Here is a 56,298-nt window from a genome sequence, read left to right as displayed (position 1 = left end):
GGAAGTGCGGGGTCAGTCCTTCTCGCTGCTGGAGCTGGAAGGCGTGGAGCTCACACCCGTGCGCTGGCTGCTGTGGTTTCTGCTGGGCGGCTTCACCCTGGCCGGCTTCCTGCTGGCTTTTTTGCAGCACTGGCTGCGTACGAGCCCGGCCATGCTGGGCATCACGGCCGGGGCGCTGCTGCTGGCCTACGGAACCCGGGGCACCAACCGGCTGCGGATATTCCGGCTGGGCCGCGAGGCCGTTTATTTCTCGCTGCCCGGAGCCACCGATGCCTGGCAGCGGCTGGCGGCGGCCACCAACCGCCGCATTCAGCTGCGCCACGACGAGGCGGCGGCCGCGGCGGCGGCGGCCCTGACCTGGCAGGCCGAGCAGGAGGCGTTGCAGGATCCGGAATCGCCGTTGCCGCCCGAAGGCCCACCTTTTTTTCTGCCGTAACCCGCCTTTTTTAAGCAGGTACGCGTGAGGGCCGGAGCCTTTTCGTTCGGCGCATTTGCCCTACCTTTGGCCGCTTTTCAACCCGCGTATATTCCCTTTTACTTTCCTCATGGACGCCAAACACCAGCACACCGCTATTTCAACTGCGGGTCTGCTCATTGCCTTGGGCATCATATACGGTGATATCGGCACCTCTCCCCTGTACGTGATGAAGGCCATCGTGCCCGAGCTCATCGACCCTCGGCTGGTACTCGGCGGCATTTCCTGCGTCCTGTGGACCCTCACGCTGCAAACGACCATCAAGTACGTGTTGCTCACCCTCAATGCCGACAACAACGGCGAAGGGGGTATTTTTTCGCTCTACGCCCTGGTACGCCGTCGCGCTACCTGGCTGACCATCCCGGCCATTATCGGCGGGGCGGCCCTGCTGGCCGATGGCGTGATTACGCCCCCCATTTCGGTGGCTTCCGCCATTGAAGGCCTCAAGCAGGTATACCCGCAGCTCAGTCAGGACGTCATTGTCTACATCGTCATTGCCATCATTGCGGGCCTTTTTCTGCTCCAAAGCTTCGGCACCCAGATTGTCGGCAAGGCCTTTGGACCGATTATGCTGCTGTGGTTCAGCATGCTGGCCCTGCTGGGCGGCAGCTGGATTATCCAGAATCCCGAGATTCTGAAGGCCGTGAACCCCTACTATGCCTACATGCTGCTGGTAGAATACCCCGGGGGCTTCTGGTTGCTGGGCGCAGTATTCCTGTGCACCACCGGGGCCGAGGCGCTGTATTCCGACCTGGGCCACTGCGGCAAGGGCAACATCCGCATCAGCTGGATCTTCGTTAAGACAGCCCTGGTGCTCAACTACTTCGGCCAGGGCGCCTGGCTGCTCGCCCACCAGGGGCAGCAGCTCAACGGCCGCAACCCGTTTTATGAGCTGATGCCGTCGTGGTTTCTGCTCATCGGCATCGGCATTGCCACTATTGCCGCCATCATTGCCTCCCAGGCGCTCATCACGGGCTCCTTCACGCTGGTGGCCGAGGCCATTCGCCTCAACATGTGGCCCAAGGTGAAGCTCAACTACCCTACCGACGTGAAGGGCCAGCTCTTCGTGCCCAGCATGAACCGCCTGCTGCTGCTGGGCTGCATCGGGGTGGTGCTCTACTTCCGCGAGTCCAGCAACATGGAAGCCGCCTACGGCCTGGCCATCACGCTCACCATGCTTATGACTACGCTGCTGCTCACCGTGTGGCTCCGCTCCCGCCGGGTGCCGATGGTGGTGGTGGTGCTGTTTGCGCTGCTCTACGGCGGCATCGAAGGCTCCTTTCTGATTGCCAACCTGATTAAGTTTCCCCACGGCGGCTGGGTGTCCCTGGCCATTGGCGCAGCCCTGATAGCGGTGATGTACACCTGGCTGCGGGCCTACTACATCAAGCGCCGCCTGACGGAGTTCGTCAAGATCGAGCCGTATATGGAAGCGCTGAAGCAGCTTTCCGACGACGACACGGTACCCAAGTACTCTACCCACCTGGTATTTATGACCTCGGCCGAGCGGGCTTCCGAAATCGAGTCCAAGATCATCTATTCCATCTTCCAGAAGCGGCCCAAGCGCGCCGACATCTATTGGTTTGTGCACGTCGACACCACCGACGAACCCTACACGATGGAATACAAAGTACACGAGCTGGCCCCGGACGATGCCTTCCGCATCACCTTCCGCCTGGGCTTCCGGGTAGAGCAGCGCATCAACCTGTACTTCCGCAAGGTGGTGGAGGACCTGGTGCGCAACAAGGAAGTGGACATCACCTCCCGCTACGAGTCGCTGAGCAAGCAGCACGTGACCGGCGACTTCCGCTTCGTGGTGCTGGAGAAGTTCCTCTCGGTCGAAAACGACTTCCCCCTGGTGGAAAAGCTCGTGATGCAGGCCTACTTCTACATCAAGCAGTTCATTGCTTCCGAAGACAAATACTTCGGCCTCGACACCAGCTCGGTGAAGGTGGAAAAGGTACCGCTCGTCATCACCCCGGTGCGCGACGTGGCCCTGAAGCGGGTGATGTAACCTCCCGGCGCTCAGCTTACTGCTGGCAAAGCACCCTTGCAAAAAGGCCCCGACGCACTGCGCCGGGGCCTTTTTCTGTTGCTACCCCCTTGTCCCTGTGGCTGAGTGATTTACGCGGCTTGCATACCAAAAATATTATCCTTTCCTTATGTTCCTGTTCTCTCCAATCCACCACCAAAACCCACTGTCTTATGCGTACTTCTACCCTGGCGCCCGCGGCCCTGCTGGCGCTTACCCTGGCCGGCTGTCAGCAGCAGGCCGAAATGGCGGCCCCGGCGGCGCCCGAAAGCCCCACCGAAGCCCTCACCACCCAGCAGCTCGACGACCAGATCTGGCGCGGGCTCCGCCAGCAGGGCCGCTTTGACTGGTCGGCCGCTACCGACCACGCCGTGTGGAGCGCCCTGACCCGCTCCGACTTCGTGCTGGCGGTGGGCTACCGGGCGGCGGGCACCGCCCCCGGCACCGCCCTGCCGGCCAATGCCAGCCAGGACGCCGACTGGCTCGCGGCCCGGCAGCAGGTGCTGCAGATCATCCTGGAAGAAGAGCGCAAAGCCAACCCCACGCTGACGCTGGAGCAGCTGGTGGTGTTTGACGAGAACGTGCTGCCGGTGCTCGACGTGGAGGTGCATCAGCTGAGCACGGTGCGGCGCCTGCGCCAGTCGGGGCTGGTGCGCTACGCCGAGCCCATGGGCTACGAGCCTTACCACCCGGTAGCTCACAAAACGGCCGCTTCCCTCTCCAACAGCGGCTGCGGCAACAATACCGCCACGGCCGGGCTGGTGGCCGGCGACGACTACACGGTGCTCAGCAACGGCAGCAAGTCGTCGTGGAGTCAGGCCGACCAGTACCACGGCATCCGCACCAGCTGGAGTCAGAGCACGGGCCGGGGCATGAAGGTGGTCATCATCGATACGGGCTGCTCCGACGCGCAGGAAAATCTGGGGGCGGCTTTCAACCAGGGCCTGAGCTCGGGCCGCACCGTTGAGCGCCTGGCCACGCTGCCGCGCAACTCCCTGTTCGGCATTCCCTACGGCGACACGCCCACGGCCAACGACGACTGCGGGCACGGCACCAGCATGGCCGGGGCCTGCGCCGGGCCCCGCGGCACCGACGGCGCTTCGGTAGGCGTGGCCTACAACGCCAACCTGATTACGATTCACGCCACCGAAGACGTCTTCATCGACGGCAGCCGCGAGCTGAAGGGCGTGTCGGACGCCTACGTGCTGGCCGCCAACCGCGCCGATGTGCGCATCATCAGCATGAGCCTGGGCCGGCTCACCAGCTCCTCGCAGCTGGCCGACGCCATCCGCTACGCCTACGACCGGGGCAAACTGATCTTCTGCGCCGCCGGTACGTCCTTCGACTGGACGGCCGGCTGGGCGGGCGTCATCTACCCGGCCTCCCTGCCCGAGTGCGTGGCCGTAACGGGCCAGAAAACCGACCTGAGCACCCGCTGCGACGAGTGCCACGTGGGCGCCGACGTCGAGTTTACGGTGGTGATGCAGCGCGCCAGCAACGACCGGCGCCCGCTCACGCTGGCCATGAGCGGCGACGCGGCCAGCACCGTGGGCGGCTCCTCGGTGGCCACCAGCAGCATGGCCGGCATGACGGCGGTGCTGTGGGCCAGATACCCCACCGAAACCCGCGCCCAGATTATGAGCCGCCTCGTGGCGGCCAGCTCCAACCGCATGGCCCGCAGCGGCAGCTTTGGCTGGGGCCGCGTAAACCTGGCTTCCGCTGTGGGCGCCCTGCCGCTGTAGCGTAGGCTGAATGCTCTTGCTGAAAAGCCCGTTGCGGACTTCGGAACGGGCTTTTCTTTGCTGGCCGGGTGGAATACGGAAGTGGCAGCCAACGGGGGCAGGGCCGCCGTCGGCGTTTTGTAGTGCAGAAGCGTCGGTTTCAGCTCAGCTTCGGGTATCCAGAGTGCTTTACCTGCCTGTTCGAGAGCAGACCCGGCCTCACGCCCGCCGCCTTTTGCTTGTCGGGGCCGCAAAACCCGCCGCAATCGGCGGCCGGGGCCCGGAACCCCATTGTTCGGGTTCGGAACCTGTCGGACGGGGCTCCGAACCCCGACTCACCCCTTCGGAAGTCCTACCGTGGGGTTTGAAACCCCGACGTTCTGCTTCCGAACCCCACCCGCCAGGTTCCGAACCTACCCCGGCACCTTCCGAACCTACCCCTATATCCTACAAAGGCAAGGCAGGGGTTTGAAAACCCAAAGAGCCCCGCCCGGCAGTACCGGACGGGGCTCTTTTTTGCCTGTGGCTGGGCGGCGGGGCTACTTCGCTACCGGCAGCCACTTGTTGAGCACGCGCTGCTGCTGCTCGGTAGGGTTGGGCAGCCGCTCGATGCGGTAACGCTGGGCCTGGCCGGCCAGCAGCGGCAGGCTTACCTCCTTCGTCTGGCCGTCGCGGTTTACCAGCAGGGTTACTGTGGCGCCCACCGGCGCCCCCACCAGGGCCTTGTTGGGGTCGTCGGTGACGCGGGTGCCGTTCAGGGCCAGTATTTCGTCGCCCACGCTCAGACCGCCCTGCCAGGCGCTGCCGTCGCGCAGCACGCTGGCCACGGTGTATTTGCCGCCGGCGGGGCTGAAGTTGGCCCCCAGCGTGGCGTCGGTGGTGACGGGGGTGCTGGTCAGCTTGAGGCCGGCGTAGCCCAGGGCCGTGCCATAGTCCAGCGTCTGGATGCCGTACACGTTGTTGCGGAAGAACTCGTCGAAGCGGCGGCCGGCCACTTTGGCTACCGCGTCCTGGTACTCGGCATCGGTGAAGCCCCGGCCCAGTTTCTGGTAGTACTGGGCGTAGAGGTAGCGCATCACGTCGTCGAGGTGCTTCTCGCCGTTGGTGGCCTGAATGATCATCAGGTCCAGCACGGCCCCGATGACTTCGCCCTTGTCGTAGTAGCTGATGCCGGTGTTGGCGGAGTTTTCATTGGGCCGGTAGTACTTGATCCAGGCGTCGAAGCTCGACTCGGCGGCCGACTGCTGCTTGTTGCCCGGGGTGTTTTCTACCCGCCCGATGCTGTTGCTCAGGTCGGCCAAGTACGCGTCCGGGGTCAGGAAGCCCGCGCGCTGCACAATCAGGTTGGAGAAGTACTCGGTGCCGCCCTCGCTCACCCACAGCATGCGGGTGTAGTTTTCCTGGTCGTAGTTGAAGGGCCCCAGCGCTACCGGGCGAATGCGCTTCACGTTCCAGAGGTGAAAATACTCGTGGGCCACCAGCCCCAGAAAGCCTTTCCAGCCCGCTTCCGAGCTGTAGGCGTTGCGCGATACCGACAGCGTGGTGGAAAACAGGTGCTCCAAGCCCCCCGTGCCCCGGTCGATGTTGTGGATGATGAACACGTAGCGGTCCAGCGGATTCTGCCCCACCACCCGGTGGGCTTCCTCGCAGGTTTTCTTCATGTCGCGTAGCAGGCGGGTTTCGTCGTACTGCACGGTGCCGAACATGGCCACAGTGTGGGGCGTGCCGTTTACGTCAAACGTCATCACCTTCTGGTTGCCGATTTCGATGGGCGAGTCGGCCAGCTCGTCGTAGGAAGCAGAGCTAAAGGTGAAGGGGGCCCCGCCCGCGGCGGGCTTCAGGCTGGTACTCACCTGCGCCCAGCCCGGCGCGGGCTGCACGGTCAGCGTGCTGGGCAGCTTTACCTCCCCATCGGGGTACATAAAGACGCTGGTGCCGTTCACGTAGCCGTGGGCCCCGTCGATAAAGCTGGTCCGCACGCTCAGCTCGAAGGCGTACACCTTGTAGCGCACGGTGAAGTCCTTGGCGCCGGGGTGATATACGCGCCAGGTGTTCTTGGCCACTTTTTCGGTGCGCAGGGCCGTGGAGCCGGCCTGGGCCGCGAAGCCTTCCACGTTTTTGGCAAACTCCCGCACCAGGTAGGAACCGGGCGCCCACACGGGCATTTTCACGTCCGTGAACTGCTTGCCAAAGCCCCCGAGGGCCATTTCAACTTCGAAATAGTGGCTTTGCGGGGCCGGCATGGCCAGCGTGTAGCGCAGCGTGGCGGCCAGCACCGGGGTAAACTGGCTCAGCAGCAGTACCACGGCCAGAGCCAGCAGCCGCCGAAAAAAAGAGTGCATCATGTGGGAAAAGGGAAGGAATAAAAAAATCAGAACGGCGGCAGGCGCCACCATCCCGACGGCAAAAGCCGGCCGGGGTTGCAAGATAAGGGCGAAACCCAACCTACCCACCGCTGATGTTACCAGCGCCCGCGCGGCCGGCCGCAGGAACCCGGGTAGCAGCTCCTCCGTTAGGGCAGGACAGCCCCGGCCTTTGGGGCGTTTATCTGCTGATCTATGCGCTACGTCTGGCTTACGTTTATGATCCTGCTTATTGGAATGCTCGCTTTCGTGGGCTGGCAGCGGGTTCACCTCCCGCCCCACCCGAGTGCCGAAGTCACCACGGCCTTTGCCCCCACCCGCCCCGTTTCCGACCCGGCCCCCGACAATCCGCTGGCTGCGCCGGCGCTGGCCGCCGCCGGGCCGCTGCCCCGGGCCGATAGCCTGATTCGCTTTGCCCGGCAGCAGCTGGGCTCGCCCTACACCTACGCCGGCACCACTCCGGGCGGCGGCTTCGACTGCTCCGGCTTTCTGCTGTTCGTCTACGGGCACTTCGGCGTCAGCGTGCCCCACTCCACGGCGCTGCTCATTGCTACCGGCCGCCCCATTGCCCGGGCTGAAGCCCAACCCGGCGACATGGTCGTCTTCACCGGCACGGCTACCACCGCCACTACGCCCGGGCACGCCGGCATTGTCATCTCCGAACCGGGACAGCCGCTGCAGTTCATTCACTCGTCGTCGGCCCGCCGTGAGTCGGGGGTGAAGATCAGCCAGGTGGAAGGCACCGACTACGAGCGGCGCTTTATGGGCATCCGGCGGGTGCTGGGCGAAAACCTGGCGCCGGCCCTGCCGACGGCAGTTCCGGCCGCGGCCACCAAGATTGAGGTAAAGACCAAGGCGGCAGCTACCGGCACCAAGTACAAAGTCTCGGCCCCGGTACGGCGCTAGCCCACCCAAAGGCCGGAAAACAACGATGCCCGGACCGCCTATGCAGAACCTCACAGAGAGGCTGCTGGGCGAACCGGGCATCTAATCCTTCAAATCTTACCAAGCGGCGAGGCTGGGGTGCAGCCCCGTCATCCTTCGTGTAAGACCTTGCCAGAATGCGGGAAACCACCAGATTGAGCTGGTTTCCGCGCGAAAGCTGTTGTTAAGCGCGTCCGGCGGTGAAGCGGACTACATTCGACAGGCTTGGCAGGATTTGTTTGGGACTACTAGACATTTTGTACCTCCTTTCTTTAGATCCGACATACCCCCGCCGGCGCGGCCCAGCATTTTAGGGTTGCTTGGGCGGGGTCGTAGCACTCACTACTGGCTGGTAAAGTTAAAAGGGCCAGGGATGGTTCAAAATTAAAAACGCTTTCCCCCCCCCGTCCAGCGGGCTTTCCCGGCATCCGACTGACAATCAGGTCCTTCATTTTTCACAAAATTCCGGTTTTTAGCTCCTTCCCTATTTCGGCCTCAAACTTGCAACTGGTCCGGCAGCAACCTTGCGGAGGGCCGCGTGGCACTTCCAGAGTTTTCGCTTATCTTTTTCCCGAAAACAACCCTTATTCTCCCCATGAAAAAAACCCTGTTCCTTTGCCTGACCATGCTCCTGGGCTTCTCCGGCCTGGCATCCGCTCAGAAACTCTCTCCCCTCGGCATCTGGACAAACGAGGAGAAGAAAGCAACCTTCGAGATTTATCAGAACGGCAACAAGCTCTACGGCAAGATTGTGTCGCTGACCGTGCCGAACGACCCGGCCACCGGTAAGCCCAAGCTGGACCCGCAAAACCCGGACCCCAAGCTGCGCAGCCGGCCCCGGTTGGGCCTGGTGTTTATGAAAAACTTCGAGAAAGACGAAGAGAACAAGTGGGACGATGGCACCATCTACAACCCCGAAGATGGCAAAACCTACTCCTGCTACATGAAAGTACTCAACGCCAACACCATGGAAGTGAAAGGCTATATCGGCTTCTCGCTCATCGGCAAGTCGCAGACCTGGACCCGGATTAAGTAAGCCCGGCTCCTTGTTCCCCGTTTTCTTAGCGGCGCCCCAAACCGGGGCGCCGCTTTTTTTGTTACCTTCCCACTTCGCCCTGCGGCCTGCCCCAACCCCTTTCTCACTTTCTTTTCTGCTTGAAAACTCTACTGGTCTGTCTGCTGATCTGGCTGCTGGCGCCCTTGGGGCCGCGCTCCCAGTCTCCCGTTCCCACTGGGGTCTGGGCGGATGACAGCGGGGAAACGCACATTGAAATCTACCGCTGCGGGGAGCGGCTCTGCGGGCGGCTAGTATGGCTGCGCGAGCCCCAGGACCCCAACACCGGCTATGCCAAGCTGGACCGGCGCAACCCGGTGGCCGACAAGCGGGCCCGGCCCCTGCAGAACCTGGTAGTGCTGCAGGATCTGCGCTACAATCCGGATGCCGAGCGGTGGGAAGACGGCCAGATTTATGACCCCGGCAGCGGCCGCACCTACTCCTGCTACGTGAGCCTGACCGGCAAAGACCGGCTGGAAGTGAAGGGCTACATCGGATTTTCCCTCATTGGCCGTTCTCACTACTGGGCCCGGGTGCGGTAGCCGCAGTCAGCGCCGCATCAATACGCTACCGGCCTGACGGCTGCCTCTGCCGTTGCAGGAGGCTCTCTGCACAGTCTCGTCAGGCCGCCCCGCCCGACGGGTCCGCCATCCGGGCAGCGGGCAGCGGCGACCTGGCGGAAAATGGGCTAAAAAAGAAAAAATTGGGGACCAGCGGCCGCCCGGGGCTGAAAACTATTTCAGAAAGCTGGTGGTTTCCTTTTAAAGCGGCCTATTCATCTTGTTCGGATTCTTAAAACATATTTTGCCGAAGAACGGCCCCCAGGACGACGCCCAGTGGCGCCATTTGGTCCGTACCCCCGCCCAGACTCTCAGACAGGAGCAGTGGGTCGGGCAGCAGGTGTATCTGAACTGGATGGGGCCCTATTTCAAGGCCTATCATTTTCGCAAAACTGGCGTCGGCGGGCAGGGCCTGCGGGTGCAGCTGCTCGACGAGTGCGGCCGGCAGGGTGCCCTGTTTTTTTTCGACCCCAGCATCGGGCCCGGCAACTTCCGCCACCTGTTCGACTTTGTCCGCGACCGGGTCCTGGCGCTGGGCTATAACCTCTCGACCTCCGACCAGCGCACCCTGCGCCACGACCGGTACACGGAAGTCATCGACAAGCACTTTCTCAAGCCTCAGCCCCAGGACTGCACCCACTCGGGCCGCTGCAACCAGAAGTTCGGCACCATCACGGTGGATATGGTAAGCATAAACGGGCAACCGGGATTCATCCGGTTTTCGGCTAACCCTTACCACGACGCTATTTTCACCCCGGCCCACTCCTTTGATGAGCTTATGGACCGGGTGTTTAACCTGCCCCCGGCCCCGGCCGAAGTGCAGGCCCACATTCTGGAGTATGCTAAATAAGACGTAGCGCCAGTTCCATCAAAAGCAACAAAAAGCCCCGCCAGAATCTGGCGGGGCTTTTTGTTGGGGAAGGCAGTCGGCGCGCTACTCGCGCACGAAGCGCGCCATGCGGGCCGAGCCATCGGCACTGGTCAGGCGCAGGTAGTAGAGGCCGGGCGACAGGGCGTGGGTATCGAGGCGGGGCTGCGCGGCACTGACGGTCTGGCGCGACAGGACGCGGCCGGTGGCATCGGTCACCACGGCCTGAGCGGCCTGGGGGCTCAGGTTCAGCAGCTGCAGCACGTCGCGGCAGGGGTTGGGGTACACGCTCAGGGCCGTGAGGCGGGCAGCCGACTTGGTAGCCAGAATCAGGGAGTTGTCGCGCACCACGCTACCGGCGCCGTTGAGTATCCATTGATCGGGGTCAACCTGAATGCTGGTGACAGTGCCCGTCACCGGCACGGTAAACGAGGATACCAGCTGGCTTTGGCGCAGGCGCACCGTCAGGGCCGGACCGGAGCTGAAGGTGATGCGGTAGTCCAGCTCCGTATCGAAGAAGGGCGTCACGCCCGGGGCCGACACCGACTCGGTATTGCGCAGATACAGGCTGTTGCCGACCTGGTTCCAGCGCACGGCAAACGTGGGGAAGCCTTCACCCGCGTACCACTGCTGGAAGAAATAGGTGAGGGAAGTGCCGGCTTCGGCCTCGAAGATGCGCTGCATGTCGATGGTGCGGGCCGTGCGGCCGGCGAAGGTGGTCTGGTAGGTACGCAAAGCCCGGAAGAACTTCACGTCGTCCTGCAGCAGGTAGCGCAGCATGTGCACGACGGTAGCGCCCTTCTTGTAGGAGTAGCGGTTGCTGAAAATCCGGCCGACGTTGGTCGTATCGACCGCGGGTACCCGGACACTGCCGTTGGGCACCTGCATCGAGGTAGTGTGGGCATTGTCCATCCAGGTGCGGGCCGGGTAGGGCGCAGTGGCCGGAAAAGCATTCAGCGAGATAAACTCACCGTAGGAGGCAAAGCTTTCGTTGAGCCAGATATCCTGCCAGGAGGCGCAGGTCACGTTGTTGCCAAACCACTGGTGGAACAGCTCGTGGGCCGTGAGCGTGAAGCTGAAGCCGTCCTGGGTGGTCATGGTCTGGTGCTCCATGCCGCCGCCGATGGGCGCCATGCTGTGGCCGTACTTTTCGTTGGCAAACGGGTACAGCCCCACCAGATTCGAGAAGTTCTCCAGGAAGCCCGGCGTACGATCAATTTCCTGCTTGTAGAATGTCTTGGCCGCGGCGTTGTACAGATAGTTGACAATGGGAATGGTGGGGCCACCCACGGGATTGGCATAGTTGGTATACTCAATATAAGGCGCCACGGCCACCGAAATCAGGTAGTAGTCGATGGGGTGGCGCGACTTCCACTCGTAGCGGCTGTTGCCGCCGGGCAGGGGCGTCACGCGCTCCAGAATCCCATTGGAACCCACTTTGTTGAAGCTGGAAGTCGTTACCCACACGTCGGATGAGTCGGCCTTGTCGGTCAGAATCTGCTTGCAGGGCCACCACTCGTAGGCGTTGAAGGGCTCACTCAGGCTCCAGGTCACGTTTACGCCGTACGTATTCTGATACCGCGTGTCGAGGGCGTTGCCGATGGCGGCGGAGCTGCCGTTGGGGGCCGTGCCGCGGTAGTAGATCAGGGCATTGAACAGCGCGTTGGCCGGCACGGGCTGGGCCAGACGGGCCGTCACGTTGCCGGCGGAGCGGCGCAGGCCGGGGCTCTTTTGCCCGTTCACCACTACCGAATCAATGATGAAAGTGGAATACAGTTCAAAAGCCAGCGAATCCAGGGCCTGACCCTGTGCCTGGGCCTGCATGCGCACACTGCCGCCGACGGCCCGGGAGTTGTTTTCCAGGGTGATGTTGAGCTTGTAGTACTTCACGTCGTAGCGCTCCATCTTCTGGGCATGGCGCACGGTGGTGGCGGGCTGGCGCTGGGCGGTCGTCTCGTGCATAAGGGCGCAGCTCAGGCCGGCATCCATGAGTACATCCGCCGGTTTGGGTTGGTATTCCGGGCTTTGCGCCCAGGCCGGCGCCGCCAGCAGCACGCTCAGCAACGTGGAAAAGTAAAAACGCTTCATAGGAAAGAGTAAGGGAATAAGGGCGGAAAATGGAGGGGAAGACAATGGTGCCAGCAAGATACGCAGCGCGCCACATAAACTCCCGGCTGCCAAACCCGGTTCCGCAGCAGCTGTTGTATCTTTCGCAAGTACTACAAGGTTTCAACCAGCCTGCTGATGATGGGACATCTACCGATATTTTTTAGGACGGGCCTGATTCTGCTGCTGGTGCTGCTGGCGGCGGCCGGCGCCCGGGCCACCCACATTGTGGGCGGCGAAATGGACTTGCAGCGCGTCGCGGGCAACCAGTACCGCCTTTCGCTGAACCTGTACTTTGATGCCCTCAACGGCAACGCCGGCGCCCTGGATCAGGACCTGACGGCCAGCATCTTCGACAAAACCACCAACCGCCGGATGCAGGACGTGGTGCTGCCGCTGATCGGCAACACGCTGGTAGCCTACTCCAACATTGCCTGCACCGTGCCCAGCCTGAGTACCCGCCGCCTGATCTACAGCCGGCTCATTGAGCTGCCCTCAAACGTGTACACCAACGGCGCCGGCTACTACGCGGCCATTGAGCGGTGCTGCCGCAACAACGGCATCAGCAACATCCAGAACCCCGGCGACGCGGGCCAGACCTTCTACCTGGAGTTTCCGGCCGTAGTGCGCGGCGGCCAGCCTTTCCTCAACTCGACCCCGAAAATATTCCCGCCCCTGAGCGACTACGCCTGCCGGGGGGAGCTGTTTTACTACAGCTTCGCCGGACAGGACGCCGACCAGGACTCCCTGGTGTATGAGCTGGCCACGCCCCTCAACGGCCACGCCACGCCCGGCCTGCCCAAGCCGCCCACGGCCGAGCCGGCGCCCTACGCGCCCATTCAGTGGCAGCCGGGGCTGAATGTGCTGAACCAGATTCCGGGCAACCCGGCGCTGACCATCGACCGGATTAGCGGGCGGCTGCAGGTGCTGCCCCAGCAGCTGGGGCTGTTCGTGTTCGGCATTAAGTGCTCGGAGTACCGCAAGGGCATGAAAATCGGGGAAGTGCGCCGCGACTTTCAGCTGCAGGTGCTCAGCTGCCCGCGCAACACCACGCCCAGCATGAGTATGCTGCTGACCGGCAAAACCCAACCCTACCGCCCCGGCCTCGACACGCTACGCCTCACCACCGGCACCAGCCGCTGCCTCACGCTGCGCTTCACCGACCCCGACCCGACCACCACGCTGAGTCTGTCGCTGAACCCGGTGAACTTTACGGGCGTGCTGCCGACGTTCAGCATCACCAAAGGGCTCGTTCAGACGGCCGGAGCCCCCGATACGCTCATCTCCCGGCTGTGCTTCCCGGCCTGCCTCAACACCCGGGGCAAAGTATTCCTGCTCGACGTCATCGTGTCGGACGACGGCTGCAGCCTGCCCAAGCGCGACACGCTGCGGGTGGCTTTCACCTCCGTCCCCGACCCCAACGGCAACCCCGTCATCAGCAGCACGGCCGGCCCAGCCCGCCCCCTGCGCGCCCGGCCCGGCGACCTGGTCACGTTCACCCTCACCGGCACCGACCCCGACAACGACCCGGTGACGCTGGAAATGACCGGCCGCGGCTTTAGCCCTGCCGCCTTCGGGGCCCAGCTCAGCCAGGCGCCCGTGGGCAGCCAGACCCGCGGCACCTTCACCTGGCGCGTCGACTGCTCGGCGATAAGCAAGCCCGTATTTGAGTTTGAGTTTACGGCCGCCGCCAGTCCCTGCAACGAGCGGCAGGCTACCAGCCTGGTCGTGCCCATCCAGATTGACTACAGCAACCAGCCTCCCGTGCTGACCACCAGCCTGCCCCCCGATTCGGCAGGTTTGCCGCCCCTGATCCGGCGGCGCCTGGGCGAGGTGTACGAGGTTGCGCTGGAGGGCCTCGACGCTGACCCCAACCCGCTGGTGCTGACGGCCACGGGCAAGAGCTTCGACCTGGCGGCGGCCGGCATCACCTTTACGCCCCAGAACGGCACCGGCCGCGCCACGGGCACCTTCCGCTGGACTCCGGACTGCGAGGCCGTGCGCCAGAACGGGCTGGAGGTAACCTTTCGGCTGCAGGAAACCACCTGCCTCGCTCAGCCCCAGATGCGCACCGTGCGCCTGGAGGTTATTCCGCCCGTGGTGCCGCCCTTCATGCCCCCGAACATCTTCACGCCCAACGGTGACGACCTGAACGCCTTCTTCCGCCTGCCCAACCTGCCCCCCGATTTCTGCGACTCGCGCCTGGGCAGCATCAAGGTGTTCAGCCGCTGGGGCAACGAGGTGTACCGCACCACCAACCGGGACTTCAAGTGGGACGGCGGCAACCTGCCGGGCGGCGTGTACTTCTACCTGGTAGAATACACCGACCGGCGCTTTAAGGGAACCGTAACCATTGCCCGCTAGCTGCTGCTAGTAGGGTATGAAAAAGCCCCGGCTACGCGCGTAGCCGGGGCTTTTGCTGCTAAACGGGCTGGCCTTAGTACAGAAACAGAAACAGGCTGAACAGCACCACCCACAGGCCGTCGATGAAGTGCCAGTACAGGGTGAGCATGCGCAGCTGCGTCCGGCGGTAAGGGTTGCGGATGAAGACCAGGCTGCGCACGGCATCGCGCGAGGCGTGCAGGGTGCGCAGCAGCAGGGCCAGCAAAAACACCATGCCGCCCAGCAGGTGCGCCACGTGCAGGGCCGAAATCAGGTACACGTAGGTGCCGCTGGCTTCGCCGGTGAAGAATACGCCCTGGGTCATCAGCTCCCGCCAGCCCAGCACCTGCAGGCCGGCAAAGATGCAGCCCAGCAGCAGCGTAGCCCCGAGGCAGCGCGCCAGGCTCTTTACCTCATCCTGCCGGTACAGGCGCTGGGCCTGGCTGAGCGTGTAGCTGCTGACCAGCAGCACAATGGTGCTCAGGGAAAAGTAGCGCGGAAACGGGTGCAGCCCCGGGCCCTGGCTGCTCAGATGCCGGGTCTGGACGTAGGCCGCCAGCAGAATCACAAACAGCACCGTGACGCCGGCAATGCCCAGGTAAAGCAGCATCAGCAGGGGCGGCACCCGCTCGATGCGGCCGAAGGCGGAAGCGGGCCGCCCGGCCCCTACTTTGTCCTTGCGTTCTTTGTCGGAATTCATCATCGGTGGAGGGGGAGAGAAACGTACTTCTGGCAAACCAATTAGGGAGCCATAAGTTCCGTGCCCGACCACTGCGGCAACCCTGCTGGCTTCCTGGGGACATACGCAAAAAAGCCGCGCCCGGATAGCCAAGATTCCGGTCTTTTCCGACGGCTGACTCAGGAGAAAAAAGACCCGATTTTTCCCAGCACCGCGTTGAGCGTAATCTTGGGGGTACGGCCCGCCCCGAAGGTGACGTAGGTTTTGCCCGCCACCCGCAGATCCAGCACCAGCCCGAGCTGCCGGACCACGTCGTTGATCTGCTGCAGTGGGTCGGAGCCGGGCGCTTTGGGCTTTTTCTCCCCCGCGGGCTTGGGCGGGCCGGCCGTGAGCTTGTCGAGCACGCGCTGGCTCGGAATGTTCACAATCAGGTACGTGCCCGAGCCCGCCAGCTGAATATCGTCGCCGTCGAAGTGGATGACCAGCCGCGCCTCAATGTCGAGGCCGCTAGCCAACGTTGCTCGGGTTGGCAGGCGGCAGTTGGGGAGCAGCCGCAGCGGGCGGGTTGTCGCCGCGGGTGCGGATGCGCACCGAGCCGTTCAGGCGCCAGGTGGCGGGGGCGGCATTCGGATTCTGGGGGTTGGGCACCTGCAGCTCCATCTGGTCGAAGGCACAGGACAGCTCTACGCCGCCCGAGAGCTTAGCCAGGAGCGAGGCGGCCATGTCGGCAAAGTTGTTGGAGGACTGGGAAGAATCAGCCATGAGTGGGGATAGTGAAAGGGGGAGCTAAAAGCAGCGTACCCGGAAAACGTGTCCGGGCCCCGCAAGTTACGCGGCGGACGGCGGGTTGGTGGCAGCCCGCCCCTAAAACCCGTCTGGCAGGGGTTTTGCCTGAGCGCCCCGCGGGCGGCTACTCTTCAGCTTGGCCGGCTAATATCTAATCTGTACGGGCTGCGTATGCGGCTCAACGTACGCTTTTCTCCTTCGCTCGATGAAACTCCCCGCTCTGCTCCTGCTGCCCCTGCTGGCCCTGGCCGCCCAGGCTCAAACCACTCCGCCGGCCCCCGCGCCGGACTCGGCTACGGTCCTGGTCCCGCCGCCCGCCGCGACGCCTAAGAGCGACGCCTGCGCCCATCCGTTCGGCCTCTACGACAACATGGAGCTGGTGTACCGCCTCACCGACAACGACGGCAAGGCGGCTGGCGAGCTGCGCTACCGGGTGGTCCGCCTGGGCGCGGAGCTGAACAAGAAAAAAACCAGGACTACCACCACCGTTTTACTCAAAAGCGGCCTCTACGACCCTAAAAACCGGCTGCTCCAGCAGCAGGATCTCACCTTTCGCTGCTCCCGCGACACGACCTACACCGACGGCCTCACCCAGTTTGATGCGGGCAGCCTGAAGTCGTTCCGCGACCGGCTCTTTGATTTTGCGCCCGTCGGCATTGCCTGGCCCAACCAGCCCACAGTCGGCAGCCAGCTGCCCGGCGGCGGCAGCGTGGTGCAGGTGCGCACCTCGGCCGTCGATATTGCCAAGGTGACGGCCCTGCAGCAGAAGCGCCGCGTGGTCAGCGGCCCGGCCGCCGTGTCGACTCCCGCCGGCACGTTCCAGTGCTACAAGGTGGAGTCGGAGCGCGAGTCGATGACCAAGGCCCGCTCCGACGTGGCCTTCAGCACCAAGATGCGCATCGTCGAGTACTACTCGCCGGCGGTGGGCATCGTCAAAACCGAGGTGTATGGCAAGAACGGCAAGCTGGCCGAAACCCGGACGCTGGCCTCCATTTCCAAGGGCAAGTAGCGGGCTGGGCGAAAATTCGTATTTTCGGCTCTCAACTCACTACTCTCATTCCCATGAGCTTCAAGAATAGTATGCTGGCCACGGCCCTGGCCGCGCTGGGGGCCTGCCAGTCGGCCCCGGCCACCGAAACTACGGCGGCGGCTACGGCTCCCAAAGCTGAAACCGCTGCCATTACCGGCAAAACCTACGGCGCAACCCTCACCGCCGACGGGGCCCTGCCGATGAGTGACCTGAGCAAAGCCCTGGGAAATCAGGATTCGGCGCGGGTGAAGCTGGTGGGCAATGCCACCGGCGTGTGCCAGGCGAAGGGCTGCTGGCTGACCATGGCTACTCCCGACGGCAGCGAAATGCGGGTCCGCTTCAAGGATTACGCCTTCTTCGTCCCCAAGAATATTACCGACAAAACCGTGGTCATCAACGGCTGGGCGCACCGTGAGGTAGTGCCGGTGAGCGACCTGCAGCACTACGCCAAAGACGCCGGCAAATCAGCTCAGGAAATTGCGGCCATCACCAAGCCCGAGGAGCAGCTCAACTTCGAGGCCGACGGCGTGCTGGTGCAGGACTAAGCGCCGGTGGCGGCCCCAACCGCAGGAAAGGCCGCCCGGTGGGCGGCCTTTTTTCGTAGCTCGCAGTCCTGCTCTGGCGCCCCGCTGCGCCCGCGGTCCGGAAGACCTAAACTAAATCCGCGCCGGAAACTTCTCTCCCCGCGTGCCCGCGCTGACGCGCCGCCGGTTATTTTTGCCCCATGCCCGACCCGAATTCCATCCAGCACCGCATCAGTACGCTCACCGCGCACCTGCACCACCTCAACTACCAGTACTACCAGAACGACGTCTCCGAAATCCCGGACCAGGAGTTCGACCAGCTGCTGGCCGAGCTGCAGGCCCTGGAAGAGGATCATCCGGCGCTGGCGTTGGCCAACTCCCCCACCCAGCGCGTGGGCGGCACCATCACCAAGCAGTTTCCGACGGCCCCGCACAAGTACCCGATGCTCAGCCTGGGCAACGCCTATTCGGAGGCGGACCTGCGCGAGTTTGACGAGCGGGTACGCAAGGGCCTGGAGGGCGCCGACTTTGCCTACGTCTGCGAAATGAAGTTCGACGGCGTGGCTATGAGCCTGACCTACGAGCAGGGCCAGCTCACCCAGGGCGTCACGCGCGGCGACGGCACCCGCGGCGACGTGGTGACCAGCAACGTGCGCACCATCAAAAACCTGCCCCTGCACCTGCGCGCCGCCGGCCCCGCCCAGCCCGCCGAGTTTGAGGTGCGCGGCGAAATCTTCCTGCCCCTGCCCGTATTCGACGACCTGAACCGGGAGCGGGAGCAAAACGGCGAGGCCCTGCTGGCCAACCCCCGCAACGCGGCCAGCGGCACGCTCAAGCTCCAGGACTCGGCCGTGGTAGCCGCCCGCCGCCTGCGCTTTTTCGCCTACAGCTTCCTCAGTCCCGGCCGCAACGTGTTTCCCTCGCACAGCGCCGCCCTGGCAGCCCTCAAAGCCTGGGGCCTGCCCGTGTCCGACACCTGGCGGCGCTGCACCAGTCTGGAGCAAGTGCTCGACTTCATTCATACCTGGGAGAAAAAGCGCTTCGAGCTGCCCGTCGCCACGGACGGCATCGTGATTAAAGTCGACGACTTTCAGCAGCAGGAAGTGCTCGGCTTCACGGCCAAAAGCCCGCGCTGGGCCATTGCCTACAAGTACCCGGCGGAAGCGGGCCGCACCCGCCTGAACGACGTGCAGTACCAGGTGGGCCGCACCGGGGCCGTGACGCCGGTGGCCATCCTCACGCCGGTACCGCTGGCGGGCACCATCGTCCGGCGCGCCTCCCTGCACAACGCCAACCAGATTGCCGCCCTCGACCTGCGCCTGGGCGACCTGGTGTTTGTGGAAAAGGGCGGCGAAATAATTCCCAAAATCACCGGCGTAGACCTCACGGCCCGCCCCGCCGACAGCCAGCCCATCCGCTACCCCACCGAGTGCCCGGCCTGCGGCACGCCGCTGCTCCGGCCCGAGGGCGAGGCCCACTTCCGCTGCCCCAACGATACGGCCTGCCCGCCCCAGCTGCGGGCCCGGCTCGAGCACTACGTGTCGCGCAAGGCCCTGAACATCGACGGCTTGGGTGCCGAAACCGTGGGCCGCTTCGCCGAGCTGGGCCTGGTGCGCACGCCCGCCGACATCTACGAGCTGACCGCCGACAAGCTCACCGGCCTGGAGCGCCTGGGCGAAAAATCCATTCAGAACCTGATCAGCGGCATCGAAGCCAGCAAGCAGGTGCCGTTTGAGCGGGTGCTGTTTGGGCTGGGCATCCGCTACGTGGGCGAAACCGTGGCCGAAAAGCTGGCCGTCCACTACCGCACCATCGACGCGTTGCTGGCGGCTTCGGCGCCCGAGCTGGCCGCGGTGCCCGAAGTCGGTGGCGTCATTGCCGAGTCGCTGGCGGCCTGGTCTTCCCAGATTGTTAATCGTGATTTGGTGGAGCGGCTGCGGGCGGCCGGCGTGCAGCTGGCCCTGACGGGCGAAGCCCCGCAGGCCGTGAGCGACCGGCTGGCCGGGCTGACGTTTGTGCTGTCGGGCGTGTTTGAGCAGCACAGCCGCGAGGAGCTGCAGCAGCTGATTGGGCAGCACGGCGGCAAAATCACGGGCTCCATCAGCAAGAAGCTCAGCTACCTCGTGGCCGGCGACAAGATGGGCCCCGCCAAGCGCGAAAAAGCCACCGCGCTTAAGGTGCCCATCATCTCCGAAACCGACCTGCTGGCCATGATTCCCGCCGGGGCGGAATCTAATTCGGCCGATGAGGCTTTAGAAGCAGGCCGTACGGGGGAATCTGAAGCTGCGTCCGAAAGCTTCCCCGCCACGCCCTCCGGCAGCCCGGGCCAGCAGGCTTCGCTGTTTTAAAGTCACAATCCAGCCCGTCATGCTGAGCGCAGCCGAAGCATCTCGTCCGTTGCGTTGAACCACGCTGAAGAAGCAAGCGAGATGCTTCGGCTGCACTCAGTACGACACCCATTTTCGTAGTGCTTCTCTTCCCCTTCCCTATGCTTCGCTCCTTTCTATTCGCTGGTACCGGCCTGCTGGTTTTCGCCCTGTCGACCGCCACTCCGGCGGCGGCCCAGGCCCGGGTGCCGGTAACCGACCTGGCCACCACCCAAAAGCTGGTAAAGCAGCGGCAGGTAGTCGTGCTCGATGTGCGCACCCCGGCCGAATACGCCACCGGCCACCTGCGGCACGCCCAGAACCTGGACTTCAAAGCGCCGGATTTTGCGGCCAAAGCGGCGGCCCTGGACACGACCAGGACCTACGTGCTCTACTGCGCCTCCGGCAACCGCAGCGGCCAGGCGGCCGCCATCCTGCAGGAAAAGGGCTTTCGGAAAGTGGTGAATGCCGGCGCCTTCAAAGAGCTGAAAGCCGCGGGCGTGAAAACGGAGTAGTCCGGAGCTTTTTCGTTCCCAGCTGTCGTTGCGAGCCACGCGAAGGAATCCATTCTGGGCAATGAGTTGAGTCCCCTAAAAGACAAAAGCCCCGGCGTACGCACACGCCGGGGCTTTTTGGTGAATTCAGGTTGGGCCCATTTAAGCGGACGAATTGCTGCGCGGTGCCCGCCAGGACAGGCTAGAAGCTCTGCACGATGCTGTTGTGCAGGGTGCGCGGGCTCCAGTAGCCGCTGGCAATGATGCGGCGGATGGTGAACAGCGGGTCAATCGGGTCGCGCTTCTCGGCCAGGATGAAGGCACCCACGAAGCCGCGCTTTTTCAGCTCGGGAATAGCCTGCTGGTTCCAGAGGCCGAAGGGGTAGGCGAAGTAATTGATTTTCTTGCCCGTGATTTCCTCGAGGGTTTTGGTGGGCTTTTCGATCTGCGTCACCCAGTCCTGGCCCTGGTACTTCTTCACGTTGTGGTGGTCCCAGGTGTGGGAGCCGATGACGTTGCCCTCATCCGAGAGCTGCTTCACCTGCGCCTTGCTCATGTAGTGCGGGCGGCCCAGGCTCACAGTCATGATGAAGTAGACGGCCTTGAAGCCGAGTTTGTCGAGCGTGGGGCGGGCCACGGTAAACTGGTCGAGGTCGGTGTCGTCGAAGGTGAGCATGATGGGCTTGCTCGGCAGCTTGGCCCCGGTGGTGAGGTAGGCGTACACCTGGTCGGGCAGCACGGTGTGGTAGCCCGAGTCGGCCAGCATCTTCATCTGGTTTTTGAAGGCCTGCACCGGCACGATGTAGTCTTTGGCGTTTTTCGAGTCCCGGGCCGTCCAGTCGCGGATCTGGTGGTAGCACAGAATCGGGACCTGCGGGCGGGCCGTGATGGCGGCGGCCCCGGCCATGCGGCCGGCCGGAATGCTGGTCGGGTCCGGGGCGGGCGTGGCGTTGGCCTCGTCGGTAGCAGTGGCGGCCGTGCCCGAGGTGACGGGCGTGCCGGCGGAGTCGGCGGCAATGGCTTCGGTGGTGGCGCTGCCGGCTTTCTCCGAGGAGGTGGCGGGCTTGGTTTCGCAGGCTGTGAGGAGCGTGCTGGCAGCCAGGGCGGTGGCTACGAAAAGCGGGGTACGGAACAAAATAAGGCGGAAATAGGGCCGGCAAGGCGCCAACCGGGTACTTTTGAGAAGGGAAAGACAGGCCGGAGCATCGTGACAGGCAGGCTGTGTACCTTTGCCCCGACGCTTCCGCCTACAAAACAACAGCTTAATTCCCGCATGGACAAACTCCGTGGCACCGGCATTGCCCTCATCACCCCCTTCACCCCGGCTCCCGACCACGCCGTGGACTATCCCGCCCTGCGGCGCCTGCTCGATTTCTGCCTCGACGGCGGCGTGGAGTACCTCGTCATCAACGGCACCACCGGCGAAACCCCGACCACCACGGCCGAGGAAAAAACCGAGATTCTGCGCGTGGTGAAAGAGCACGTGGCCGGCCGCGTGCCGCTCGTGTACGGCATCGGCGGCAACGATACGGCCGGCCTCGAAACCCTGCTGCGCACCACCGACCTGGCCGGCATCGACGCCATCCTGTCGGCTTCACCGGCGTATAACAAGCCCAGCCAGCAGGGTATCATTCAGCACTACCTGCGCCTGGCCGACCTGAGCCCGCTGCCCATCATTCTCTACAACGTGCCCGGCCGCACCAGCTCTAACCTCACGGCCGACACCACGCTGCGCCTGGCCCAGCACCCCAACATCATCGGCATCAAGGAAGCCAGCGGCAACCTGGAGCAGTGCATGGCCATTGCCGCCCGCAAGCCCGCCGACTTCCTGCTCATCAGCGGCGACGATATGCTCACCACCGCGCTGATTTCCTTCGGCGGCGCCGGCGTTATCAGCGTGCTGGGCAACGCCTACCCCCAGCGCATGAGCGACATGGCCCGCGCCGCGCTGGCCGGCGACTTCGCCGCGGCCACCAAGCTGCTGTTCGGGTTTCTGCCGCTGAATCCGCTCATGTATGAGGAAAGCAACCCCGTGGGCGTGAAAGCCGTGCTCGAAGCCCAGGGCCTGTGCTCCGCCGCCGTCCGCCTGCCGCTGCTCGAAGCCACCAGCGGCCTGAAGGAGCGGATTCACCGGGCGATGTAGTCAACCTGTTATTGCGAGTTATTGCCAGGGCTAAGCGGAAGCAATCTGGCCTCTTACAGGTGCATAGCCTATTCCAGCCGAAAGCCCCGACGTCAGCGTGACGTTGGGGCTTTTAGGTGTACCGGGCTGGTTTCATTGCCCAAGACGGATTGCTTCGCGCTGCTCCAGCTTTTTACCAGCCGCTGGCCAGCACGTCGGCCACGTGAAGGGTTTTAATCGGCTTTTTCTCCCGGCGGATGTAGGCGTCCAGGTGCATCAGGCAGCTGGTATCGGTGCTGATGATGAACTCGGCGCCCGTGGCCAGGGCGTGCTCCACTTTCTGCTCGGCCATGGCGACCGAAATGGCTTCGAACTTGACGGCAAAGGTGCCGCCGAAGCCGCAGCAGGTTTCCGTTTCAGCCATTTCCAGCCGCTCCAGGCCCTGCACCGCATCCAGCAGCTGGCGCGGGGCCGCGCGGATGCCGCACTCCCGCAGGGCCGAGCAGGAATCGTGGTAGGTGTACTTGCCGGTGAGCTGCGCCCCGGCAATGCGGCTTACACCCAGCACGTCGACGATAAACTCGGTCATCTCGAAGATGCGGCGCTGCACGCCGTGGTAGCGGCCCTGCTCGGCGCTGCCCTCAAACAGCTCGGCGTAGGAGTTGCGCACCATGCCCACGCACGACGCGGAAGGACTCACGATGTAGCGGCCCTCGGCCGAGGGGAAGTCGTCGAGAAACTTGGTGGCCACCTCGCAGCTTTCGGCCTTGTAGCCGGCGTTGTAGGCCGGCTGCCCGCAGCAGGTCTGGTCACCGTTGTAGTGCACTGCGCAGCCTAGCTTTTCCAGCACCTTAACCATGTTCATGGCGGTGTCGGGAAACAGCTGGTCCACGAAGCAGGGAATGAACAGGTCGACTTGCGGGGTAGGCATGAGGGGGTGGTGTAGTTGGTTAGTGACGTCTGTCATCCTTCGCTCTGCTCAGGATGACAGACGATTTTTCAGATCAATCAGGCTCAGAAGTGGAACACGCCGCCCGCCGCGGCCTGCGCCCGCGCCAACGCGCCCATATCCAGCCCCAGCTCCTCCCCTTGCTCGGCGAAATACGCCACCAGGTTCTCCGTGGCCATGTTGCCGGTCAGCACGTCCGTGGCCATAGGGCAGCCGCCGAAGCCGCCCAGGGCCCCGTCGAAGCGGCGGCAGCCGGCCAGGTAGGCGGCCTGCACCTTCTCGCGCCAGCTGCCGGGCGTGGTGTGCAGGTGGGCGCCGAACTCAATAGCCGGAAACGCCGGAATCAGCTGGCTGAACAGCGGCTCAATCGTGGCCGGCGTGGAGGCCCCGATGGTATCGGACAGCGCCACGATGCCCACGCCCATGTTGGAAAGCGTCCGGGTGAACTCGGCCACGATGTCGGGGCTCCACGGGTCGCCGTAGGGGTTGCCGAAGCCCATCGACAGGTAGGTTACCAGGGTTTTGCCGGTCTTCTCGCACAGGCTCTGCATCCGGGCCAGCTCGGCCAGGGCTTCGATGGTGCTCTTGTTGGTGTTGCGCTGCTGAAAGGTTTCGGACACCGACAGCGGGAAGCCGATAAACTGGATTTCAGGGTGCAGCGCGGCCGTTTCGGCCCCGCGCAGGTTCGCCACGATGGCCAGCAGCCGGGTGTTGGTCCGGCCCAAATCCAGCCCGGCCAGCACCTCGGCCGTGTCGCGGAGCTGCGGAATGGCCTTGGGCGAAACGAAGGAGCCGAAGTCGAGCGTGTCGAAGCCGACGGCCAGCAGCGCCTGGAGGTAGGCCGTTTTGGTAGCTGTCGGGATGAACTCGGTCAGGCCCTGCATGGCGTCGCGGGGGCATTCGATGAGCTTCATGGGCAGGGAGCGTTGGGTGGAACTGGGCCGCAAAGGTAGCGGCTGCCGGGACAACCGCGGCGCCGGCATTTCCTCCCGCCTACTGCACCAACCCGAAGCGGGAGCCCTGCACGTCCAGGATAACAGTGCGGTTGTCGAACGGCTCGTTGCCCAGCATGCCGCCCATGCCCGAAAAGCGCGTCAGCAGGTTTTGCATCAAGCTGGTGCCCTCCATGTAGGTCACCGTCTGCAGCGGCACGGTAGCGGCGCCCAGGTGCAGCGCCTCGCCCGTGGCTACCGTGTGGGCCGTAAGCGTCTTGCCCCAGGAATTGACCGCCGTGACGCGGGGCCGCGCCCCGGGCTGGGCCAGCTGCTGCCAGATACTCTGGCTGGTGAGCAGGGCAAAGGCGCTGGTTCCCGTATCGAACAGCATCTGCTCCTGCTTGCCCCGCACAGTGGCATCAAACAGAATCCGGCGGCTGTTGAAGACCAAGGGCACGAAAGCGGCGCGGGCAGCTAAGTCGGCGGGCACCTGCCGGGTGAGCCGGAACTGCTGGCGGGCGTAGTCGAGCACCAGCACCCGGCCCTCCAGCAGATCGGTACCGAGCGTGCCGATAACAAACGGGGCGGCGCTGTCGGCGGGCAGCTGCTGGGAGCCGCCGCGCAGCAGCGGCAGGCGGCGGACCAGCACCTGCCCGGTGCCCAGGGTGAAGGTTAGGTTGCGCACGGTATCGTTCGGCGCGGCCAGCGCGGCCCGGGTGGCCGGGTAAGCCGCCCGCAGCAGCTCCACCGCCTTGGTGTGCAGCAGCGTGTAAGGCACTCCGGTATCGAACTGCAGGTAGCAGGTGCGGGAACAGCCGGCCAGCCGTACCGGTACCAGCAGGGCCCGGTGGGCAACGACAGGCCGGGCCGTCGAGTCAGCCTGCCAGACGAAGGAGCTGGAGAGGGGCAGCTGACTCACGACGAGCTGATTGGCCGGGGCCTGGAACTTCTTTTTCATGTAGAAGTAGCCGCCCAGGCCGGATACGACGAGGAGAAGGAGGACGGCCAGCAGAATTTTCAGGAGCAGTTTCATAAGGCTAACGATTGGGATGATTGATGGATCAAACTTACCCCGTACGCCCCTTCGCCCGTGCGCCATTTTGCCGCCACTTACCCGCCACTTGGCTTAATCCACTGGCAGTCAGACCATTTTTTACAGCCGCACCGGGTACACGTCCTGCTCTCCCCGCCGCAGCCGCCAGGCCGCGTGCCCGATAACGGCCACGTTTAAGCCGTAGCTCAGGGCAAAAATCACCACGTAGCCGCTACGCCAAACGGTGTGAAAGTAGTGGTTCGACACCAGCTGCCCCAGGGCCAGCAGCAGGTAGGCCGCGGCACACCCGGCCTGCCACAGCACCTGGAACCCCAGCACCCGGCGGCCCACCGCGGCCACGTCGGCGGTAGTATGGCGGCGTCCCCGCCACAGCAGCAGTGGCACGAGGATGTTCAGAAACGGCAGGGCCAGAAAGCTCAGCGCGCTCAGGTTGAGCAGCTGTACGAAGTCCGGATCGGCGCGCAGGGCCGGGGCGACGGGCAGCAGCACCAGCGCCGGCGAAGCGGCGGGCGTCAGGCTGTTGTCGGTCCGGACCACCGGGGACGGCTCCGGCCGGAAGTCTTCCAGGGCCACGCCGAGCGCCGCTGCCAATGCCTGTACCGTGTGGCCGCGCGGCACCGTGTCGCCCTGCTCCACCCGCTGAATGGTGCGCAAACTCACCCCGGACTGCTCGGCCAGCAGCTCCTGGGAATAGCCTTTGCTCTTGCGGATGGTCTGGATGCGGGCAGCAGAAAACATAGCGGGTAAGGTAGAAGCCTAAAAATCGGCTAATAATACGGCTTTCTGCCGGGGCTTACCCGCGGAATATCCGACCTGACCGGCAGCCCGACGTTTGCCTCCGCTCCACTCAAAGGGGTACAAAGCCCGCGCCGCCAAACGAACTACCCACCCCCAAACCGGGTTTATGAGCTTGTATCAATTCCCGTCAATGTCCGCTATCCGCCAGTCCTTCCGCCTTTTTCTGTTATTATTTCTGGTCTCCGCCTGCGGCAAGCAGCAAACGCTGCAGGGCATCTTCCAGAAAAGCACCGCCCACCAGGAATACGCCCGCCGCCTGCGCCAGGCCCACCTCGACGAAACGGCCCTGGGCCGCGACTGGCTGGCCGCTGCCGACCGGGCCCTGCGCGATTCGCTGGTGGTAACCCTGCCCTTCCAGGAAACCGGCTTTTTCCGGGCCGACCGCGCTTCCGCCGCCGCCTACCGCTACGCCGTGCGGGCCGGCGAGCAGGTCAACATCAGCCTTACGCTGGCGCCCGGCACCGATGCCCACGTCTTTCTCGACGCCTACGAGCTGAGCCCCGACCAGACGGCTCCCCGGCCCGTGGCCTCCGCCGATACGGCGGCGCTGTCGTTTAGCTACACGGTAGAAGATGACCGCCAGCACTTGCTGCGGGTGCAGCCCGAGCTGCTGCGCACCGGCCGCTACACCCTGCGGATCCAGCGGGCCCCGTCTTTGGGCTTTCCGGTGAAGGGCAAAAGCGACGCCGCCGCGGGCAGCTTCTGGGGAGCCGACCGGGACAACGGCGCCCGCCGCCACGAGGGCATCGACATCTTCGCCCAGCGTGGCACCCCGGCCGTGGCCGCCGTGCCGGGCCTGATTACCCGCACCGGCGAAACCCCGCTGGGCGGCAAAGTGGTGTGGCTGGCGGATGCCGAGCACGGCCAGCACCTCTACTACGCCCACCTCGACAAGCAGCTGGTGCAGGCCGGGCAGCTGGTCAAAGCCGGCGACACGCTGGGGCTGGTGGGCAACACCGGCAATGCCCGCAGCACCCCGCCCCATCTGCACTTCGGCGTCTACCGCTCGGGCCGCGGGGCCGTCGACCCTTTTCCCTTTGTGCGCCGGGCTGATGCCCTGCCCGCGGCCCCGGCCACCCGGCCCGAGCGACTGGGCCAGTGGGTACGGGTAAAGGACAAGCAGTCGGCGCTGCGGCTGAGCCCGACGGCGAAGGGTGCCCCCGCGGCCCTGCTGGCCCGCCATACACCCTTGTTTGTGGTGGGCAGCCAGGCCAGCTGGTACCGCGTGGAGCAGCCCGATGGCCGCGTGGGCTACGTGGCGGCCAAGGCCGTGGTGCCGGCCGAGCCCCTGCGCCGCGAGTCCCTGCCCGTAGCCACCGATCTGCTGCTGGTGCCCCGGCTTTCGGCTACCCCCGTCGACACGCTCCCGGCGCGTAGCACGGTGGCGGTTCTGGGCGATTTCGGCGGCTTTCGGCTGGTGCGCAGCGGGTCGGGCGTTGTGGGCTGGCTGAGTCCGGCGGCCGCGCCGCGGGGCTAACGGCCGGTATCCAGCGCCGCTTCACCGGCTTACACCTGGCCTTTCGTTCAGCTCGTTGAACGGGAGGCAGTTTACGCTACCAGGCCGGCTGGCACTTCTGGCTGGTTATAGTAAACCCATAAAAAGGCCCCGCCGGAATCCGGCGGGGCCTTTTTATGGGTTTAAAGAAGCGGGCGGGCTATTCGGCCACCACTACGGCTTTCTGCTGTTTTTTATCAAAGGCAATGCGGCGCTCCTTGCCAGCCGCCGTGACGTAGTCGAAGCCCACGGCACGGCTGTCGGCCTGCACTGCCGACCAGGACTGAGCATCCACTTCCCCCGGCTGGCTGGCCGTTTTGGGCACGGCGGGCTGCACAAACCGATCGTCGGCAAAAAAGCTGTTCATGCCGCGCAGAATGGCAATTTCCTTGTCGCGCACGGTAGCGGCCTGCGGGTCATCGAGCTGGCGCTCATCGAGCAGCGCAGTGGCGGGCATCACTTCCTTGCGGAGCGTGTCGCCGGTGCTGCTCAGGATGATGAAGCGAGCCTGCCCGTTCATGATCTTGGGGCCCGTCAGCTGCAGCACGAAGGTATCCTTAGTCTTGGTATTGGAGAAGTAGTGCGAGGCACGCACCGTGTTCAGCACCGTGCGGCCCGACACCCGGGTGGTTTCCGTGGGTGGCGAATATACCCGGTCCGCATTGCGCGAAGTACCGACTTCCCGCTCCGTATTCAGGCAGGAAGTGAGCTGGAGCAACCCGGCGGCGGAAACGGCAAAAAGAACTATTTTTTTCATTGGGGGGTAAGCAACTATCATCTAATCAGTTCGGCAAAGTACAAAACCTCCTGACACCCCGCAAAGTCGGGGCGGAGCCAGCCCCGGAGCGGGCCCGGATTGACAGGCTCGTGTACCGCAAAAATAGCCCCAAGGTTGCCGGAAACGGCCCAAATATTCCGGTAGTAGCATGTTGCCACCGCTCCAGTCTGATCCGGGCTCTGCTGCGGCCGCGTCTTACAGCCAGCTCAGCTCCAGTCCCAGCAGCCAGCGGGGCAGCTCCGGGTAGCGGGCCTGGTAAGCGGGCCGAAACACGTTGGAAAGACGGTAGCGCCCTGCCAGGGCGTAGCGCCCCGAGCCCAGCCGCAGGCCCGTGCCGTAGCTCCAGCGGTTTACGTAGGCCAGGCCGCGCTGCGCCGTCTGTATCTTCCGGCTGCCGGCGGCCGGGCTGTCTTCGGTATGATGGACGGAGCCCAGCACCCAGCCACCCCAGCCCACTACATCCACGTAGCGGCCGATGGCGTTGCCGCGGCGGCCGTAGCTGAGCCGCAGCAGGGCCTCGCTCTGCAGCTGGGGCAAAGCCAGGTATTCGCGGCGGTGCAGCACCGGGTCGGGCAGCACTTTCGTGCTGGTTTGCGCCAGATGGTACACCGGCCGGGCGTAGCGTCCATCCAGCCCCAGGGCCAGGCGCTGGTTCAGGCGCCACTTGTTGCGCAGCCCCAGCTGCACCTCGGCCGAGGAGCCGTAGCGCAGCTCCGCCCCTTCCCGGCTGGAGCGCCCGGCCACCAGGCCGTAGCCGAAGTACACGTGGCTGAAGTAGGCCCGGTTGGGACCAAAGGTGGGACGGATGGTATCGGCGGCCACGTTTTCGCGCAGCAGCACACGCTGGGCCCGGGCCCGGGGCGGCGCCAGGCTTAGCAGGACGGCCAGCAGCAGGTAGTAGCGGCTTTTCATGGCGCAGAATAGCTTTGGGTGAAGCCCCGGTACCGCACCCGCAGCGTGTCGCCGGGGCGCAGGCGGCGGCGCGGCACCTGCAGCACGGCCCGCTGCGTCACCTCGCGCACCTCGTAGAACCGAAGCACGTTGCGGCGGTCGGCAATGTGCCAGTAGAGGTAGTCGGGGTGCAGGGGCAGCGGCGCCTCCTCGGCCGCGACGGGCAGCGCGGCCCGGGTGGCATCGTTGGGCAGCGGCCGGGGCGTTTCGCGGCCCACGGCCGGGATTTTCCCGGGCTTATCGGCCACGAGCACCTGCACTGAGTCGGTGTAGAGCGGCAGGGTGCGGGCCGGTACCAGGGCTGCCTCCGGCCGGATTATCACGGCCAGCAGGCTGTCGTTGGGCAAAATATCGACCGTGGGTGCCGCGGCAGGTGCGGGGCCCTGGGTGAAAAAGCGGGCCTGGGGCGTGCCGTAGCCGTGGGCGTAGTCGAAGTACGGGTACAGGTCGGCCGACTGCTGAATTTTGGCAAACACCTGCATGGCCGACAGACCCCGCTCCTGCTGCCAGACGCAGGCGGCGAAGCCCGCCGTGAGCGGACTGGCAAAGGAAGTACCCTGCACCACGGAATAGCCGCCCGGCGCGGCGGCCAGCACCGAGCCGAAGGCTACCACGTTGGGCTTCAGCCGCCGGTCGGCGCTGGGGCCGTAGCTGCTGAAGTCGCTGTGCAGGTAAGTATCCGGGTTGAGGCCGCCCACGGCCAGCACCGAATCCGCATCGGCCGGGGAGCCCAGGGTGTGCCACTGGTCGTCGTCGCCATCATTGCCGGCGGCATTCACCACCAGCATGCCTTTGCGCACGGCCAGCGCGGCGGCGCGGGCAATCAGGCTGGTGCGCCCGTCCATCTGCTCGGGAAAGTAGCGGCGGTCGGTATAGCCCAGGGAAGAGTTGATGATGTCGGCCCCGTTGCGGTCGGCCCACTCGGCGGCGGCCAGCCAGGCTTCCTCCTCGGCATACAGCTCCCGCAGGGCCCGTTCGGTGCGGGCCAGCAGAAACTCGGCCTGGGGTGCCAGCCCCAGCGGCGTGCCGTCGGGCAGGCGCCCGGCCAGGCACGAGAGCACCTCGGTGCCGTGGTTGCCGCCCACAAATACGTTGGGCTGGTCACGGACAAAGTCGTGGGTGAGCACCACGCGCTTGTCGCGGAACAGCTGCTGAAAGGCCTCGTGCTTGTCGGCGCCGGAAAAGCCCACGTCAAAAATGGCGATGCGCAGCCCCTTTCCATCCAGGCCGGCCCGGCGAAAGGCGCCGCCGCCCAGGCTGCTGACCTGCTGCCGAGCCAGCTGCCGGTCGGCGGCAGAAAGCTCGGTTTTGCCTTCTTGCACGGCTTTGCTAGTAGCGGCGGGCATCATGGTAACCGCGGGGCGCAGCAGCACCTGCCGCACGCCGGGCAGCCGGCGCAGCTGGGCCGCCTGGCCCGGCGTGGCCCGGCAGGCCACGGCGTTGAACCAGCGGCTGACCAGGGTTACCGAGTCGGCCGCGGCCTGGATCTGGCGAACGTAATCGGGGCGCACGGGCAAGTCGGTGCTGTCGTGGGTAGGCAGGTGCTGACGCCGGCGCCGGGCCCGGGCGGGCGGGCTGAAATAGCGGGGGGCATCGAGCTGCATGCCGGCTTTGTCGCGCAGCAGCACCCAGTAGGCGGCGGGCGGCGCCTGCTGGGCCGAAACCGCCAAGGGCAGCAATGCACCGCAGACTGCACCAGCGCCAAATGCAAACAGCCGGCGCCAAACGGACACCCGGCCCCAGGCAGAGAGCAGCAGCGCGGGCAGAAAACGAAATACAGCCATAAGGGGCGCAAGGTACGACGCGCGAGGTGCGCTGGAAAAAGCTACGAAATTTACCGGGCCGGGGGGTTGGCTGGGCAAGCCCTTTTCCTCGTGCCCCATCACGATGGCTCACCCAGCGCAAACGTCTCGCGGCTCACCCACTGCTGCCCATCGTGCCGGAACAGAGTGATGGAGGTCACGGCGAAAGTGGCGGCAAAGGTGCGGGAAGCAAACTCCTGCTGCAGAGCCGGCACCTGGGCCGCGGGCAGGTCGCGGGTAGCCAGGGTGAGGTGCGGGGTAAAGGGCCGGGTTTCGGGCGGCACCGCCGGCAGGTGAGTGGCGCACCAGCTCAGCAGAGCGACGTGCAAGTGCCGGACGGCGGCGGCCTCGCTCACCCGCACAAACAAGGTTCGGTCACCAAACCAGGCAAAATCCTGTACGCCCACCAGGAAAGGCCGTTGGGTGGCGGCAAATCCGCCCAGCGCCCGGCAGCAGGCGGCCTCAAACTCCGCGGGCTGGCGCATGGGCGGCAGCAGGGTAAGGTGCGGGGGCAGGCGCACGGCGTTGCGGCTGCCGGTACGCGCGTGCACCTCCTGCTTCAGCGCCCAGATCTGGGAGAATACCGGCTCCGGCGGCAGCAGCGCAACGAGGTACAAAGCCGGCATAGGAAAGGAAGATGGCGCCACCGGCTTTTTTACAGCCCGTACTTGCTCAGCAAATAAATCAGGCCGGCCATGCTGGCACCACCCAGCTCCAGCTCCCGGCGGTTTACTTTGTCGAAGGTGTCGGCGGCGGTGTGGTGAATGTCGAAGTAGCGCTGGGAGTCGCAGTCGTAGCCGATCAGGGCCTTGACCTGGCCTTTTAGGGGCTCAATGTCGGTGCCGGCGTGCCCGGCCGTAAACCGCCCGCTGAAGTAGGGCGCAAACAGCGGCTGCCACTGCTGCAGGCGCTTCACGGTAGCCGCGGGCGCCTCGATGGTGAAGCCCCGGGGCGTGAAGCCCCCGCCGTCGGACTCCATGGCGGCCAGGTGCTTTTCGTTGGCGGCCTTGGCCAGCTCGGCGTACTTATTGCCGCCGCGCACGCCGTTTTCCTCGTTCATAAACAGCACGGCCCGCACGGTGCGCTCGGGCCGCAGGCCGGTGGCTTTGAGCAGGCGTAGCACTTCCATGCTCTGCACGCAGCCCGTGCCGTCGTCGTGGGCGCCCTGGGCCAGGTCCCAGGAGTCGAGGTGGCCGCCCACGGTGATAATCTCGTCCGGCAGCCTGGAGCCCCTGATTTCCCCCACCACGTTGTAGGATTTCACCTCGGACAGGGTTTCGCAGCTCATTTCCAGCTCGAAGGTCAGGTCGGGGTCGGCTTTGAGCAGCTGGCTGAGCTCATCGGCGCCGTTGGTGCTCAGGGCGGCGGCGGGCAGCTTGGCTACCGCCTCGTCGTAGCGCATGGCGCCGGTGTGGGGAAAGTCGTCGTGGGCCAGGGTCAGGGAGCGGACCAACGCGCCCACTGCCCCGCGCTTGGCGGCTTCCACGGCCCCGTTGCGGCGCTGGTCGCCGGCTTCGCCGTAGGCCCGGCCCGTTTCGATGTAGGCCGCGTTCATGGGGCGGTTGAAGAAGACGAACTTGCCCTTCACCCGGTCGGCGGGCAGGGCGGCCAGCTCGGCCCAGGTTTTCACTTCCACCACGCCGGCCCGCAGCTTGCCGCCGGTGCCCACCGAGCCGCCCAGGGCGCACACGTTCAGGGCGACGCCCTTGCCCTTGGCGGGCTTGATTTCGGCTTTCTCCTTGGCCCCGCGCACCCAGTGCGGCACCATCACCTCCTGCAGGTACACGCGGTCCAGCCCCAGCTTTTCCATAGTCACCTTGCCCCAGTCGACGGCCTGCTGGGCCTGGGGCGAGCCACTCAGCCGCCCGCCGATCTGACCCGTGAGCTGGCGCAGGTTGTCGTAGCTCTGCCCCCGCAGCAGGGCCTCGTCATAGATTTTACGGATGTTGACGGAGTCGATTTTCGAGGTCTGGGCCGAAGCCGACAACGTCAGAAAGCCAAGACCGGAAACGAGCAGGGCACGGCGAAGAAATGAAGGCATAGCAAGCAGTAGTCAGCGAGATGAAACAGAGAAAAGCAGCCCGAGCGGGCTACCTGCGGCGGGCTAAGGTAACAGGAAACGGCAGCGGGCAGCGCGGGCGGCCCGCTTTCTGGCAGCAGTACGCCCCGCTGCTCAGCGCCCCGCCGGCCCGGCCGCCGCCGCCCCGTAGCGCCGGGCCCGGGCCGTAGGCGCGCCGGCCGCCGGCAGCTGTACTTCCAGCAGGTAGTCGTACTCGGCATCGGCCACCGCGGCCGCGGGCCGGACGGCGCCCAGGGCCTCAGTGGTTTCCAGGATGGTGTTGGAATGGCCCACCACCACCACCGTTTTGCCCGCGTACTCGGTCCGGATGCGGGCCGCCAGGGCCGCCTGGTTTTTCGCGTCGTACACCAGCGGCGTCAGGTTCCGGGCGGCAGCCAGGGGGGCCGCCGTGGCGCGGGTGCGCCTGGTGTCGGTGGTGAAGATGGCGGCTACGTGGCGCGGGCGCAGCTGCTCGCGCAGGGCCTGGGCGCGCAGCTCCCCGGCGGGCGTCAGCGGCGGGTCGGCGAGGCCGGGCGTGAGGTCCTTCTCGGCGTGGCGCACCACGTACACGGTGGTAGCGGCCGGGCCGGCGGGCCTGGAGCCGGCGCAGCCGGCCAGAAGCAACAACAGCAGGGCGGCAAACCAGGTCAGCTTGAGCATCAGAACGGGGAATGGGAAGCGGTTAAAGCGCGGTTACTTCAGCGTCAGAATCTGTCTCAGCTCGGCGGCGCTCACCGTCAGCAGCCCTACCTTGGGCAGGCGGGCGGTGAGCACGCGCCAGTTGGGCTCCTGCTGAAAGATGGGCCGGAGCAGCTCCAGCGCGGCGGGCAGCTGCTGCTTGTTGGCCAGAGTAATGGCGTGCCAGTACTTCATTTCCAGGTTCTGGGGAAACATCTTTTCGGCTGCCTGGTATTCCTGCACGGCCCGGGCCATGTCGTTTTTTTCCACGGCCAGGTCGCCGGCATTCATGTGCTCGTAGGCGCGGTGGAGCTGGAGCAGGCGGCGCAGCTCGGGCAGGGGCGCGGCGCTGTCTTCCACCCGCAGGTCGATGAGCCGGTCGTCCCAGGGAGCGGGGCTGGCCTGCCCGCGCACCACCAGCAGGGCCGCCGACTGCCGCCCGCGCACGTCGCCGCCCACGGCCTGGGCCGCATCCAGCGCGGCCAGCACCCGCTCGGGCAGCGGCAGCTTGCCGTTCTGCTCGTAGGCTTTGGCCATGGCGTCCCACACGGTGTTGTTGAGCATCATGTTGGCCTGCACCGAAAACTGCGCCCCCAGCCGGTGGCCGGCCATATCGACGCACTTTTTGCCGGTGTGGGTGGCCACATTGCCCTTGCTGTCGAGGATGGAAACCTGGCGCACGTCGCGGCCGTCGTCGGTGCTGAGCAGCTCATCGAGGGCCTGCTGGGCCGTTTTGCCGCTTTTCAGCAGCGCCAGGCCCCGGGGGCCGAAGGACTTGTTGGTAAACGACTGGGTGGCCACCACGCCCACGCCGGCCTCGCCCCAGCTGACGGCCGTGCCCACCGAAAACCAGTGGCTCTGCACCGCCACGGCCAGGTCGCCGGTGGCCGGGTCGCGGGCGACGATGGAAAACGTGTGGGCCAGCGGGTCGGTGGCGGCGTACACCTGGGCCGGGGCGAGCCGGGGCAGGCCGAGCAACAGCAGCAGGCCGAGGATAAAGTGGTTTTTGAGCATAGCGCTAAGACAATAAAGTGGAAAATCGGTTCAAGTTAAACCCAAACCGGCACTCGGCGGGCTCCCGCCCCGGATCCGGCATTTGCGCCTTACCTTGCCCGCCATCATTTCCCGGTGCCTTTGAGTCCTTCCCCTCCCCTGATCTGCGCCCGCCACCTGCGCAAGCACTACGCCGGCCGCCCCGTGGTGCAGGACGTGTCGTTTGCGCTGGCCGCGGGCGAAACCCTGGTGCTGCTGGGCCCCAGCGGCTGCGGCAAAACCACCCTGCTCAAGATGCTCAACCGCCTCATCGAGCCCGACTCGGGCACGGTGGAAGTCGGCGGCCACGACGTGCGCACCCTGGCCCCGGAAACGCTGCGCCGGGGCATGGGCTACGTGATTCAGCAGGCGGGGCTGCTGCCGCACTATACCGTGGCCGAAAACGTGGCCGTGGTGCCCCGGCTGCTGGGCCACGCCCCGGCTGCCATCACGGCCCGCACCGAGGCCCTGCTGACCCGCCTGCACTTGCCGCCGGCGCAGTTTGCCCACCAGTATCCGCAGCAGCTCAGCGGCGGGCAGCAGCAGCGCGTGGGGCTGGCCCGGGCGCTGGCCGCCGACCCGCCCATTGTTCTGCTCGATGAGCCCTTCGGCGCCCTGGACCCCATCACCCGCACCGCCATCCGCCGGGACTTCCGGGAGCTGGAGGAGCTGCTCCGCAAGACCATCGTGCTGGTCACTCACGACGTGGGGGAAGCCTTCGAGCTGGCCGACCGGATTCTGCTGCTCGACGCGGGCCGGGTGCAGCAGCTGGGTACGCCGCGGGAGCTGCTGTTTCGGCCCGCCAACGAGTTCGTACGCCGCTTTTTTGCCCCCGACCGGCTGGCGCTGCAGCTGCGCACGTTGCGCCTGGCCGATATCCGCCCGTTTCTGCCGGCCGCGACGGCCGTGGTGGCTTCTGCCCCCCGGCTGGCCCCCACGCTTTCGGTGCAGCAGGCCCTGGAGCAGCTCACCGATTCCGTTGAAGAACAAGCTGACGCCGCACTGTTTCTGGCCGCTGACTCGACGGCCGGGCTGGGGCACCGCCTCACCTTGCCCCACCTGATGGCGGCCTTCGGGCAGGCGCTCCAACTCGAAGACGCTGCATGGAAACGCTGACCGAACTCCTGGCTTTCTGGCAGGCCCAGGCCAGCAAGCTGCTCCAGCAAACGCTCCAGCACATCGGCCTGACGGCGGCCTCGCTGCTGCTGGGCGCGGCGGTGGGCATTCCGCTGGGCATCTGGCTTACGCGGCGGCCGCGCTGGGCGCCGCTGGTGCTGGGCTTCACGGGGGTGCTGCAAACCGTGCCCAGCATTGCCCTGCTCGGCTTTCTGATTCCGGTGCTGGGCATCGGGCCGGGGCCGGCCATCTTCGCCCTGTTTCTGTACTCGCTGCTGCCCATCGTCCGCAACACGCTCACCGGCATCCAGGGCGTGAGCCCGGCCGTGGTGGAGGCCGCCCGCGGCCTGGGTTTCACCGACGGGCAGCTGCTGCGCCGGGTGCAGCTGCCGCTGGCGTTGCCGGTGCTGTTTGCCGGCCTGCGCACGGCCACCGTCATCAACGTGGGCGTGGCTACGCTGGCGGCCTACATTGCGGCGGGCGGACTGGGTGAGTTCATCTTCGGCGGCATTGCCCTGAACAACCCGGCCATGATTCTGGCCGGCGCCATTCCGGCCGCGGCCCTGGCCCTGGTCCTGGATGCGGCGCTGGCGGGGCTGCAGCGGCTGAGCGGGCGGCGGCTGGTGCGGGTGGGCGCGGCGGCGCTGCTGGTGCTGCCCCTGCTGGCGGGACTCTACTGGCTGCCGCGGGCCGGCAGCCGCCTGCTGGCCGGCTTCAGCCCCGAGTTTGTGGGCCGCGCCGACGGGCTGCCGGGCCTGCGCACCACGTACCGCCTGAAGCCGGCCAGCGTGGTGCTGGCCCCGGCGCTGGTCTACGAGGCAGCCCGCCACGGCGACGTGGACCTTATCGATGGCTACTCCACCGACGGCCGCATCAAGGCCTACCACCTGCGCGTGCTGCGCGACGACCGGCGCGCTTTTCCGCCCTATTACGCCGCGCCGGTAATTCGGCCCCAGGTGCTGGCCGCCCACCCCGAGCTGGAGCCGGTGCTGGCCAAGCTGGCCGGGCAGATCAGTGACTCGGTGATGACGGAGCTGAACTACCGCGTCGACTACCTGCACCAGGAGCCCCGGGCCGTGGCGCTGGCGTTTTTGCGGCAGCGCGGGCTGTGGCGGGCGCCCCAGCCGGTGCGCGGCGCCACCATCACGCTGGGCTCCAAGATTTTTGCCGAGCAGTACATCCTGGTGGAAATGTACGCGGCCCTGATCCGGGGCTACACCAGCCTCGACGTGAGCACCAAAACCGGACTGGGCGGTACCAGCATCTGCTTTGAGGCCCTGCGCACCGGCGCCATCGACATGTATCCCGAATACACCGGCACCGGCCTGCTGGTGCTGCTGCAACCCTCGGCCGCCACCCTGGACTCTTTAGCCGGCGACCCCCAAGCCGTGTACGCCTACGTGCAGCAGGGCTTCCGGCGGCGCTACGGGCTGCAGTGGCTGGCCCCGCTGGGCTTCAACAACACCTACGCCCTGCTCATGCGCCGCCGGCAGGCCGCGGCGCTGGGCATTGCCTCCATTTCCGACCTGGGTCGGTACTTAAGCCAGTAACGGCCGGGTACGGCCGGGCTTACCCGCGGCGGCGGCTCCTGCCCGCGGGCCACCGCAACCGCTCAGCTCGAACCAAAGCGCCCCGCCACCACTGCCAGGGCCGCAAGGATAGTGCCGGGGCGGGCAGTGGTGGCGGGGCGCTTCAGCTCAGAATCCTGATTCGCCGCGCCGCACGGGCATCTACTTCTGCTTAGCCTTGCGGGGCTTGGCCCCGCCGGCCTTCCCGGGGCCGGGCTTATCGGCGGCCTTGGCTTTGCCAGCATCCAGGCTCAGGCTCCAGCTTTCATTCATCTCGGCCAGCCCGTGCAGGGCCGTCAGGTCGTACTGGCAGGGCACGATGGAAATGTAGTTGTGAGCCAGCGCAAACTCGTCGGTGTCTTCGCCCTGGTCCTCGTTGACGAAGTTGCCGATCAGCCAGTAGTAGGGGCGCTGGTGCGGGTCCAGGCGCACGTCGAACTCCTCCTGCCACTTGGCCCGGGCCTGCCGGCACAGCCGGGCCCCTTTGATGGGGTGGGCCGACTTCTTGGGAATGTTCACGTTCAGGGCCGTGCCCGCGGGAATGCCCTGCTCCAAAGCCTGCCGGGTGATGTGCTCCACCCACTCCTCCACGTGGGAGAAGTCGGCCCGGTGGCCGTAGTCGCACAAGGAGAAGCCGATGGCGGGCAGCCCCTCGATGGCCGCCTCAATGGCGGCCGACATGGTGCCCGAGTAGAGCACGTTCACCGCCGAGTTGGAGCCGTGGTTGATGCCCGACACCACGATATCGGGGCGGCGGTCCTTGAGCACGAAGTGCTTGGCCAGCTTCACGCAGTCGGCGGGGGTGCCGCTGCACTCGTAGGCTTCCAGGCCCTCGAAGATGGTGCTCGGGTCGAGGCGCAGGGAGGTGCCGATGGTAATGGCGTGGCCCATGCCCGACTGGGGCGAGTTGGGCGCCACCACCACCACTTCGCCGATGCGGCGCATCACGCGCACCAGCGTGGCAATGCCAGGGGCCGTGATGCCGTCGTCGTTGGAAATCAGAATCAGGGGTTTGCGTTTTTTGGCAGCCACGGCAAAGGGGGGTTGGGGTTGAAAGCTGCCCCAAGGTACGCAAGCCCGGCGCTTACGGCCCATTTTGCCCGGTCGGCAGCCCGCCGGCCAACACCCGGCCCGCGGCGCGCGCATAGCCCGGCTGTGCCTCCACGCCCCTTCCTGCGCTTCTGCGTCTTTCTGCTGCTGCTGGCCGCCGCGGCCTGCGACTCAGCCAGCACCCCGGGCACCAGCGCGGGCAGCCCCGCCGCGCCCTTCGTCAGCGGCGCTACTGCCGCCGACCCCGCCGCCGCCGCCGCCCGGCTGGCCGGGACCGGCCCGCGGCATCTGCTCAGCCCCGGGCGGGCGGGCCGGCTGGCGCTGGGCATGAGCGAAAAATCGCTGCTGAGCCGGGTGCCCGCCGCCCAGCTCACCAAAACCACCTGCCAGTACCGGGGCGTCACGTACCCGGCCTACCTGCTCACCGACGCCCAGCAGCCCAGCGCCCCGCCCAGCTGGCTGGAGCTGGTGGGGTCCGCGGCGGAAGGCTATTCGCTGCGCCGCATCCGCATCACCGACCCGCAGTACCGCACCGGCGAGGGAATCGGGGTGGGCTCCCCGTTTGGCGCGGCCCGGCAGGTGTACGGCCTGACCCGGGTGCGCTCCAGCGAGGGCGACTTCGTGGCTGTTTCCTCCCAGCAGCGCATGGGCTGGATTCTGGACGAGAAGTCCCTGCCCGAGGGGCACTCGGCCGATATGCCGTCGGCGGCCATTCCGCCGGCCACGCGCATTATTGGAGTATTCCTGGTGAAATAAGAGGCAAACGGTATATAGTGCTGCAATTCGCGTTATTTACTGTACTTTGGTAGCGTCGGGGATATTACTATACCCGGATTTATGTTCTCCAAGCCCTCAGCCGGACTCTTTATATATGACTCTTTTTGAAAACCGGTACCGCACTCACGATTTGGGGCTGCTGCTGCTACGCATCGGTATCGGGGTGATGTTCACCATTCATGGCTACCCCAAGCTGATGGGCGGGCCCGAAGAGTGGACGCAGGTAGGCGGGGCCATGAAGTCGGTGGGCATTCATTTCGCGCCCACGTTCTGGGGGCTGATGGCGGCCATTGCCGAGGCCGTGGGCGGGCAGCTGCTGGCGCTGGGCTTGTTTTTCCGCCTGGCCTGCGGGCTGCTGCTTATTACCATGCTCATTGCCGCCCTGATGCACCTGAGCGCCGGCGACGGCTTCAACGCCTACTCCCACGCCCTGGAATCGACCATCCTGTTTCTGAGCCTGCTGCTCATCGGCCCGGGCCGGCTCAGCCTCGACCAGGTGCTGTTCCCTGCGCGCCGCCGGCTGTACTAGGCAGCGCTTGGAGCTTAGATTTCAGAGCTTGGGCTGTCACCCTACCGGGCCGAAATTCAGTCTAAGCTCCGGGTTCTGACTTCTGAGCTCTACCTTTCGGCATGCTTTCATTTCTGCTCCCGGCCCTGCTGCTGGCCGCGCCGACTCCCCAGCCCGACTGGCGCACGCCTTTCGAGAAGGGCACCGGCAACACGACCGCCACCTACGCCGAGTGCCTGGCCTACTACCGGCAGCTCGACGCGGCCTACCCCGAAATAACCATGCGCGCGGCCGGCCCCACCGACTGCGGGGAGCCCCTGCACGAGGTGGTCGTATCCCTCGACGGCGACGCGGAGCCGGCATCGGTGCGCGGCAAAAACCGGCGGGTGGTGTTTATCCAGAACGGCATTCACCCCGGCGAGCCCGAAGGAATCGACGCCTGCATGGCCCTGGTGCGCGACTACGTGCAGAAAAAGGAGCTGCGCCGCCAGCTGGCCAACGTGACGCTGGTCGTGATTCCGGTGTACAACGTGGACGGCATGCTGGTGCGCAACTCCACCACCCGGGCCAACCAGAACGGCCCGGCCGAGTACGGCTTCCGCGGCAACGCCCGCAACCTGGACCTGAACCGCGACTACCTCAAGCAGGACTCGCGCAATGCCCGCTCCTTCGCCCAGCTGTTCCGGCGCTGGCAGCCCGACGTGTTCGTGGATACCCACACCTCCGACGGGGCCGACTACCAGTACACGATGACGCTCATTGCCACCCAGAAAGACAAGCTGCACCCGGCCCTGAGCGAGTATATGCGCCACAGCCTGCTGCCGGCGCTGTACGGCGGCATGGCCAAGCGCAAGACGGTGATGACGCCCTACGTCGACTTTGAGGGCCGCACCCCGGACGCCCGCGGGCTGGTGGGCTTTCTGGAAACCCCGCGCTACGCCACCGGCTACACCACCCTGTTCAACACCATCGGCTTCATCACCGAAACCCACATGCTCAAGGCCTACGCCCCGCGGGTAAAGGCCCAGTACGACTTTCTGGACTTAATGGTGCGCACCGTGCACGCCCAGGCCGACGCCCTGGGCCGGGCCCACGCCGCGGCCGACGAGCAGCTGCTCACCCAGACTACCTTTCCGCTGGCCTGGCAGCTCGACACCACCGCGGCCGACGTCGTCAGCTTCCGCGGCTACGAAGGAACGCTCAGGCCCAGTGCCGTCAGCGGGCAGCCGCGGCTGTTTTATGACCGCACCCGGCCCTACACGCGCCCCATCAACTACTACAACACCTTCCGGCCCGCGGTGAGCGTGGAAAAGCCCCGGGCCTACGTCATTCCCCAGGCCTGGGAAGCCGTGGCAGACCGCCTGCGCCTGTCGGGCGTGCAGCTGGAGCCCCTGCTGCGCGACACCGTGCTGACGGCCGAAACCTACTATATAGCCGACTACAAAACCGGGTCGCGGCCCTACGAGGGCCACTACGTGCACACCGCCGTGGAGCTGCGCACCGAGCGGCAGCCCCGCGCCTTCCGCGCCGGCGACCTGGTGGCCACCCTCAACCAGCCCGCCGCCCGCTACCTCGTGGAAGCCCTGGAGCCCCAGGCCACCGATTCCTTCTTCGCCTGGGGCTTTTTCGACAGCATCCTGCAGCAGAAGGAGTACTTCTCCGACTACGTGTTCGAGGATGTGGCCGCCGAGCTGCTGCGCAAAGACCCCGCCCTGCGCGCCCGGCTGGAGCGGCTCAAGGCCCAGAACGCCGTGTTTGCCCAAAGCGGCGCGGCTCAGCTCGACTGGGTGTACCGGCAGTCGGCCTACTACGAAAAGTCGCACCTGCGCTACCCCATAGCCCGCCTGGTGCCGTAGCAGCAGCTTGCAAGGACAAAGCCCATTACGCACGGCAGGTGGCGGCAGGCCGTTTTCTGCAGTGGCAATAGCTTCTTCACGGGCGCCGGGTCCCAACGGATGCCCGCGTCTCATTCTTTGATAAAACCGGGCCTGGCTTATTGCCCGGGCCGGCTTGCTTCGGCTTTACGCCCCGCACTGCCAGCCGCAGTGAATTGTTAATCGTTACTTGCCGCATGATTCTTCAGCTCGACAACCTTTCCAAAAGCTACGGCAGCACGCCGGCCCTGCGCGGGCTGAGCCTGCAGGTGGAAGCCGGCAGCGTGTACGGCCTGCTCGGCCCCAACGGCAGCGGCAAAACCACCACCCTGGGCCTGGCCCTGGGCGTGCTGCAGGCCAACGGCGGCACGGTGCGCTGGTTTGGGCAGCCGCTGTCGTCGGCCACCAAGCGGCGGGTGGGCGCTCTGCTCGAAACCCCCAACTTCTTTCCCTACCTCTCGGCCCGCCAGAACCTGCAGCTGGCCGCCGACGTGAAGCGCGCCGCCCCGGCCACCATCGGGGCGGTCCTGGAGCTGGTAAACCTCCAAGACCGCCAGCACGACGCTTTCCGGGGCTTTTCCTTGGGCATGAAGCAGCGGCTGGCCCTGGCCTCCACCCTGCTCGGCAACCCCGAGGTGCTGGTGCTCGATGAGCCCACCAACGGCCTCGACCCCCAGGGCATTGCCGAAGTGCGGGCCCTGATTCAGCGGCTGGCCGCGGAGGGCAAAACCATCATCATCGCCAGCCACCTGCTCGATGAAATCGAAAAGGTGTGCACCCACGTGGCCGTGCTGCAGCGCGGCGAGCTGCGCACCGCCGGGCCGGTCAGCAGCATCCTGGCCGCCACCGACCGGGTAGCCGTGCGCGCCGCCCCCGACCTGCCACCCGGCGCGCTGCCCCGGGCCCTGAGCGGGCTGCCCTGGGTATCGGACGTGAAGGACGAGCCCGGCGGCAGCTGCAGCGCCGTGCTGGCCCCGGGCCACACCCCGGCCGATCTGAACCGGGCCCTTTTCGCCCAGGGCATCGTGCTGGCCGGCCTGGAGCTGCGCCACCGCACCCTCGAAGCCCAGTTCCTGGAGCTCACCAAGTAAGCGCCGGCCCGCTCCTCACCCTTCCTTTTTACTCCTTCATCTTCCCCCGCATGCTGCGCGCCGAACTCCATAAAATTCTACCCTACCGCACGGTATGGTTTATCCTGCTGCTGTTTGTGGCGCTGCTGGCCCTGTTCGTGGCCGTGGGCAGCGGGGTGGTGCTAAACGGGCAAACCGTGGGCAACTCGCTGTATGCCTTCCCGGCCCTGTGGCACAAGCTCAGCTACGTGGCCAGCTACTTCAACCTGCTGCTGGGCATCCTGCTCATCATCCTTATCACCGACGAGTTCCAGTTCCGCACCTTCCGCCAGCAGGTTATCGACGGCAGCTCGGCGGCGGGACTGGTGCAGGGCAAGCTGGCCGTGTCGGGGGGGCTGGCGCTGTTTGGCATGCTCGTGGTGCTGGGCGTGGGCTTCTTCTACGGCCTGACCCGCTCGCCCGAGTCGGCGGGGCAGGCCACGCAGGAGCTGAGCGCGGTGCTGCTCTACGGCGTGCAGGCCCTGGGCTACCTGGCCCTGGCCGCGCTGCTGGCCTTTTTGCTGCGCAAAAGCGGCCCCGCCATTCTGGCCTACATGCTCTACGCCTGGGTGCTGGAGCCCGTGGTGCGCCTGCTGATTCCCGACGAAATTGACCGCTACTTCCCCACCAAGGTTTTTGCCAGCCTCACGCCCACTCCCGGCCAGGAGCTGCTCGACACGGTTACGGGCCCCTCCGGCGCCCTGCTGCCTGCGCAGGCGCTGCCGCTGGCCCTGGCGTACGCGGCCTTGTTCTGGCTGCTGAGCTATTGGCTGCTGCGCCACCGGGATTTGTAGCCGCCCGTCCGGCGAAGGATTGCCTGCGACGCAAAAGCCCCGCCGGCCCCTGGGGCGGCGGGGCTTTTGCGTGCCTTACTTCCCACCCTGCCCCTACCTGCTACTTGGCGGCCTGCAGGTAGTTGGCGTAGTTCACGATGTAGGCCAGGTCGCGGGGCTCGGTGAAGCTGAGCTTGTTTTCCCGGGCGTACTGCTCCAGCTGCTTGGCCTGCGGCCGGAACACGGCCAGCAGATCCTTTTTGGGGTTGCGCAGCGGCACCACATTGCCGGCCGGCGTGCCGAGGTAGAACTTGTCCTGGATATCGGAGTAGGTGCCCCCGTAGCGCGAGCCGTTGCCGTACCCGTAGCCGTAGGCCCCCGGCATGGTGTTCACGTTCCGCTCCACCTGCACCTCCCGGCGCAGCAGCACCTGGGGCCCGCGGCTGAGCTGCTCAAAGAACCCCGGCGACTTAAAGTCGCTGTAGTCGTTGTCGTGGTTCCAGCGGTACACCCGGTACACCCGCACCAGGCTCGTATCGGGCCGCTCCCGGCGCTGCCGGGGCAGCATGCCGTTGTAGTAGGGGTTGCCGTAGTAGTAGCCCTGGCGGGCGTCGAAGAAATCGTAGAACCCCGTATTGCGGAGCCGCTCTTGCTCCCCTTTCACGGCGAAGCTCTGCACGGCCACCGCCGAGAGGGTGCTGATGGTGTTGTCGGGCATGGTGATGCGCACCACATCCTCGGCCGGGTGCAGCACCAGGGGGCCCTGCAGCGTGTCGCCGGTGGTCAGCAGCACCGTGCTGCCCGCAAACTGCCGTATGAGGGCCGTGCGCTGGGCCCGGGCGGTACCGGCCAGGGCCAGCAGCCCGCCGAGCAGGAAAATAAAGACGAAACGAGACGTAGTCATAGCCGGGGAAAGATAGCCGAAAAAACGCGCGACAGCCAAGGGGCACCACCAATTTTCAGTGGCCCCCGCAGCGCGGGCCCATGCTGCGCAAACCCCGGACGGGGCCGCCTGGTTCACGCGGCCGGGCCAGCCGCCTGGTTCCGGTAGCTTCCGCTCCGGGCCTACTCCGGCGGCAGCAGGGCGGCCAGGGCGGCGGCTTCGGCTTCGAGGGCTTCGGCCCGCACCCGCAGCAGGTGCCACTGGGCCGAGGTGTACGCGTCGAGGTCGGCGGCGGCATCGGCCTGCCGGGCGAGCAGCCAGCGCCGCAGGCGGGGCACAGGCGCCGCTTCCGGGGCGGCCGCGGGGGCGGCGGCCAGCAGGCCGGGCAATACCAGCTGCCAGCGCTTGGCAAAGCGGGTGCGCCGGGCCAGGGGCCGCATTTTCCAGCGCAGCTGCCCGGCCGAGTGCAGGCACACGCGCAGGCGCCTTTCCAGCTCGGCCGGCGCGGGCGCGGCGGTGGGCAGGTCGTCGAATTCGGTGGCGTCGTAGGGCCCGGCTTCGGGCACCAGCAGGGCCAGGGGCGTGATGCCCCGGAGCACAGCCCCGGAAATGTCGCGCCGGCCCGCCTCAATGTGCTTGATCAGGCCCGGGCTCACGCCCAGCAAATCGGCCAGGTGCTGCTGGTGGAGCGCAAAATAGCGCCGCACCTGGGCCAACAGATTCGAGGAATAATGAGCGCGCCGGGCCATAGCGTAAGGATGTAGCTTATTTTCAATTTATTCAGGAATAAGCTACGGAGACTGTAGCTTATTTTCAACTTTTTAAAAGATAAGCTACTCGTCCCCGTAGAATCGTTTCCTCTGTGCTTGTACATCATCAGCCCCGGGCGGCCCCAGCCGGGAAAGAACAGTCAGCGAAACAGCCCGTCCTGCGGCGCAGAACGGGCTGTTTCGCTACCTCAGCTTCGCCGCTACCCTACCGAAACGGCGGCGTCGGGGTCGGCGTGGGCGGTACGGTCCTTGGTCAGGATGGTGTGGCCCAGCTTGTCGCGCTTGGTGGTCAGGTAGCCTTCGTTGTGCTTGTTGGGCACGATTTCGATGGGCACCGTATCCACTATTTCCAGCCCGTAGCCCACCAGGCCGGTGCGCTTGCGGGGGTTGTTGGTGAGCAGGCGCATGCGGGAGATGCCCAGGTCGCGCAGGATCTGGGCGCCCACGCCGTAGTCGCGCTCATCCATGCCGAAGCCCAGCTCGAGGTTGGCTTCCACCGTATCGCGGCCGTTTTCCTGGAGCTTGTAGGCCCGCAGCTTGTTGAGCAGGCCAATGCCGCGGCCTTCCTGGTTCATGTACACAATCACGCCGCGGCCTTCGCGCTCGATCTGCTGCATGGCCTGGTGCAGCTGGGAGCCGCAGTCGCAGCGGCAGGAGCCGAAGATGTCGCCCGTCACGCAGGAGCTGTGCACGCGCACCAGCACGGGCGCGTCGCCGCTGATGTCGCCTTTCACCAGGGCCAGGTGCTGGGCGTTGGTGGAGCGCTGGGTGAAGGCCACCAGCTCGAAGTCGCCGTGCTCGGTGGGCATCTGCACCGAGATGTCGCGGGTAATCAGGCTTTCCTTCTGCAGGCGGTACTTGATCAGGTCCTGCACCGAAATCAGCTTCAGGTCCCAGCGCTTGGCCACCAGCTCCAGGTCGGGCAGGCGGGCCATTTCGCCGTCTTCCTTCAGGATTTCGACCAGCACCCCGGCCGGCTCAAACCCGGCCAGGCGGGCCAGGTCCACGGCCGCTTCGGTGTGGCCGGCCCGGCGCAGCACGCCTTCCTTGCGGGCCTTGAGCGGGAAGATATGGCCCGGCTTGCCCATGTCCTCGGGCTTGGTGTCGGGGTCGATAAGGGCCAGGATGGTCTTGGAGCGGTCGGAAGCCGAAATGCCGGTGGTCACGCCGTTCTTGAGCAAATCGATGCTGACGGTGAAGGGCGTGGCGTGCAGGGCCGTGTTGCGGCCCACCATCAGCTCCAGGCCCAGCTCGTCGCAGCGGGCCTCGGTGATGGGCGCGCAGACCAGGCCGCGGCCGTGGGTGGCCATAAAGTTGATGACCTCGGGCGTGGCGCAGCGGGCGGCGCAGATAAAGTCGCCCTCGTTCTCGCGGTCCTCGTCGTCGACAACGATTACAACTTTGCCCGCCCGGATATCGGCAATGGCGTCTTCAATGGAATCAAGCATGGGAAGTGGGGAGCGGGTGGAATAACGAAGGCTCCGGCTGTACAACCGGCGACGGCGGCGCGAAGTTACGGGGTATCGGCGGGCTTTGCCACGGGGCGGGGACTACTTGGCCTGCTGGAAGCGCTGCGTGGGCTCCCAGACGGTGGTTTTGATACCCCGCAGGTAGCGCCAGTAGCCCAGCAGCAGAGCCGCGTTCATGCTGTAGAAGTGGGTCAGAAAGCGCAGGTAGCGGGAATGCAGGCCGGGCCCGCGGCGCAGCACCCAGTCCAGGACCACCAGGGCGGGACCGGCCAGCTGCCCGGCCAGCATGAGCGGGTAAAACCAGCCGCCTGCGGCGGCCAGCACCGCGTTGGCCCCCAGCATGAGCAGCAGCAGCAGGGGCGTCAGCCAGCGCAGCACCTTATGTGACCAGAAGGCGAAGGCCGGGCCGGACCACACGGGCCAGAGCAGGCCGCGGAAAGCGTGCAGGTTCTGGAAGTTGCCGGCCGAGATGCGGGCCTTGCGGCGGAATTCCTCCGGCAGCCGGTCCGATACATCCTCGTAGCACACCGCGTCCAGCTCGTTGATGGCCTGCAGCCCGTCGCGCAGCACGGCCATGGAGATGAAGAAGTCGTCGACCAGGAAGGAAGCCGGGGCCGGGTGGTAGGCCGAGCGGCGCACGGCGAAGCAGCCGCCGAAGGCCCCGATCATGGCGCCCCACACCACGCCTTCCTGGTACTTGATCCGGTTCTCGCGCTCCAGGTAGGCCTTTTCCTGGCCCGAAATGCCCTCCCGCCGGTGCTCGGGGTTGATGATATTGCCACCCACCTGCCCGATGGCGGGGTTCTGAAAATGCTTGACGAGCTGGTAAAGCGTGTCGGGGGCGAAGAACACGTTGGCATCGGTGAGCACCAGCACCGGGGCCGTAGCCTCCCGGGCCAGAGCTTCGATGACGCCGGGCTTGCCGGTGCGCTGCCCGAACGGCCGGAAGCGGATGCGGGGATAGTCGGCGGCCAGCCGGGTGACCAGGGCGTTGGTGCGGTCGGCGGAGTTGTCGGAGCCGATGTAGAAGGTGAGTTTATCCAGCGGGTAGGTGGTGGCGAAGGTGCTGCGGATTTTCTCCTCAATCACCTGCTCCTCGTTGTAGACGGCCAGCAGAATATCCACGGCGGGCAATTCCGGGCTGTCGGGGGCGTGCACGAGCTGGTTCTGGCGGCGGCCCCGGGCCAGGCGGGCCAGCAGCAGCGGAAACAGCACGTAGGTGTGGGCCACCAGCAGCAGACTTCCCCAGAGCAGGACCGCGGCTACCACACTCATGCCGTCGGGACCTTGCGGGCCAGCACCACGCTGTACAGATCCAGGAAGCTTTCCACCACCCGGCGGTTGTCGTAGAGGCGGGCAATGGTGCGGGCCGCCTCCGGCCCGATGAGCTGCTGGCCCAGCTGCCCGTGGTAGTAGCGGCCCAGGTGGGTGAGCCACTCGGCCGGGGAGTCGCCCAGCACGATGTCGAAGCCCGGCCGCACATGGATGCCCTCGGCGCCCAGGGCGGTGCTCAGGATGCATTTGCCCAGGGCCATGCCCTCAATAATCTTGATGCGCATGCCGCCCCCGCTCAGCAGAGGCACCAGCATCAGCTCGTACTCCTGCATAAAGCGGGCGGCCGACTCGACAAAGCCGTGCATGGTGACGCCGGGTAGCTGCAGCCGGCGGATGTGCTCGGGCGTGTCCTTGCCGGCAATGTGGAGTTCTAACTCGGGGTACTGGGCGCGGGCCTGGGGCCATACTTCGCGCAAAAACCACTCGAGGCCCTCCTGATTGGGCAGCCAGTTCAGGGAGCCAATCATAAACAGGGTCCGGGGCCGGGGCCGGATGGCGGGGTCGCGCTGAAACCGGTTCAAATCGACGCCGGCGGGCACGAACACCACCGGCTCCTGGCAGCCCAGCAGGCGCAGGCGCTGCTGGTCGGCCTCGGTGATGGCCGCCACGGCGTCGAAGCGGTGCATCATCCAGTGCTCAAACTGCTTCAGGCGCCGGGCCAGCTTCCGCAGGTACCACTTTTTGAGCGGGTTGCGGGTATTCTCGGCCAGCTGCTCCCAGATGGTGTACTCCACGTTGTGGGCCCGCAGCACCACGGGCGGCAGCTTGGCCCACCGGCTGGTGGGCGTACCGGGCAGGGGCTCTACCCAGTAGCCCGCGTACCAGGCCACGAAGGTGCCTTCCATCTGCACCACGTCAAACGCCTCCTGCTCGAGCAATTCCGCCAGCCGGGCCCGCACGGCCGGGCTCACGAAGCGCTCCACGTTGTAGGGCAGCTGGCTGAAGAGCAGGTTTTTCAGGGCCTTCACCGGCGAGAGGCGGGTATCCACGTCCACCGTCACCAGGCGCACACCGGGCAGGTGGTCCAGCACGTGGGCGGGCTGAGCGTGCTTGGGCGTGTTGATGGCCAGCACCGTTACCTGGTGCCCCTGCTGGGCCAGGCCGGCCGCCACGTCGTACATGGCAATAGCGCCCCCGTCGTGGGGCGGAAATGGCACGCGGGGGCAGACTTGGAGGATTCGCACGAAAAGGAAGCGGAGGACACGCGGAAGGGACGGGCCGCAAAGCTACGCAGAAAGGCTTTTCAGTGGGTAGGCGGCGGCGTTATTGGCCGCCCGCGGCATTGAAAAACTCTGGCTGGGCACCAGCGGCGGCTAGCGGCGGCGGGCGGCGGGGCCCAGGTATTTAAACGCCATCACCAGGGCGGCCACCTGCTCCTCGGTGCCCAGCACCAGCAGAATGTCGCCGCCCTCGGGCCGGGTGTCGGCGTTGGGGCTGACCACGAACTCGCCGGTATTCAGCTTGAGGCCGATGACGGTGGCGCCGGTGCGGGAGCGGATGTCCAGCTCGCGGATGCTCATGCCCTTCCACTGCTGGCCCAGGTCGCGGTAGCTGAGCTCTTCCAGGCGCAGCTTGTTGGGCCCCAGCCCGTTGATCATCTCCAGAAAGCGGATTACCTCGGGCCGCATCACCAGGTTGGCCATGTGGGAGCCCCCGATTTCGTCGGGCATCACCACCGAGTCGGCCCCGGCGCGCAGCAGCTTGCTCTCACTGGTCTTGAGGCTGGCGCGGGCAATGATTTTCAGGCCCGGGTTCAGCTCCCGGGCCGTGAGGGCCACAAACACGTTGTCGGCATCCTTGGGCAGGGCCGTAATCAGGGCGCGGGCCTTTTCCACGCCGGCCGCGCGCAGGGTTTCGTCGGTGGTGGCGTCGCCGAACACGGCCGGAACGGCCCCGTCGCCTTCTTCCAGGGCGTCGCGCAGCAGGTCCTGGTTTTGCTCCACCACCACCACCCGGGCCCCGTTGGCGCGCAGCTCGTGGTAGGCCTTGCGCCCGTTGCGGCCGAAGCCGCAGACGATGACGTGGTCGGAGTAGCCGCGGATTTCGTGGTCGGATTTAAACATCTTGAAAATGGTACGCAGCTCGCCGTCGAAGATATAGGTGGTCAGCACCGACACGAGGTAGGCAATGACGAGCAAGTTGAAGAAGATGTAGATGGAAACAAACAGCCGCCCGTGCGGCGACATCGGGTGCAGCTCCCCAAACCCGACCGTGGACACGGTAATCATGGTCATGTACACCGCGTCGAGCAGGTTGTAGCCCTCGATGAGCGTGAAGCCGATGATGCCCACGCCGAAGCTGACGCCGGCCAGCACCAGGGCCAGCACGAACCGGCTCAGATTAGCCCGCTTCCACAAAATCAGCAGGTTGTTGGTAGTAGAGGGCATGGTTGGAGCTGAGATGTTAGAGCTGAGAACGGAGAAGCAGTCCGTGCCGGACAATGAGCCAGATGTTGTTTACCTGGAAAGCTCTGACGTTAGGGCTTGCTGCTTTCATAGGGCACGCCACCTTTCAGAGGACGGATTGACGCCGCTTGAAGCGCGGAATGTCCTTCGTCCTCGCAATGACACGCTTATTTGTCACATGGCCCCGCGCGGAATTACGGTGCCCAGCAGCTCGCCGAGGCGGTTGTCCATTTCCTTGAGCAGCTTGATGGTGCCCAGGGTTTCGAGCATGGTCAGCTCGTCCATCGGGTGGCGCAAGGCGTCGAGCTGCACGCTGAGCTCCCGCTGCACGTTCACCTTGTTGAGGCGCAGAATGGCGTTGTCGCAGGCCTGCTGCAGCTGGTCCAGCTCCCGGGGCACGTAGATCTGGTGGGTGCTCCAGTTCGGGCTCAGGTCGTACTTCTCGGTGGCCAGATCCGATACTACGGCGCGGATGTCGGCGCGGCTGTGCTGGATGAACTGGCGCACCTCGGGCCAGCGGCCCTCGTTCATCTCTTCCCGGCACAGGTGCATCAGGTCGGCAAAGATGGGGGTGCGCAGGGGCGTTTCCTCCAGCTGGGCGAAGATGTACTGGGCCACGGCAATGTCCTCGCTGAGCGGCTGGGCCGCGTACAGCACCAGCAGCCGCACGATTTCCCGCTCGCAGACCTGCACCAGATCCGGCACCGGCTCCATGTCGTCGTCGGGGGCCGTAGTAGTGTCGCCACCCGGCGCGGCAAAATCATCCGGTGTGGCGCCGTACATGGCCATTTCGGCTTCTTCCTCGGGGCTCATGGCCGGGGCCGGCACCCGCGGGGGCGCGGCCGGCTGCCCGTTCGACCAGGCGCTGCTGCCCTTGCTGCCGCCGCCGCCGGCGCCGCCGGAACTGCCCGCGCCCGGGGCCTTCTGGGTGGCGTTCTTCACCAGCTTGTTGTACTCCGTAATCAGCACCTGCTCATCGATGCCGAAGGCGCCGGAGGTCTGCTGCAGAAACACCTGCCGCTTGATCGGGTCGGGCACCTTGGCAATGCTCTGGAGCACGTCGCGGATGGCCTCGGCTTTCTTGACCGGGTCCTGGGCGGCTTCCTTGGCCACGACCGACGTCTTGAAGCTGATAAAGTCCTGGCTGGCGCTGTCGAGGTGCTCCTTGAAGCGCTGGTCGCCAACCTTGCGGATGTAGCTGTCGGGGTCGTCGCCGTCGGGAAACAGCACCACGCGCACGTTCAGGCCGCCTTCGAGCAGCATGTCGATGCCGCGCAGCGAGGCGCGGATGCCGGCCGCGTCGCCGTCGTAGAGCACCGTCACGTTCTCGGAGTAGCGGCCAATCAGGCGAATCTGACTTTCGGTGAGCGAGGTGCCCGACGAGGCCACCACGTTCTTGATACCGCCCTGGTAGAGACTCAGCACGTCGAGGTAGCCTTCGACGAGGTAGCAGACTTCCTCGCTCCGGATGGCCTGCCGGGCCTGAAACAGCCCGTAGAGCACATCCGACTTGTGGTAGATTTCCGACTCGGGCGAGTTGAGGTACTTGGCCGTCTTGTCGTTGGCCTTGAGCGTGCGGGCTCCGAAGCCGATAACGCGGCCCGACACGTTGTGAATCGGGAACATGACCCGGCCCCGGAACCGGTCGTAGCGGCGGCCGGAGTCCTTGCCCTGCTCGTCCTCGCGGATGATGGTAAGGCCGGTTTTTTCGAGGTACTTGGCCTGAAAGCCTTCCTTCTGGGCGGCTTTCAGCAAATCGTCCCAGGCGTCGAGCGAGTAGCCCAGCTCGAAGGTCTGGATGGTGTGCTGGTTCAGGCCCCGCTGGCGCAGGTAGCTCAGCCCGATGCTCTGGCCCTCCTCATTTTCCAGCAGCAGCTTGTGGTAGTGGTCCTTGGCCCAGTTGGAGACGATAAACTGGGAGTCCTTCTCATTCTGGGCCAGCTGCTGCTCGGGGGTCTTTTCCTCTTCCTGGATTTCGATGCCGTACTTTTTGGCCAGGTACTTCAGGGCCTCCACGTAGCTGCTGCCCTCAATGTCCATGATGAACTGCACCACGCCCCCGGCCTTGCCGCAGCCGAAACACTTGTAGAGTCCCTTGGAAGGCGCTACGGAGAAGGAGGGCGACTTTTCGTGGTGAAAGGGGCAGCAGGCCCACATGTTCTGGCCCTTTTTCTTCAGGCTCACAAAATCCCCTACTACCTCCACGATGTCGGCGAGGTGGATGATCTGGTCAATGGTTTCTTTCGGAATGCGGGCCAAGGGTGTGCGGGCAATAGGTGGTGAGGCAACAGGCTTACGAAGGTACGAGGGAAAGCAGAGTCGGCGGCGGGGAGTTTGGGCTTATCTGACTCACAAACTCATAGCGCGGTCATGCTGAGCCTGTCGAAGCATCTCGCGTGCTGATGTTGGAATGGTAATCCAATAGAGTGGGCGGGATGCTTTGCCACGCTCGGCATGACGTTCTTCTTCCAACAACGTCAGCACGCGAGATTCCTCGGTCCCTGGCTTGATGCGCCACCTGCTCGGAATGACGTTCTTTTCCATCCGGCGCGCTTCCCTGCCGCCTTCTTAACCTTGGCCCGCATTTCCGGGTTATCTTTGCTGCCAGCAATCTGCATTTCCAACCTATGGCCATTACCAAAGAAGACGTTCTCAAGGCCCTGAGCTACGTGGAGGAGCCCGACCTGGGCCAGGACCTCGTCACGCTCAACATGATTGAAGACGTGCACATCGACGGCAAAACCGTGTCGTTTTCCGTCATCCTGACCACTCCCGCCTGCCCGCTCAAGGAGCTGATTCACAACGCCTGCGTCCGTGCCATCCATACCATGGTCGACAAGGATGCGGAAGTGAAGGTGAACCTGACTTCGCGCGTGACTACGGCCCGGGCGGCCAACTCGGCCGTGCTCAGCGGGGTGAAAAACATCATTGCCGTGGCTTCGGGCAAGGGCGGCGTGGGCAAAAGCACCGTCACGGCCAACCTGGCCATTGCCCTGGCCAACAGCGGGGCCAAGGTCGGCCTGATCGACGCCGATATTTCCGGTCCCAGCATGCCGCTGATGTTTGGCGTGGAGAACGAAAAGCCGCACGTATTTCAGACTCCGGAGGGCAAAAACCTGATTCAGCCCATCGTCAAGTTCGGGGTGCGCCTGATGAGCATCGGCTTCCTGGCCCCGTCGGACAGCGCCATCGTGTGGCGCGGCCCCATGGCCTCGTCGGCGCTCAAGCAGTTCATCACCGAGGTGGAGTGGGGCGACCTGGACTACCTGCTCATCGACATGCCGCCCGGCACCTCCGACATTCACCTGACCCTGGTGCAAACCCTGCCCGTGACGGGGGCCATCATCGTGACCACGCCCCAGAAAGTGGCGCTGGCCGACGCGCAGAAAGGCCTGCAGATGTTCCGCCAGCCCCAGATCAACGTGCCCGTGCTGGGCGTGGTGGAGAACATGGCCTGGTTTACGCCCGCCGAGCTGCCCGACAACAAGTACTTCATCTTCGGTGAAGGGGGCGGCAAGGCGCTGGCCGACAAGCACGAGGTGCCGCTGCTGGGCCAGATTCCGCTGGTGCAGAGCATCCGCGAAAACGGCGACCAGGGTACGCCAGCCATTCTGCAGCCCGGCACCGCCGCCGGCGCCGTCTTTGAAACTTTGGCCGAGGAAGTAGCCCGGCAGATTTCCATCCGCAATGCCGTGGCGCCCCGCACCCAGGTAGTGGAGATGAACCGTTAAATTTGCCGAACTTCACGGCGTCTTCGCCAGTTTACTCAAGTATGATTCCTCTCCCTGCCGTCGAAAATCACCCCTTGCTGCCCCGCGTCGAGTTGGCCCTGGATTCCATTCGGCCCTACCTGGCGGCCGACGGCGGCAACGTGCGCGTGCTGGCCATCACCGACGATATGGTGCTCCACCTCGAGCTGCTGGGCGCCTGCGGTACCTGCCCCATGTCGCCGATGACGCTCAAGGCCGGCGTGGAAGAGTCGGTGAAGAAAGCCGTGCCCGAAATCCAGTCGGTGGTAGCCGTGAACCTGACGCCGATGGAAGAGCAGCCCGCCGGACAGGTCCGGTAATTTTTGGTTTTTGGTTGTTCGTTTTTGGCTCAGGGCCGGTTGTTATGACCGGCCCTTGGTGTTTCCGGGCATTTCCAGTCGGCTGCCCCAGTTGTGGCCCAGGAGTGGAAAACCACCGCGCCCCACTCCTGCCGGGTTGTGGCGGCAGCGGGGCGCGGTGGTTGTGGGGCCGGGTTTAGCGGCTAATCGTTCAGGCCCTTGCGTTCGGGCAGGTTTCGAAGCACTCAGCTTCAAGTTTACACACTACTGGCTTTTAATGCTTTTATTTCAATGCAAACAAGGCCGCATATTAGCAAAATCTCTCCAACAAAGTAGGTTAAACCTAAAACTGTAAGTTGATTGTAAAAATATATCACGAGTCCCAATGTAAAAACACAGTAAGTTAAATTAGCCCCAATAATAGGTTTTAAAAGCTTTGGGGAGTCAGTGCCTGAAAACGCAAAGCAAGAAAATGAATAAACAGCGAAAGTCGACGCTAATATTGAAAGCAGTGTAAGTGACTTTCGAGGCATTCCAAAATATTCATTGAAAGTCTTAAGAACTGTCGTCAAAAGAATAGCCGTTAAAACAGCCCCCAGTCCATCAAGTAAGAAAACAGTTTTTGGTTTCAAGGCCAGGGTTTTATAATTCATTTTACGTATTTCATCGTTTAGTATTGAGTGCCGTATGTTACACTCTCTGCTGACGTTTTGCGGCCACAAGAAGTTGGCGATTTCGAAGCACTAAACTGTCTGCTACTACAAAACTTGACACGAAGCACAAAGCTTAATTTAAGCACTGAGCCCGCTTTTTTTGCCAAACGCCTGTTAGCGGTTCGGCTTTCTTTTCGTCCAGTTGTCAGTCTATGTGTTTCAAAAATTCTTTTCATTCACTTTTCAATGTCAAGCCAAATTTATTAATGTTTTCTTTTTGTGTCGTTGAGCAGTCATTGCAATTTGATTTTAGTTTTTTGATATAGTCATCAATTATTGATTTGTCATATTCTCCTTCCCTGGTAATACTAAATTCAAGAATCACAATGTTTGCCCAAATTGTTAAGTCATTTTCAGTAAAGCAACTTTCGTTATCAAAATTTGCTATAAATTCTTTGGTATTATTTTCTACATATTCTTTTCCTGCAAATCCAAGTCGTTGTCGAGATAAATGTCTTTTGCAAGTTTAGGTGTTTTCTTGTCAGCGATAAAATTACTAAAGTTACATTTTTGAGATTGCTTGTAAGGTTGTCCACCCGAACCATTTATTTCATTACTGTTAATATTTAAACTGTCAATATGAATCGTTTTAGCTTTTTGGCCCACCACGCTTTTGCCTGTTCGATTGTCACAAGCAGTCAGCCAAAAAAGTAACATAATTATTGTCATCAATTTCATGTTCTATGTCGTCTTTTAAGCTGACCGCTAACGTTACGTATTGCCGATGGTTGGGTATTTTATAACCTTCAGCCCGGCAACCGAAGTACAATGTAATTACTAAGGGGCTTAGGAAGCAGAAGTCAAGAGAATGGGCGTAACTTACTGTTATGCAGCCTGCTAACCGCTACTATAAGTGCAGCAAAATTTCGACCCTTAAATTCCG

50 protein-coding genes (1 of these 50 only partly in view) are annotated in these 56,298 nt (G+C 64.8%); 23 read left to right on the top strand and 27 right to left on the bottom strand.

What is annotated here, in order from left to right; all coding sequences use genetic code 11:
• The 3 genes from ABD842_RS16170 to ABD842_RS16160 all read left to right on the top strand — a co-directional run.
• On the top strand, nt 1-436 hold the 3' portion of the coding sequence (locus ABD842_RS16170) for a hypothetical protein (RefSeq protein ID WP_345116213.1). Its footprint begins 152 nt before the window's first position; only the last 436 of its 588 coding nucleotides appear in the window; its start codon lies off the left edge, out of view; the stop codon is at nt 434-436.
• A 109-nt stretch (nt 437-545) separates the two neighbouring features.
• On the top strand, nt 546-2,489 hold the full coding sequence (locus tag ABD842_RS16165; RefSeq protein ID WP_345116211.1) for a KUP/HAK/KT family potassium transporter: 1,944 nt from the start codon (nt 546-548) through the stop codon (nt 2,487-2,489).
• A 191-nt stretch (nt 2,490-2,680) separates the two neighbouring features.
• A complete protein-coding gene (locus ABD842_RS16160) occupies nt 2,681-4,249 on the top strand; it encodes a S8 family serine peptidase (RefSeq protein ID WP_345116208.1) in 1,569 nt (522 codons plus the stop codon).
• A gap of 518 nt (nt 4,250-4,767) precedes the next feature.
• Here ABD842_RS16160 and ABD842_RS16155 read toward each other — a convergent pair.
• Entirely contained in the window at nt 4,768-6,573 is a 1,806-nt protein-coding gene (locus ABD842_RS16155) for a M61 family metallopeptidase (protein ID WP_345116205.1), read from the bottom strand.
• Nucleotides 6,574-6,786: 213 nt separating this feature from the next.
• Here ABD842_RS16155 and ABD842_RS16150 point away from each other — a divergent pair, with 213 nt between their 5' ends.
• The 4 genes from ABD842_RS16150 to ABD842_RS16135 all read left to right on the top strand — a co-directional run bounded on the left by ABD842_RS16150 (nt 6,787) and on the right by ABD842_RS16135 (nt 9,979).
• Nucleotides 6,787-7,497, top strand: a complete 711-nt coding sequence (locus ABD842_RS16150) for a C40 family peptidase (protein WP_345116202.1) — start codon at nt 6,787-6,789, stop codon at nt 7,495-7,497.
• Nucleotides 7,498-8,110: 613 nt separating this feature from the next.
• Nucleotides 8,111-8,551, top strand: coding sequence for a DUF2147 domain-containing protein (locus tag ABD842_RS16145; protein WP_345116199.1), 441 nt, complete (start codon nt 8,111-8,113; stop codon nt 8,549-8,551).
• A 119-nt stretch (nt 8,552-8,670) separates the two neighbouring features.
• Nucleotides 8,671-9,111 carry a DUF2147 domain-containing protein gene (locus ABD842_RS16140; protein ID WP_345116197.1) on the top strand — a complete coding sequence of 147 codons (441 nt, stop codon included), beginning with the start codon at nt 8,671-8,673 and terminating at the stop codon, nt 9,109-9,111.
• 262 nt (nt 9,112-9,373) lie between these two features.
• A complete protein-coding gene (locus ABD842_RS16135; RefSeq protein WP_345116194.1) occupies nt 9,374-9,979 on the top strand; it encodes a hypothetical protein in 606 nt (201 codons plus the stop codon).
• Between the two features lie 84 nt (nt 9,980-10,063).
• Here ABD842_RS16135 and ABD842_RS16130 read toward each other — a convergent pair whose 3' ends face one another.
• The gene (locus ABD842_RS16130) at nt 10,064-12,085 is read right to left on the bottom strand and encodes a M1 family metallopeptidase (RefSeq protein WP_345116191.1); all 2,022 of its coding nucleotides are present in this window, start codon (nt 12,083-12,085) and stop codon (nt 10,064-10,066) included.
• Between the two features lie 156 nt (nt 12,086-12,241).
• Between ABD842_RS16130 and ABD842_RS16125 the strand changes: the two genes are divergently transcribed.
• Nucleotides 12,242-14,467: a T9SS type B sorting domain-containing protein gene (locus ABD842_RS16125; protein ID WP_345116189.1), complete on the top strand. Its 2,226-nt coding sequence runs from the start codon at nt 12,242-12,244 to the stop codon at nt 14,465-14,467.
• A 73-nt stretch (nt 14,468-14,540) separates the two neighbouring features.
• Here ABD842_RS16125 and ABD842_RS16120 read toward each other — a convergent pair whose 3' ends face one another.
• The 3 genes from ABD842_RS16120 to ABD842_RS16110 form a co-directional block, all read right to left on the bottom strand.
• Nucleotides 14,541-15,188, bottom strand: coding sequence for a cytochrome c oxidase subunit 3 (locus ABD842_RS16120; RefSeq protein ID WP_345116187.1), 648 nt, complete (start codon nt 15,186-15,188; stop codon nt 14,541-14,543).
• A 155-nt stretch (nt 15,189-15,343) separates the two neighbouring features.
• The gene (locus tag ABD842_RS16115; RefSeq protein WP_345116184.1) at nt 15,344-15,679 is read right to left on the bottom strand and encodes a hypothetical protein; all 336 of its coding nucleotides are present in this window, start codon (nt 15,677-15,679) and stop codon (nt 15,344-15,346) included.
• Nucleotides 15,672-15,926: a hypothetical protein gene (locus tag ABD842_RS16110; protein WP_345116182.1), complete on the bottom strand. Its 255-nt coding sequence runs from the start codon at nt 15,924-15,926 to the stop codon at nt 15,672-15,674. The genes ABD842_RS16115 and ABD842_RS16110 overlap by 8 nt, the downstream gene beginning before the upstream one ends.
• Nucleotides 15,927-16,155: 229 nt before the next feature.
• Here ABD842_RS16110 and ABD842_RS16105 point away from each other — a divergent pair, with 229 nt between their 5' ends.
• From ABD842_RS16105 to ABD842_RS16090, 4 genes are all read left to right on the top strand, one after another.
• Complete coding sequence (locus tag ABD842_RS16105) at nt 16,156-16,959, top strand: TapB family protein (RefSeq protein WP_345116179.1); 804 nt, start codon at nt 16,156-16,158, stop codon at nt 16,957-16,959.
• 53 nt (nt 16,960-17,012) lie between these two features.
• Nucleotides 17,013-17,525, top strand: a complete 513-nt coding sequence (locus tag ABD842_RS16100) for a DUF4920 domain-containing protein (RefSeq protein WP_345116176.1) — start codon at nt 17,013-17,015, stop codon at nt 17,523-17,525.
• A 179-nt stretch (nt 17,526-17,704) separates the two neighbouring features.
• The gene (gene ligA, locus ABD842_RS16095; protein WP_345116173.1) at nt 17,705-19,852 is read left to right on the top strand and encodes an NAD-dependent DNA ligase LigA; all 2,148 of its coding nucleotides are present in this window, start codon (nt 17,705-17,707) and stop codon (nt 19,850-19,852) included.
• 140 nt (nt 19,853-19,992) lie between these two features.
• Nucleotides 19,993-20,385, top strand: coding sequence for a rhodanese-like domain-containing protein (locus ABD842_RS16090; protein WP_345116170.1), 393 nt, complete (start codon nt 19,993-19,995; stop codon nt 20,383-20,385).
• Nucleotides 20,386-20,566: 181 nt separating this feature from the next.
• Here the strand turns inward: ABD842_RS16090 and ABD842_RS16085 are convergent, their stop codons facing one another.
• Nucleotides 20,567-21,499, bottom strand: coding sequence for a polysaccharide deacetylase family protein (locus tag ABD842_RS16085; protein ID WP_345116168.1), 933 nt, complete (start codon nt 21,497-21,499; stop codon nt 20,567-20,569).
• A 138-nt stretch (nt 21,500-21,637) separates the two neighbouring features.
• On the opposite strand from ABD842_RS16085, the gene dapA reads away from it, so the two are divergent.
• The gene (dapA, locus tag ABD842_RS16080; RefSeq protein ID WP_345116166.1) at nt 21,638-22,507 is read left to right on the top strand and encodes a 4-hydroxy-tetrahydrodipicolinate synthase; all 870 of its coding nucleotides are present in this window, start codon (nt 21,638-21,640) and stop codon (nt 22,505-22,507) included.
• 172 nt (nt 22,508-22,679) lie between these two features.
• Here the strand turns inward: dapA and ABD842_RS16075 are convergent, their stop codons facing one another.
• The 4 genes from ABD842_RS16075 to ABD842_RS16060 form a co-directional block, all read right to left on the bottom strand.
• Nucleotides 22,680-23,417: a (Fe-S)-binding protein gene (locus ABD842_RS16075; protein ID WP_345116163.1), complete on the bottom strand. Its 738-nt coding sequence runs from the start codon at nt 23,415-23,417 to the stop codon at nt 22,680-22,682.
• An 83-nt stretch (nt 23,418-23,500) separates the two neighbouring features.
• Nucleotides 23,501-24,349 (bottom strand): hydroxymethylglutaryl-CoA lyase, encoded by an 849-nt coding sequence (locus ABD842_RS16070; protein ID WP_345116160.1) that lies wholly within the window; start codon nt 24,347-24,349, stop codon nt 23,501-23,503.
• A gap of 79 nt (nt 24,350-24,428) precedes the next feature.
• The gene (locus ABD842_RS16065) at nt 24,429-25,403 is read right to left on the bottom strand and encodes a hypothetical protein (RefSeq protein WP_345116157.1); all 975 of its coding nucleotides are present in this window, start codon (nt 25,401-25,403) and stop codon (nt 24,429-24,431) included.
• A 120-nt stretch (nt 25,404-25,523) separates the two neighbouring features.
• Nucleotides 25,524-26,162, bottom strand: a complete 639-nt coding sequence (locus tag ABD842_RS16060) for a helix-turn-helix domain-containing protein (RefSeq protein ID WP_345116155.1) — start codon at nt 26,160-26,162, stop codon at nt 25,524-25,526.
• A 190-nt stretch (nt 26,163-26,352) separates the two neighbouring features.
• On the opposite strand from ABD842_RS16060, the gene ABD842_RS16055 reads away from it, so the two are divergent.
• On the top strand, nt 26,353-27,699 hold the full coding sequence (locus tag ABD842_RS16055) for a peptidoglycan DD-metalloendopeptidase family protein (protein WP_345116152.1): 1,347 nt from the start codon (nt 26,353-26,355) through the stop codon (nt 27,697-27,699).
• 178 nt (nt 27,700-27,877) lie between these two features.
• Here the strand turns inward: ABD842_RS16055 and ABD842_RS16050 are convergent, their stop codons facing one another.
• From ABD842_RS16050 to ABD842_RS16020, 7 genes are all read right to left on the bottom strand, one after another.
• Nucleotides 27,878-28,474 (bottom strand): hypothetical protein, encoded by a 597-nt coding sequence (locus tag ABD842_RS16050; protein WP_345116150.1) that lies wholly within the window; start codon nt 28,472-28,474, stop codon nt 27,878-27,880.
• Nucleotides 28,475-28,690: 216 nt separating this feature from the next.
• Nucleotides 28,691-29,407, bottom strand: coding sequence for a hypothetical protein (locus tag ABD842_RS16045; RefSeq protein WP_345116148.1), 717 nt, complete (start codon nt 29,405-29,407; stop codon nt 28,691-28,693).
• The gene (locus ABD842_RS16040; protein ID WP_345116145.1) at nt 29,404-31,230 is read right to left on the bottom strand and encodes a S8 family serine peptidase; all 1,827 of its coding nucleotides are present in this window, start codon (nt 31,228-31,230) and stop codon (nt 29,404-29,406) included. The genes ABD842_RS16045 and ABD842_RS16040 overlap by 4 nt, the downstream gene beginning before the upstream one ends.
• Before the next feature lie 98 nt (nt 31,231-31,328).
• A complete protein-coding gene (locus ABD842_RS16035; RefSeq protein WP_345116142.1) occupies nt 31,329-31,874 on the bottom strand; it encodes a 2'-5' RNA ligase family protein in 546 nt (181 codons plus the stop codon).
• Between the two features lie 29 nt (nt 31,875-31,903).
• Nucleotides 31,904-33,289 (bottom strand): M28 family peptidase, encoded by a 1,386-nt coding sequence (locus ABD842_RS16030; RefSeq protein ID WP_345116140.1) that lies wholly within the window; start codon nt 33,287-33,289, stop codon nt 31,904-31,906.
• Between the two features lie 132 nt (nt 33,290-33,421).
• Complete coding sequence (locus ABD842_RS16025) at nt 33,422-33,967, bottom strand: histidine phosphatase family protein (protein WP_345116137.1); 546 nt, start codon at nt 33,965-33,967, stop codon at nt 33,422-33,424.
• Nucleotides 33,968-34,000: 33 nt separating this feature from the next.
• A complete protein-coding gene (locus ABD842_RS16020) occupies nt 34,001-34,999 on the bottom strand; it encodes a DUF1028 domain-containing protein (RefSeq protein WP_345116134.1) in 999 nt (332 codons plus the stop codon).
• A gap of 120 nt (nt 35,000-35,119) precedes the next feature.
• Here ABD842_RS16020 and ABD842_RS16015 point away from each other — a divergent pair, with 120 nt between their 5' ends.
• Both ABD842_RS16015 and ABD842_RS16010 read left to right on the top strand, forming a co-directional pair.
• Nucleotides 35,120-36,133, top strand: a complete 1,014-nt coding sequence (locus ABD842_RS16015) for an ABC transporter ATP-binding protein (RefSeq protein WP_345116131.1) — start codon at nt 35,120-35,122, stop codon at nt 36,131-36,133.
• Entirely contained in the window at nt 36,121-37,683 is a 1,563-nt protein-coding gene (locus ABD842_RS16010) for an ABC transporter permease/substrate-binding protein (protein ID WP_345116129.1), read from the top strand. The genes ABD842_RS16015 and ABD842_RS16010 overlap by 13 nt, the downstream gene beginning before the upstream one ends.
• 180 nt (nt 37,684-37,863) lie before the next feature.
• Here ABD842_RS16010 and surE read toward each other — a convergent pair whose 3' ends face one another.
• A complete protein-coding gene (gene surE / locus ABD842_RS16005; RefSeq protein ID WP_345116126.1) occupies nt 37,864-38,733 on the bottom strand; it encodes a 5'/3'-nucleotidase SurE in 870 nt (289 codons plus the stop codon).
• 123 nt (nt 38,734-38,856) lie between these two features.
• Between surE and ABD842_RS16000 the strand changes: the two genes are divergently transcribed.
• From ABD842_RS16000 to ABD842_RS15980, 5 genes are all read left to right on the top strand, one after another.
• The gene (locus ABD842_RS16000) at nt 38,857-39,507 is read left to right on the top strand and encodes a hypothetical protein (RefSeq protein WP_345116124.1); all 651 of its coding nucleotides are present in this window, start codon (nt 38,857-38,859) and stop codon (nt 39,505-39,507) included.
• 115 nt (nt 39,508-39,622) lie between these two features.
• Entirely contained in the window at nt 39,623-40,057 is a 435-nt protein-coding gene (locus ABD842_RS15995; protein WP_345116121.1) for a DoxX family protein, read from the top strand.
• 101 nt (nt 40,058-40,158) lie between these two features.
• Nucleotides 40,159-41,892 (top strand): M14 family metallopeptidase, encoded by a 1,734-nt coding sequence (locus tag ABD842_RS15990; protein WP_345116118.1) that lies wholly within the window; start codon nt 40,159-40,161, stop codon nt 41,890-41,892.
• A gap of 215 nt (nt 41,893-42,107) precedes the next feature.
• Nucleotides 42,108-43,001 (top strand): ABC transporter ATP-binding protein, encoded by an 894-nt coding sequence (locus ABD842_RS15985; protein WP_345116115.1) that lies wholly within the window; start codon nt 42,108-42,110, stop codon nt 42,999-43,001.
• A 50-nt stretch (nt 43,002-43,051) separates the two neighbouring features.
• Nucleotides 43,052-43,813: an ABC transporter permease gene (locus ABD842_RS15980; protein WP_345116112.1), complete on the top strand. Its 762-nt coding sequence runs from the start codon at nt 43,052-43,054 to the stop codon at nt 43,811-43,813.
• 100 nt (nt 43,814-43,913) lie between these two features.
• On the opposite strand, the gene ABD842_RS15975 is transcribed toward ABD842_RS15980, so the two are convergent.
• From ABD842_RS15975 to dnaG, 7 genes are all read right to left on the bottom strand, one after another.
• Complete coding sequence (locus ABD842_RS15975; RefSeq protein WP_345116109.1) at nt 43,914-44,696, bottom strand: hypothetical protein; 783 nt, start codon at nt 44,694-44,696, stop codon at nt 43,914-43,916.
• Nucleotides 44,697-44,857: 161 nt separating this feature from the next.
• Nucleotides 44,858-45,424 (bottom strand): helix-turn-helix transcriptional regulator, encoded by a 567-nt coding sequence (locus ABD842_RS15970; RefSeq protein ID WP_345116106.1) that lies wholly within the window; start codon nt 45,422-45,424, stop codon nt 44,858-44,860.
• A gap of 221 nt (nt 45,425-45,645) precedes the next feature.
• Entirely contained in the window at nt 45,646-46,893 is a 1,248-nt protein-coding gene (locus ABD842_RS15965; RefSeq protein ID WP_345116103.1) for a bifunctional 3,4-dihydroxy-2-butanone-4-phosphate synthase/GTP cyclohydrolase II, read from the bottom strand.
• A 102-nt stretch (nt 46,894-46,995) separates the two neighbouring features.
• Nucleotides 46,996-48,189 carry a glycosyltransferase gene (locus ABD842_RS15960; RefSeq protein ID WP_345116101.1) on the bottom strand — a complete coding sequence of 398 codons (1,194 nt, stop codon included), beginning with the start codon at nt 48,187-48,189 and terminating at the stop codon, nt 46,996-46,998.
• Nucleotides 48,186-49,433, bottom strand: coding sequence for a glycosyltransferase family 4 protein (locus ABD842_RS15955; protein WP_345116099.1), 1,248 nt, complete (start codon nt 49,431-49,433; stop codon nt 48,186-48,188). Before ABD842_RS15955 ends, ABD842_RS15960 begins: the two co-directional genes overlap by 4 nt.
• A gap of 129 nt (nt 49,434-49,562) precedes the next feature.
• Nucleotides 49,563-50,636, bottom strand: coding sequence for a potassium channel family protein (locus ABD842_RS15950; protein ID WP_345116097.1), 1,074 nt, complete (start codon nt 50,634-50,636; stop codon nt 49,563-49,565).
• 192 nt (nt 50,637-50,828) lie between these two features.
• On the bottom strand, nt 50,829-52,913 hold the full coding sequence (gene dnaG, locus ABD842_RS15945; protein WP_345116094.1) for a DNA primase: 2,085 nt from the start codon (nt 52,911-52,913) through the stop codon (nt 50,829-50,831).
• A gap of 368 nt (nt 52,914-53,281) precedes the next feature.
• Between dnaG and ABD842_RS15940 the strand changes: the two genes are divergently transcribed.
• Together ABD842_RS15940 and ABD842_RS15935 are read left to right on the top strand one after the other, a co-directional pair.
• On the top strand, nt 53,282-54,385 hold the full coding sequence (locus tag ABD842_RS15940) for an Mrp/NBP35 family ATP-binding protein (RefSeq protein ID WP_345116092.1): 1,104 nt from the start codon (nt 53,282-53,284) through the stop codon (nt 54,383-54,385).
• A 41-nt stretch (nt 54,386-54,426) separates the two neighbouring features.
• Complete coding sequence (locus ABD842_RS15935) at nt 54,427-54,723, top strand: NifU family protein (protein WP_345116090.1); 297 nt, start codon at nt 54,427-54,429, stop codon at nt 54,721-54,723.
• A gap of 236 nt (nt 54,724-54,959) precedes the next feature.
• Here ABD842_RS15935 and ABD842_RS15930 read toward each other — a convergent pair whose 3' ends face one another.
• Together ABD842_RS15930 and ABD842_RS15925 are read right to left on the bottom strand one after the other, a co-directional pair.
• Entirely contained in the window at nt 54,960-55,355 is a 396-nt protein-coding gene (locus ABD842_RS15930) for a hypothetical protein (protein WP_345116087.1), read from the bottom strand.
• Between the two features lie 468 nt (nt 55,356-55,823).
• Nucleotides 55,824-56,093 carry a hypothetical protein gene (locus tag ABD842_RS15925; RefSeq protein WP_345116084.1) on the bottom strand — a complete coding sequence of 90 codons (270 nt, stop codon included), beginning with the start codon at nt 56,091-56,093 and terminating at the stop codon, nt 55,824-55,826.
• Between the last annotated feature and the right edge of the window lie 205 nt (nt 56,094-56,298).

Origin of the sequence: Hymenobacter algoricola, assembly GCF_039539525.1 — a bacterium.
GTDB classification, from domain to species: Bacteria; Bacteroidota; Bacteroidia; order Cytophagales; family Hymenobacteraceae; genus Hymenobacter; species Hymenobacter algoricola.
This window is presented reverse-complemented; position numbering and strand designations above follow the sequence as displayed.

Excerpts from the sequence above, each read along its gene's own strand:
- ABD842_RS16070 (WP_345116160.1), bottom strand. The coding sequence starts at position 24,349 with ATGAAGCTCATCGAATGCCCCCGCGACGCCATGCAGGGCCTGACCGAG.
- ABD842_RS15990 (WP_345116118.1), top strand. The coding sequence starts at position 40,159 with ATGCTTTCATTTCTGCTCCCGGCCCTGCTGCTGGCCGCGCCGACTCCC.
- ABD842_RS15935 (WP_345116090.1), top strand. The coding sequence starts at position 54,427 with ATGATTCCTCTCCCTGCCGTCGAAAATCACCCCTTGCTGCCCCGCGTC.
- ABD842_RS16055 (WP_345116152.1), top strand. The coding sequence starts at position 26,353 with ATGTCCGCTATCCGCCAGTCCTTCCGCCTTTTTCTGTTATTATTTCTG.
- ABD842_RS16160 (WP_345116208.1), top strand. The coding sequence starts at position 2,681 with ATGCGTACTTCTACCCTGGCGCCCGCGGCCCTGCTGGCGCTTACCCTG.
- ABD842_RS15980 (WP_345116112.1), top strand. The coding sequence starts at position 43,052 with ATGCTGCGCGCCGAACTCCATAAAATTCTACCCTACCGCACGGTATGG.
- ABD842_RS15960 (WP_345116101.1), bottom strand. The coding sequence starts at position 48,189 with ATGAGTGTGGTAGCCGCGGTCCTGCTCTGGGGAAGTCTGCTGCTGGTG.
- ABD842_RS15950 (WP_345116097.1), bottom strand. The coding sequence starts at position 50,636 with ATGCCCTCTACTACCAACAACCTGCTGATTTTGTGGAAGCGGGCTAAT.
- ABD842_RS16045 (WP_345116148.1), bottom strand. The coding sequence starts at position 29,407 with ATGAAAAGCCGCTACTACCTGCTGCTGGCCGTCCTGCTAAGCCTGGCG.
- ABD842_RS16150 (WP_345116202.1), top strand. The coding sequence starts at position 6,787 with ATGCGCTACGTCTGGCTTACGTTTATGATCCTGCTTATTGGAATGCTC.
- ABD842_RS16010 (WP_345116129.1), top strand. The coding sequence starts at position 36,121 with ATGGAAACGCTGACCGAACTCCTGGCTTTCTGGCAGGCCCAGGCCAGC.
- ABD842_RS16065 (WP_345116157.1), bottom strand. The coding sequence starts at position 25,403 with ATGAAACTGCTCCTGAAAATTCTGCTGGCCGTCCTCCTTCTCCTCGTC.
- ABD842_RS16120 (WP_345116187.1), bottom strand. The coding sequence starts at position 15,188 with ATGATGAATTCCGACAAAGAACGCAAGGACAAAGTAGGGGCCGGGCGG.
- ABD842_RS15975 (WP_345116109.1), bottom strand. The coding sequence starts at position 44,696 with ATGACTACGTCTCGTTTCGTCTTTATTTTCCTGCTCGGCGGGCTGCTG.
- ABD842_RS16025 (WP_345116137.1), bottom strand. The coding sequence starts at position 33,967 with ATGCTCAAGCTGACCTGGTTTGCCGCCCTGCTGTTGTTGCTTCTGGCC.
- ABD842_RS15965 (WP_345116103.1), bottom strand. The coding sequence starts at position 46,893 with ATGCTTGATTCCATTGAAGACGCCATTGCCGATATCCGGGCGGGCAAA.
- ABD842_RS16060 (WP_345116155.1), bottom strand. The coding sequence starts at position 26,162 with ATGTTTTCTGCTGCCCGCATCCAGACCATCCGCAAGAGCAAAGGCTAT.
- ABD842_RS16100 (WP_345116176.1), top strand. The coding sequence starts at position 17,013 with ATGAGCTTCAAGAATAGTATGCTGGCCACGGCCCTGGCCGCGCTGGGG.
- ABD842_RS15985 (WP_345116115.1), top strand. The coding sequence starts at position 42,108 with ATGATTCTTCAGCTCGACAACCTTTCCAAAAGCTACGGCAGCACGCCG.
- ABD842_RS16090 (WP_345116170.1), top strand. The coding sequence starts at position 19,993 with ATGCTTCGCTCCTTTCTATTCGCTGGTACCGGCCTGCTGGTTTTCGCC.
- ABD842_RS16110 (WP_345116182.1), bottom strand. The coding sequence starts at position 15,926 with ATGGCTGATTCTTCCCAGTCCTCCAACAACTTTGCCGACATGGCCGCC.
- ABD842_RS16125 (WP_345116189.1), top strand. The coding sequence starts at position 12,242 with ATGATGGGACATCTACCGATATTTTTTAGGACGGGCCTGATTCTGCTG.
- ABD842_RS16050 (WP_345116150.1), bottom strand. The coding sequence starts at position 28,474 with ATGAAAAAAATAGTTCTTTTTGCCGTTTCCGCCGCCGGGTTGCTCCAG.
- ABD842_RS16040 (WP_345116145.1), bottom strand. The coding sequence starts at position 31,230 with ATGGCTGTATTTCGTTTTCTGCCCGCGCTGCTGCTCTCTGCCTGGGGC.
- ABD842_RS15995 (WP_345116121.1), top strand. The coding sequence starts at position 39,623 with ATGACTCTTTTTGAAAACCGGTACCGCACTCACGATTTGGGGCTGCTG.
- ABD842_RS16075 (WP_345116163.1), bottom strand. The coding sequence starts at position 23,417 with ATGCCTACCCCGCAAGTCGACCTGTTCATTCCCTGCTTCGTGGACCAG.
- ABD842_RS16020 (WP_345116134.1), bottom strand. The coding sequence starts at position 34,999 with ATGCTCAAAAACCACTTTATCCTCGGCCTGCTGCTGTTGCTCGGCCTG.
- ABD842_RS16035 (WP_345116142.1), bottom strand. The coding sequence starts at position 31,874 with ATGCCGGCTTTGTACCTCGTTGCGCTGCTGCCGCCGGAGCCGGTATTC.
- ABD842_RS16145 (WP_345116199.1), top strand. The coding sequence starts at position 8,111 with ATGAAAAAAACCCTGTTCCTTTGCCTGACCATGCTCCTGGGCTTCTCC.
- ABD842_RS16155 (WP_345116205.1), bottom strand. The coding sequence starts at position 6,573 with ATGATGCACTCTTTTTTTCGGCGGCTGCTGGCTCTGGCCGTGGTACTG.
- ABD842_RS15925 (WP_345116084.1), bottom strand. The coding sequence starts at position 56,093 with ATGAAATTGATGACAATAATTATGTTACTTTTTTGGCTGACTGCTTGT.
- ABD842_RS15930 (WP_345116087.1), bottom strand. The coding sequence starts at position 55,355 with ATGAATTATAAAACCCTGGCCTTGAAACCAAAAACTGTTTTCTTACTT.
- dapA (WP_345116166.1), top strand. The coding sequence starts at position 21,638 with ATGGACAAACTCCGTGGCACCGGCATTGCCCTCATCACCCCCTTCACC.
- ABD842_RS16105 (WP_345116179.1), top strand. The coding sequence starts at position 16,156 with ATGAAACTCCCCGCTCTGCTCCTGCTGCCCCTGCTGGCCCTGGCCGCC.
- ABD842_RS15940 (WP_345116092.1), top strand. The coding sequence starts at position 53,282 with ATGGCCATTACCAAAGAAGACGTTCTCAAGGCCCTGAGCTACGTGGAG.
- ABD842_RS16130 (WP_345116191.1), bottom strand. The coding sequence starts at position 12,085 with ATGAAGCGTTTTTACTTTTCCACGTTGCTGAGCGTGCTGCTGGCGGCG.
- ABD842_RS16165 (WP_345116211.1), top strand. The coding sequence starts at position 546 with ATGGACGCCAAACACCAGCACACCGCTATTTCAACTGCGGGTCTGCTC.
- ligA (WP_345116173.1), top strand. The coding sequence starts at position 17,705 with ATGCCCGACCCGAATTCCATCCAGCACCGCATCAGTACGCTCACCGCG.
- ABD842_RS16030 (WP_345116140.1), bottom strand. The coding sequence starts at position 33,289 with ATGCCTTCATTTCTTCGCCGTGCCCTGCTCGTTTCCGGTCTTGGCTTT.
- ABD842_RS15970 (WP_345116106.1), bottom strand. The coding sequence starts at position 45,424 with ATGGCCCGGCGCGCTCATTATTCCTCGAATCTGTTGGCCCAGGTGCGG.